Origin of the sequence: Methylobacterium sp. Leaf108, assembly GCF_001423265.1 — a bacterium.
Taxonomy (GTDB): domain Bacteria; phylum Pseudomonadota; class Alphaproteobacteria; order Rhizobiales; family Beijerinckiaceae; genus Methylobacterium.
The window spans coordinates 340173-397642 of the sequence record NZ_LMND01000030.1 but is presented as its reverse complement, the minus strand read 5'-3'; the positions used below and the strand labels follow the sequence as shown (position 1 = coordinate 397642).

Sequence of the window (57470 nt, the reverse complement as noted above, 5' to 3'; positions counted from 1 at the left end):
ATCAGGGTTGAGGGCGGCGTCACCGCGCTATAGACGAGCGCGAGGCCGACGACGGACACCAGCAGGAGGAGAGGGAGCAGCATGACCACGCCGACCATGCGCCGCAATCCCCCGCTCCGGCGCCCGGCCCGCTCGAGGGGGCGCCCCATGTCCTCCTCGTCGTCCTGATCGCGTCTCACCACACGCAACACCCGCTCGCCTCGCCGCCACCGTCGAAAGACCGACCATGAGTTCAACGCAACCATCGCACGCTTCGGTCAAGGTGGATGCCGCGACGCAGGCCTTTACCCACAAGCTCGGCGCGACGGCCGACGCCGTCGAGGCCTTCCTCGCCGAACGCCTCGGCGACGCGACCCAGACCGGCGAGATCGTCCGTCCGGCGCGGCTGATGGAGGCGATGCGCCATGCTGTACTGGGCGGCGGCAAGCGCCTGCGCCCGTTCCTGGCGGTGGAGACCGCGCGCATGCTCGGCGGCGACGAGGCCGGCGCCCTGGCCGCCGGATCGGCGATCGAGCTCGTCCACTGCTATTCCCTGGTCCACGACGACATGCCGGCCATGGACGACGACGACCTGCGCCGCGGCAAGCCCACCGTCCACAAGGCCTACGACGACGCCACCGCGATCCTCGTCGGCGATGCGCTCCAGACCCTCGCCTTCGAGATCCTGGCCGACCCGACGTGGCAGCCCCAGGCGGCCATCCGGGCCGACCTCGTGCTCGGTCTGGCCAGGGCTTCGGGCCTCGGCGGGATGGTCGGAGGCCAGATCCTCGACCTCGGCGCCGAGGGCCGGTTCGGGCCGGTGTCGCTCACCGTCGAGGACACGCTCCAGCTCCAGGCCATGAAGACCGGCGCGATCCTGGCGTTTTCGGTGGACGCCGGCGCCCTGGTGGGCGGCGCGACCTCGGACCAGCGCGCGGCGCTGCTGCGCTACGGCCTGGCCCTGGGCCAGGCCTTCCAGATCGCCGACGACATCCTCGACCGCGAGGCCTCGCCCGAGGCGATGGGCAAGGCCACCGGCAAGGACAAGGACGCCGGCAAGGCGACGCTGGTGGACCGGCTCGGCCTGGACGGCGCACGGGCCGAATGCGACCGGCTGGTGGATGTCTGCGACGCGGCCGTCGTCTCCTGGGGCGAGAAGGCCGAGACCCTGCGTCAGGCAGCGCGCTTCACGGTGATGCGGACGGTCTGACGCGGACTCCCGCCACGCCCGGCGATGTTGCGTCGCGGCAAGGGCGTGGTATGGGAGCGCCATGCATCTCAAACGGTTCATCGACTTCCTGGGGCTGACGCCGCCGTAGCGGCCGCGTCGTCCGAAGTCGTTCGCCCGGCCCGCCAGCGGCGGCCGGGTCCGTGATGCCTGGCCCCTGCCGGCGCGATGCGCGCGGGGCTTTCGAAAGCCGTTTATTGCGATGTCGATCCAGCACCTCCGGAGCGAGTGGGCTCCCAACGTCACGCGTGAAATCCTGGCGGGCACCGTCGTCGCCCTGGCGTTGATCCCGGAGGCCATCGCCTTCTCGATCATCGCCGGCGTCGACCCCAAGGTCGGCCTCTATGCCTCGTTCTGCATCGCCGTCGTCACCGCCTTCGCCGGGGGGCGGCCGGCGATGATCTCGGCGGCCACGGGGGCGATGTCCCTCCTGATGGTCACTCTCGTGAAGGACCACGGCCTCGGCTACCTGTTCGCCGCGACCATCCTCACCGGCCTCATCCAGGTCGGTGCGAGCCTGCTTCGCCTGGGCGACCTCATGCGCTTCGTGTCGCGCTCGGTGGTCACCGGCTTCGTCAACGCCCTGGCGATCCTGATCTTCCTCGCGCAGATGCCGGAGCTGATCGGGCGCGGCACCGGTGTCTACGTGATGACGGCGGTCGGCCTCGGCCTCATCTACGGCCTTCCCTACCTGACGAAGGCCGTCCCCTCCCCCCTCGTCACCATCGTCCTGCTCACCGGGGTTTCGATGTGGTTCGGGCTCGATCTGCGCACCGTCGGCGACATGGGCGCGCTTCCCGACGAGCTGCCGTGGTTCGCCCTGCCGCAGGTGCCGCTCACCCTGGAGACCCTGCGGATCATCCTGCCCTACGCCCTCACGCTCGCCATGGTCGGCCTGCTGGAGAGCCTGATGACGGCGGCGATCCTCGACGAGATGACCGACACCACCTCCGACAAGAACCGCGAGTGCGCCGGCCAGGGCCTCGCCAACGTCACCGCCGGCTTCTTCGGCGGCATGGCCGGCTGCGCCATGATCGGCCAATCGGTGATCAACGTCTCCTCGGGCGGGCGGGGCCGGCTCTCCACCCTCTGGGCGGGCGCGTTCCTGCTCTTCCTCATCGTGGTGCTCGGACCCTATGTGGCGCGGATCCCCATGGCGGCCCTCGTTGCGGTGATGATCATGGTGTCGATCAACACCTTCCAATGGAAGTCGGTGCGCACGCTGCTCACCCACCCCAAGAGCTCCAGCTTCGTCATGCTCGGCACCGTCGTCGTGGTGGTGGTCACCCACGACCTCGCCAAGGGCGTGCTGTTCGGCGTCGTCCTGAGCGGCCTGTTCTTCGCCCACAAGGTGACGCGGTTCTTCTCCGTCACCGCGCACCGCGACGAGGCGTCGAACCGGCGGCGCTACGTCGTGACGGGCCAGATCTTCTTCGCCACGGCGGAGGCGTTCCATGCCGCCTTCGACTTTCGCGAAACAGACCTCGCCGCCGTGGCGATCGACCTGACCGCCTCACACTTCTGGGACATCAGCAGCATCGACGCCCTCGACCGCGTCGTGCTCAAGTTCCGTCATCAGGGCGTGCCGGTGGAGATCGTCGGCATGAACGAGGCGACGGCCAGTCTGGTCGACCGCGTCGGCCGTCACGACAAGCCCGGCGCGACGCTGACCCGCGGCGGCCATTGATCGTTCGGGACGGCGGACCCTCGGGTCACGGGCGGCGGGGGAGCGCCCACTCCCTTGCCAACGGCCGGACGGTCTCGCTACAGCCGCGCGGTGCCGTGATCATCCCGTCAGCGAGTGCCCCGCCATGACCAGCTACAAGCTCCTCCTCCTGCCCGGCGACGGAATCGGCCCCGAGGTGATGGCCCAGGTGGAGGTGGTGCTCGGCGTGCTGAGCGGCGCCGGTCTCGCGCGCTTCGAGATCGAGCGCGACCTCGTCGGCGGGTCGGCGATCGATGCCCACGGCGTCCCGCTCGCCGATGCGACGCTGGCCAGGGCCGATGCGGCCGACGCGATCCTGCTCGGCGCCGTCGGCGGGCCGAAATGGGCGACCGTGGCCTACGAGATCCGTCCCGAGGCCGGCCTGCTGCGCCTGCGCAAGGACCTCGGCCTCTTCGCCAACCTGCGCCCGGCGATCTGCTACCCGGCGCTGGCCGATGCCTCGGCGCTTAAGCGCGACCTCGTCGAGGGCCTCGACATCATGATCGTGCGCGAGTTGACCGGAGGCGTCTACTTCGGCGAGCCCAAGGAGATCACCACGCTGCCGGACGGCTCCAAGCGTGCCGTCGATACCCAGGTCTACACCACCGCCGAGATCGAGCGGATCGCGCATGTGGCCTTCGACCTCGCACGCAAGCGATCGGGCCGGGTCTCCTCGGCCGAGAAGCACAACGTCATGAAGTCGGGCGTGCTGTGGAAGGAGGTGGTCACCCGCGTCCACGCCGAGCACCATGCCGACCTGACGCTCGAGCACGTGCTGGCCGACAATTGCGCGATGCAGCTCGTGCGGCGTCCCAAGCAGTTCGACGTGCTGGTGACCGACAACCTGTTCGGCGACGTGCTCTCGGACGTGGCTGCGATGCTCACCGGCTCCCTCGGGATGCTGCCCTCGGCGTCCCTGGGCGCCGTCGACGGAAAGGGCAGCCGCAAGGCGCTCTACGAGCCGGTCCATGGTTCGGCCCCCGACATCGCCGGCCGCGACATCGCCAACCCCATCGCCATGATCGGATCCCTGGCCATGGCGCTGCGCTACTCGTTCGGCCTCGGCGAGGCCGCCGATCTCGTCGACCGCGCCATCACCGACACCCTCGCCTCGGGCGCCAGGACGGCTGACATCGCCGGCGAGGGGATCGCCGCTATCGGCACGGCCGCCATGGGCAAGGCCGTCGCCGACGCGCTGGCGGCGCGCCTGCGCTGACGGCAACGAAGAAAAGGCGCCGGCCCGCTGGCTGGGGCCGACGCCTTAACGGCACGTCGTGGAACGTTGCGTCAGGGTCAGTACGGGCTGCCGTAGCGCGCCGCATAGGAGGTCGGGTCGATCACGTCGATAGCCGAGAAGTCGACGCCGCGGATCGCGCTGGAACGGGCGCCCACGAACGGACCGTTGGTGATCGGATCGGAGATGTTGCCGGCGCCGAAGCGGTCGTTGCGGCCGTAGGGCGGCGTGTTCAGGTAGCTGGCGGTGATGAACTGCGGGTTGGTGGCCGGGTTGCTCACCGAGCCGTTGCCGGGCTCCACCACGTTGCTGCCATCGAGCCAGCTGCGCGGACGGATGCGGATCGGCAGGGCCGGACCGACGCGCTCGACGGTGTAGCCGCGCGACTGGGCATGGGCCGGGGTGACGGTACCGAGGCCGGCGATCGACCCGGCGACGGTGAGAGCGCCCATCAGGGCGAGAGCGGCAACGCGCATGGAAGCACCTCGTGTCTGGAAGTCGGTGAGCGGAGGGGCCTTGGGCCTCGCCGCCCGATCATGGGAGAAAGACGTATCAGGACGATCGTTGTTCCGAGCTTAAGGCCCAGGTTTGCAACTTAAGGCCTCGCTTGCGCATTTCGCCGCACTCTTGCCTCATTGCGCTTGGCGGGCCGGCCGATCGATCCGGTGTGGGCGGTGGCGGCGGGCGGCGCGCCGCAATCCGTCCCTTCCCGGGGTGTGGCCCGCGCCACGATCCCCGCCACGTCGCCTCGTGCGATCGAAGCTTGGCCGTTCCTAACCAGCTTGTCGAGGGCGCAGGCGATCGCGCTCGGCTCGGGTGCCTGACCGAGGGGCGCGCACAGCCACCCCTCGATCCGGATCGCGGCCGGCGGCCGGGTGGTGAAGCCGGTGCAGGTCCGGCTGCCGTCGCCGTCAGGCAGCGCGGTCAGCTTCGCCTCGAGGGTCTCCAGGGGGCCGGATCGGCTGTCGATGCGCCCGCGCTCGCCGGTGCGGGAGACGAAGAGCGACGGGCCGTCCGCCGCGCGCCGGACCATCGTCACGAACAGCGCCGGCGCCTCGTCGGCAGGACCGTCCACGACCACGAGGCGCAGGTACGGCGTCTCGTGGTCTGCAAAGGAGCCCTGGCTGAGGCCGTCCTCGCGCCGTCCCGTCGCCGGGTCGCGCCGGGCCGGATCGAGCCGGGAGGGGGCCGTGGGGTCGGCCTCGTCGAGGCTGAATCGCGAGGGTGCGTCTGGGATGGCGGCGCGCGCGGGGACGGCGGCCGAGGGTGTGTACGCCTGCGCGACCCCTGCCTGGGGCTGGGCATCGGTCGACCGGGATACCTCCCGCTCGACGGCCAAGGCACTGAGGACGGCGACCAGCACCACGGCGACGCCCGCCCGTCTCACGGAGCTCCACGGCAATCCGCGGCGAGGCGCCGAAAGGCCGCGTTCGGGGACGAGCGGGGATGCGGCGCGTGGGGGCATCTGTCTCGCGGGCTGGCTCTCGCCGACGACGGGCGTGTCGTCCTCGGCCTCGCGGTATGGCGCCCCCGCGGATGCCATCGCGTTTCACCGGGCATTCGAGACACCATCTTTCCTGCATCGCGGTGAACGCTTCCTTCGCAGGCACCCGACGTCCCTTGACAGCCACCGGAGCACGGCGTCTTGGTTGGGCCGATGTCCGCCCCGCGTCCCGTGCGGAGACGTTCGCACGTCTCGATAGCCGGCGGCGCTGACCCGAGCCGGGTCGCGTGACAGCGAGCCGGGTCCGTGGCGCGGTGGGCGACCGAATGCGGGGACGCGACGACACGTCCGGGAGCCGCGGCATCGCCGCGGTCCGGTCGCCGGGCATCCTCAGGAAACGGAGTGAACGAGATGGGTTACAAGGTCGCCGTCGTCGGTGCGACGGGCAATGTCGGACGCGAGATGCTGGACATCCTCGCCGAGCGCGCCTTCCCGGCGGACGAGGTCGTGGCCATCGCCTCGCGCCGCTCCATGGGCCAGGAGGTCTCCTTCGGCGACAAGATCCTGAAGGTGAAGGCGCTCGACGACTACGATTTTTCCGACACCGACATCTGCCTGATGTCGGCGGGCGGCGAGATCTCGAAGGAATGGTCGCCCCGCATCGGCCAGGCCGGCTGCGTCGTGATCGATAACTCCTCGGCGTTCCGCTACCACCCGGACGTGCCGCTGATCGTGCCCGAGGTGAACCCGGACGCGATCTCGGGTTTCACGAAGATGAACATCATCGCCAACCCGAACTGCTCGACGGCCCAGCTCGTGGTGGCCCTCAAGCCCCTGCACGACGTCGCCAAGATCCTGCGCGTGGTGGTCTCGACCTATCAGTCGGTCTCCGGCGCCGGCAAGGACGCCATGGACGAGCTGTTCCAGCAGACCCGGTCGGTGTTCACCGCCGGCCAGATGACCATGGAGAAGTTCCCCAAGCGGATCGCCTTCAACGTCATCCCGCAGATCGACGTGTTCCTCGACGACGGTTCCACCAAGGAAGAGTGGAAGATGGTCGCCGAGACCAAGAAGATGCTCGATCCCAAGATCAAGCTCACGGCCACCTGCGTGCGGGTGCCGGTGTTCATCGGCCATTCGGAGGCGGTGAACGTCGAGTTCGAACACCCGATCTCGCCCGAGGAGGCCACCGCCATCCTGCGCTCGGCGCCGGGCATCCTCGTGGTCGATAAGCGCGAGCCCGGCGGCTACATGACCCCCCACGAGGCGGCGGGCGAAGACGCCACCTACGTCTCGCGCATCCGTGCCGATTCGACGGTCGACAACGGCCTGTCGTTCTGGTGCGTCTCGGACAACCTGCGCAAGGGCGCGGCGCTAAATACGGTGCAGATCGCCGAGATGCTGATCAACCGCAAGTTGCTGGGCGCGTCCAAGCAAGCGGCCTGACGTCGGCGCCCCCCCTGTGACCCCCTGGGGCCACGGGGATCGATCCGGTCTCCGGTGACGCCGTCCCGTTCGCGGGGCGGCGTTTTTCGTTGGGCGGGACAGTCGGTGGACGGCACATTCCCATTGATTTATTTCCTATTATAGACTAGCAAAGTGAGAACAAAACATGAACATTGGAGATCGCCGTGTCAGAGATCCAACGTCGGGGTTTGTCTGGACCAGCTACCGAGGCGCGTGACCTGCGCCTGCTCCTCGCGGTGCTGAGGACCGAGACCAAGCTGATCCGCCTCCGCCGCTCCCTGAGCCGCAAGTACAGCCCCGATCAGCCCCGCGCTCCGGCGGGCCAGAGCGACGGCGGCCGCTGGACGTCGGACGGCGGCTCCGGAGGGGGGCGACAGGCGGGTCCTTACGCTCCGATTTCGGGCGAGACGACCGAGCACCGGACGATGCTGGACGGCGGCGAGGTTCTCACCCTCCGCATCCGGTCCGGGCGTGACGAATGGGACGAACACCACACGGTCGTCACCCCCGACGGAGACAGCCGAATCTTCGAGAACTCCGGCGAGACCCAGACCATTCGGGATGGGCAGACCGGCGAAATTCTGTCGCGCTCGACCTTCGCGACCGATGGCACCGCGCCGGAAGCGACGGTGCGGCCGGCCTTCCTGCCGGCCCTGCCATTCGTCGCGCCCACCCTTGCCGCGACGCTCGAAGCCGGGGCGATGTTGCTGACGGTTCTCGCGGCGCGATCCGCCGGCCTCGGCAAGGAACGGGGCTCGATTGCCCTGCGGTACGATTTCGAACCGGACGAGGGCAAGAAGTATTCGAAGGTGTGGGTCGGACCGGTCGATCTATCCACCCTCCACCAATTCTGCCCGCATAGCGAGGAGGTCCAGGCCGTGACCGACGAGGCGACGCGACGCCTGACGGCAGCGAACTGAAATCTCGACAAGACGAGACTTGGAAGTCTCATTCATTTAGATGTTCAAAAGACATTCAAAGCTCGAAACTATCCCGAGATCAGGACTGAATATTCAATGGACAAGACAACCGGAAACGAAATACGTTACGGCGCGAGAAACTCGACGCGGCTCGACATCTCCGAGCTGACACCGGACCAGATGGTCTGCGTATACGACCCGAAGACCGGCCAAGAAGGCCTCAGCTACGATCGAGCCCTCGTCCTGGCCAGAACCGCAAAGCGGCATTTCCCGACATCGAGAGGCATCATCATGATTCAGGTCCGCCCACAACCATGACGACCGCTCGCCAGATCAAGGAGCTCTCGGCGCCGCTTCTTGCACGCAATCCCGATCTCGTGGCCGCCGGAAAGAACAGCCTCTGGCTCACACCGATCGATCACGTCGGGCGGTTGATCCTGATTGATCGGACATCCGATCCCGACAGCTGTGCCATTAGCTGGCATATCGTCGCGTACTTCATGCCCGAGACGACATCCTGGTCCAGTCTGGGGCGTTGCGGCGATCGCGTCGGTCGGTCCAAGCAATTCCCGGGTGGATGGGGCTGGATCTGGTCCGATCCAACGATCTACGGGGATTTTGTCGATCGCATCGAAGGGGAGGTTCTGCCGCTGTTCCGCTCCCTGGACACGACGCGCGGGTGTCTGGAGTTCCAGCGCGACGACCCGCAGCGAAGCGGTTACTTGAATCACTACTGGCATCTGGGCGCTTGCCTCGCGCTCGGTGAGATCGAAAGAGCGCGAGAACTCCTGTCTGAGTTGAAAGCTCATCGTGTCGGGGGGCAACCTGCGGAGAACCCGGCGGAACAACGCGTGTACGACCGCCTTCGCGCCCTGGATCAGCCGCTGCGCTCCGGGGACCGCGCTGCTCTCTGTGCCCTCCTGGCGCAATGGGAGGCGGAAAACCTCGTCGGGAGCCCGTTGGAGCCGCACTGGCAGCGAAATGCGTTTCCGCTCGAAGGCGTTGGCTAGATCGAGGAGCACAATCGGCGGTTTGTGCCCAAGGGCCTGCAGCGGTGGGTTTACCGAAGCCCAAGACGACGATCGGGCGTTTGTCGTCGCACGCGGCTGCCTACCTAACGCTCAGATCTCTGGCCGCCTCCATCTCCAACGCCGCCACTTCCCCACCGCTGATCGCTGGCAGGCACCGCGTGATCCGCGCGACGTCCCAATCCCACCACGCCACCGCCTGCAGGCGCTCGGCGATCTCCGGCGGAAAGCGCATGCGGACGAGCGTCGCCGGATTGCCGGCGACAATGGCGTAGGGCGGTACGTCGCGGGTGACCACGGATTTGGCCGCCACCACGGCGCCGTCGCCGATGATGACGCCCGGCAGGATGGTGCTCTCGAAGCCGAGCCAGACATCGTGGCCAATCACCGTGTCGCCGCGATGAGGGAAGGCTGCCTCCTCCTCAAAACGTCCGGCCCAGGCGCCGCCGAAAATCACGAAGGGATAGGTCGAAGGCGCGTCGAGCCGGTGGTTGCCGCCGTTCATCAGGAAGTGCGTGCCTGCCGCGATGGCGCAGAAGCGGCCGATCCGGAGGCGGTCGCCGAGGAAGGCGAAATGGTAGAGAATCGCGTCGAGGAAGGCCTGCGGCCCGGCCGGATCGTCGTAGTAGGTATAGGCCCCGACCGTGACGTTGGCCGGCAGGTCGAGATTGCGGATGAACGTCACACGCCGGTGCCCGGGGATCGGATGGAGGCAGTCGGGATCAGGTCCGAATCGCGGGTCTGCCGTCATCGTCCACTTCCTCCTCGGGCTCGCTCCGGCCCGGTGCATCGGGGGCCGACGCGGCGAGATGATGATCGCGGACGGCGGCCGCGGGAAAACCGCTTGAAACCAGGCGCCGGGGCGCGTACAAAACGGGATCAGTTCTGGTTGCAGTCGTAAGGCTGCGGTTCGGGAGTGGGCCCCACCGGGTCCGCTCTTTTTTATTGCCGCAACGCCTTCCGGGCCGGAACGTCCCATAGGGCCGGACCTCAAAGCGCAGCATGGCGGATATTCCAGACACGGACCCCACCGAGAAGCGGCTCATCACCGAGACGGGCGTCGCCGCGCGGGTGGTGCAGGTCATCGAGGCCTCGATCGAGGGCCTGGGCTTCCGTGTCGTGCGGGTGCGGGTGTCGAGCGCCAACGGCTGCACCGTCCAGATCATGGCCGAGCGGCCGGACGGCACCATGTCGGTGGGCGATTGCGAGATCGTGAGTCGCGCGATCTCGCCGCTGCTCGACCTCGACGACCCCATCGGCAAGCCGTACTACCTCGAGATCTCGTCTCCCGGGATCGACCGGCCGCTGGTGCGGGCCTGCGATTTCGCACGCTGGGCGGGCTACGAGGCCAAGGTCGAACTGGCCGTGCCGCTGGACGGCCGCAAGCGTTTCCGCGGGATCATCGGCGTGCCCAACCCCGACGGGCGGACGGTGCCGATCGATCTGCCCGACGTGAAGGAGGGGCTGCCGAGCCGGATCGACCTGCCGCTTCGGGACCTCGGCGACGCCTATCTCGTGCTCACGGACGATCTCGTGCGCGAATCCCTGCGCCGCGGCGGTCCGCCCGTCCTCGACGATGACGAGGACGACGACGTGGACGCCGACGAGATCGAGGCGGCGCCCGAACCGGCGCCCCCCAAGAAGACGGTCTCGCGCCCGCTTAAGCCCAAGGCCTCGGCCAAGCCGAAGCCGGACAAGGTCGAAACGCAAGCGAGCCTCGCCGCCAAGGCCAGGAACAAGGCCAAGCCCGTCCGCACCAAGGCTGTGCGGGTGAAGGACGACGGCAAGCTCCACTGATTTTTTCCGTCGCCCCGCATTAATGCGGGGCGGCGAATACGTCTCACCGACGAAGAGAAGGACGAAAACCGATGGCCGTCGTCAGCGCCAACAGGCTCGAACTCCTGCAGATCGCCGAAGCAGTCGCGCGCGAGAAGGTGATCGACCGTTCCATCGTCATCGACGCCATGGAGGAGGCCATCGCCAAGGCCGCCCGCTCGCGCTACGGCGCCGAGACCGACGTGCACGCCGAGATCGACCCGAAGACCGGGGCGTTGCGCCTGTCGCGCCACCTCGTGGTGGTGGATCAGGTCGAGAACGACGCCCGCGAGGTCACCCTCGACCAGGCCCGGCGGTTCAACCCCGGTGCGCTGGTGGGCGACGTCATCTCCGATACCCTGCCGCCGTTCGACTTCGGGCGCGTCGCCGCGCAATCGGCCAAGCAGGTCATCGTGCAGAAGGTCCGCGACGCCGAGCGCGACCGCCAGTTCGACGAGTACAAGGACCGCATCGGCGAGATCGTGAACGGCCTCGTCAAGCGGGTCGAATACGGCAACGTCATCGTCGACCTCGGGCGCGGCGAAGGCATCGTGCGCCGCGACGAGATGATCCCCCGCGAGACCTTCCGGCCGGGCGACCGCATCCGCTCCTACCTGTTCGACGTGCGCCGCGAGGTGCGCGGGCCGCAGATCTTCCTCAGCCGCTCGCACCCGCAGTTCATGGCCAAGCTGTTCGGCCAGGAAGTGCCGGAGATCTACGACGGCATCGTCGAGGTGAAGGCGGTCGCCCGCGATCCGGGCTCGCGCGCCAAGATCGCGGTGATTTCTCGCGATGGGTCGATCGATCCGGTCGGCGCCTGCGTCGGCATGCGGGGTTCCCGCGTCCAGGCGGTGGTCGGTGAGTTGCAGGGCGAGAAGATCGACATCATTCCGTGGTCCGAGGATCAGGCGACCTTCATCGTCAACGCCCTCCAGCCGGCGGAAGTCGTCAAGGTGGTGCTCGACGAGGAGGCCGACCGCATCGAGGTGGTGGTGCCCGACGACCAGCTCTCGCTGGCCATCGGTCGTCGCGGCCAGAACGTGCGGCTGGCCAGCCAGCTCACCGGCTGGGACATCGACATCCTGACTGAAGCCGAGGAATCCGAGCGCCGGCAGAAGGAGTTCGCCGAGCGGACCGCCGTGTTCATGGAGGCGCTGGACGTCGACGAGACGGTCGGCCAGCTGCTGGCCGCCGAGGGGTTCCGCACCGTCGAGGAGATCGCCTACGTGGAGCCGGGCGAACTCGGCAACATCCAGGGGCTCGACGAGGAGAGCGGCACCGAGATCCAGGCTCGCGCCCAGGATCACCTCGCCCGGGTCGAATCGGAGTTCGACGCCAAGCGTCTCGAGCTCGGCGTCGCCGACGACCTTCGCGAGATCGACGGCATCACCACGCCGATGCTGGTGGCGCTGGGCGAGAACGACGTGAAGTCGGTCGAGGACCTCGCCGGCTGCGCCACCGACGATCTCGTCGGCTACACGGAAGGCCGCGGGCCGGAGGCCGTAAAGCACGCCGGCTACCTCGACGGCTTCGAAGTCTCCCGCGCCGAGGCCGAGGGCATGATCATGGCTGCCCGCCTCCATGCCGGCTGGATCGAGGCGCTGCCCGAGCCCGAGGCGACGGAGGACGACGCCGAAGCGCAGCCGGTGTAGCGGCCGCTCCCCTCTCCTTCCAGAGGCGGGGCCGGGGTGTTTGCGTCCGCGCCATGCGGGCCCGGCCACCCCCAACTCCGGTTCCTCCCCGCCAGGGGAGAAATCTCCTTTCGCACGCTCGCGCCATCCTCATTCCATTCAACGGCGGCATCACCGCATGACGGCCGAACCCACCGACGACACCGAGGCCGACCTGCTCGATCCGGGTCTCGGCCGCGGCCGGGCCGACGCCGAGCGCACCTGCATCGTCACGCGGGTCGCCCAGAATCCGCGCCGGCTGGTCCGGTTCGTCCTGGCGCCCGACGGGTCCGTGGTGGCCGACCTGCGGGCGAAGCTTCCCGGGCGCGGGGCCTGGCTCACCGTGAGCCGGGAGGCGGTGGAGACCGCCGTCAAGCGCAAGCTGTTCCTGCGCGCCTTCAAGACGAAGGACGCGACGGTCGCGGCGGATCTCGCCGATCAGGTCGCGGCCGGCCTGCGGGCGGACCTGCGCCAGTCGCTGTCGCTTGCCAACAAGGCGGGTTGCGTCGTGGCGGGCTTTGCCAAGGTCGAGTCGGCGATCGGCGACAAGGCCGGCATCGCCGGGGTGATCCAGGCCTCCGACGGGAGTGCGGACGGCCGCCGTAAGATCGCGGCGGCATTGCACCGGCGCTTCGGCGATGCCATATCCAGCGTCCCGGTGATCGATGATCTGTCCAGTGAAGAATTGGACATGGCCTTGGGCCGGGATCATGTGATACATGCGGCACTCGTCGCAGGAGTCGGGAGTACCGGCTGCCTTGCGCGTTGGCGTAGGCTTCGCTTTTTCGAGGGCGTTGCCACGACGGCCGACGAGGCCGGTACGACCCGCGTTGGGCGAACCGCCTCCGATCTGCAAGACGACGACCAGACGGATTTGCCCGGCGCACAGCAGTTTGCCGGTTCACGGGACGATGGAAACCCTCAGGGTTTGGACTGAATGAGCGATACGAACAATCCGGGCGACAAGACGCAGACGAGACCTCCCGCGAAGCCGCTGTCGTTGAAGCGTCCGATCGAGCAGGGCACGGTTCGCCAGAGCTTCTCCCACGGCCGCACCAAGCAGGTCGTGGTCGAGACGGTGAAGCGCCGCGTCATCGGGGCGTCTCCGGCGCCCGCCACGCCGCCGCGGGAAACGGTCCCGGCGGCCCCTTCGCGCACGGTTCCGCCGGCCGCCCCGGCGCCGACGCGCCCGGCGCAGCGTGCCGCCTCCGGCGTGGTGCTGCGGACTTTGAGCGAGCAGGAGCGGGATGCCCGCGCCGCCGCCCTGGCCGACGCCCAGCGTCGCGAGCAGGAGTCCCGCCGCATCGCCGAGCAGGAGGCCGCCCAGCGCCGCGAGCAGGAAGCCGCCGAACAGCGCGAGCGTGACGCCGCCGCTGCGCGCAAGCGTGAAGAGGAAGAGCGCCGCCGTCTCGAAGAGGAAGAGAAGCGTCGCGCCGCCGAGGAGGCGCGCAAGCTCGCCAGCGAGGAGGCCGCCCGCAGTGCCGAGGTGACCGCCACGACGCCGGCCGCCGCGCCGACCAAGGCGACGACGCCGATGCCGCAGGCGCCGACCAGCGTACGTGTCGCGCCGGCACCTCCGGCCCGCCCGGCCGCAGCGGCTCCGGCTCCCGCCGCACCGGCGGCGCCTGCCCGTCCCGCCGCACCCGCGGCACGGCCGCCCTTGACCGCCAGGCCGACCCCGGCCGAGCCGCGCAAGACCATCACGGCCGATACGCGCAAGCCCCGCGACCTGAACTTCATGGCACGCCCCGCCCCGGCGCCCGAGCCGGAGGCGACCCCGACGGCCGCCACCGCCACGCGTCCGGCCGGCGCCGCTGCCACCACGGCCCGCGTTCCGGGCCGTCCGCAGGCCGCCGAGGAGGAGAGCGAGCAGAAGCGCGTGATCCGTCGTCCGGGCATGCCGCTCAAGATCATCACGCCGCCCAAGACCCCCAAGCAGCCGGGCGGCGACCGCAATCGCGGCCGTCTCACCATCGCGACGGCGACCTCGGGAGAGGACGAGCGCACGCGCTCCGTCGCCTCCTTCCGGCGGCGCCAGCAGCGCATGAGTGGAAACCGCCACGTCGAGCAGAAGGAAAAGCTGTCTCGCGAGGTGACGATTCCTGAGACGATCACCATCCAGGAACTCGCCAACCGCATGTCGGAGCGAGCCGTGGACGTAATCCGTCTGCTCATGAAGCAGGGCCAGATCCACAAGATCACCGACGTGATCGATTCGGATTCGGCGCAGATCATCGCGGAAGAGCTCGGCCACACCGTCCGTCGCGTTGCCGAGTCCGACGTCGAGGAAGGCCTGTTCAACGACGAGCCGGACCTGGAGGAGGATCTCGATCCCCGTCCCCCGGTCGTCACGATCATGGGCCACGTCGACCACGGCAAGACCTCGCTGCTCGACGCGATCCGCAAGACCACCGTCGTCTCGGGCGAGGCCGGCGGCATCACGCAGCACATCGGCGCCTATCAGGTCGCTTCGCCCTCGGGCGAGATGATCACCTTCATCGACACCCCCGGCCACGCCGCCTTCACCTCGATGCGCGCCCGTGGCGCCAAGGTGACCGACGTCGTGGTGCTGGTGGTGGCGGCCGACGACGGCGTCATGCCCCAGACCGTGGAGGCGATCAGCCACGCCAAGGCGGCCGGCGTGCCGCTCATCGTGGCAATCAACAAGATCGACAAGCCCGAGGCGAATCCGCAGCGGGTCCGCACCGAGCTGTTGCAGCACGACATCCAGGTCGAATCGATGGGCGGCGAGACCCTCGAATTCGAGGTCTCGGCCAAGACCGGCGACGGCCTGCCCGACCTCCTCGAAGGTCTGCAGCTCCAGGCCGAGATCCTGAACCTGCGCGCCAACGAGACCCGCGACGGCGAGGGCACGGTGATCGAGGCCAAGCTCGATCGCGGCCGCGGCCCCGTGGCCACCGTTCTCGTCCAGCGCGGCACCCTGTTTACCGGCGACATCGTCGTGGCCGGTGCCGAATGGGGCCGCGTGCGCGCCCTCATCGACGACAAGGGTGAGAACGTTTCCTATGCCGGCCCGTCGGTGCCGGTGGAGGTGCTCGGCTTCAACGGTACGCCCGATGCCGGAGACCGCGTCGCGGTGGTGCCGAGCGAGGCCCGTGCCCGCGAGGTCACCGAGTACCGTGCCCGCCAGAAGCGCGAGCGTCTGGCCGCGCGGACCGGCGGCGCCAATCGCTCGCTGGTCGACATGATGCGCGACCTCAAGGAGGGTGCCGGCCGCAAGGAACTGGCGCTCGTGGTCAAGGGCGACGTGCAGGGCTCGGTGGAGGCCATCAACGGCGCCCTCGAGAAGCTCGGCAACGACGAGGTCTCGGCCCGCATCCTGCTCGCGGGTGTCGGCGGCATCACCGAGTCGGACATCACGCTGGCGGAGGCCTCCAAGGCCGTCGTCATCGGCTTCAACGTGCGGGCCCACAAGGAAGCCCGCGAGTCGGCCGAGCGCAACGGCGTCGAGATCCGCTACTACAACATCATCTACGACCTCGTGGACGACATCAAAGCGACGATGTCGGGCATGCTCCCGCCGACGCTCCGCGAGGAGCGCCTGGGCGAAGCGCAGATTCTGCAGATCTTCGACGTGTCGAAGGTCGGCAAGATCGCCGGTTGCCGCGTCACCGACGGTGTCGTGCAGCGCGGTGCCCATGTCCGCCTGATCCGCGACGAGGTGGTGATCCACGAGGGCAAGCTCTCGCAGCTCAAGCGCCTGAAGGACGACGCCAAGGAGGTCATCTCCGGCTACGAGTGCGGTATGTCCTTCGAGAACTTCCAGGACATGCGCGCCGGCGACGTCATCGAGTGCTACCGGGTCGAAGAGGTCCGCCGCACGCTCTGACGGCTTGGGGCATCAACGTTGCGGCGGCTGCAGCCCTGCTGCGGCCGCCGTTTCCTTTTGAAGATTGACCATGGCCCAGAAACCCACTCCGACAGGCCCCTCGCAGCGCCAGCAGCGCGTCGCCGAACTGGTCCGCCACGCCCTGGCCGAGGTGCTCCAGCGCGGCGACGTCCAGGACCCGACCCTGAGTTCCCACGTCATCACCGTGCCCGAGGTCCGGATGTCGCCCGACCTCAAGATCGCCACGGCCTACATCATGCCGCTCGGCGGCAAGGACGAGGCGCCGGTTATCGCCGCGCTCGAGCGCAACAAGAAGGTATTGCGCCAGGAAGTGGCGCGGCGCGTGAACCTGAAGTTCGCTCCCGACCTGCGCTTCCTACGCGACGAGACCTTCGACGAATACGGCCGCATCGACGCCCTGCTGCGTTCGGAGAAGGTGAGGCGCGATCTCGAATCGGGTGCGAGCCCGGACCCCGACTCGGAGCCGGCCTGACCGCCGGCCCGACCGCGACAATCACAGACCGGGACCGGTCGCAGGCACCCGCGGGCCATCGATGCCCGCCGCGCAGGCCGCGTTCCGTTCCCCGCTTCGAGGATAGCATGATCGACGACCCCCTGATCGAGCCGCCCGCCCTCCCCTCCGATACGCCGATGCGCGAGCCGCAGCGTGGCGGGCGGCGGCAGGGTCGCGGGGCGCCCGATCCGAACCGGCCGAAGAAGCGCGACGTCAACGGATGGGTCATCCTCGACAAGGGCGTGGGCATGACCTCGACCCACGCGGTGGCGGTGGTCAAACGCGCGTTCAACGCCAAGAAGGCGGGCCACGCCGGCACCCTTGATCCGCTGGCCTCCGGCATCCTGCCGATCGCGCTCGGCGAGGCGACCAAGACCGTTCCCTTCGTGATGGACGGGCGCAAGGCCTACGTCTTCACCGTCACCTGGGGCATCGAGACCGATACCGACGATGCGGAGGGGCGCCCCGTCGCCACCAGCGACACGCGGCCGACCCGCGAGGCGGTGGAGGCGGCGCTGCCGACCTTCACGGGCGCCATCGAGCAGGTGCCGCCGCGCTATTCCGCCATCAAGATCGCGGGCGAGCGCGCCTACGACCTCGCCCGCGACGGCGAGATCGTGGAACTCGTCGCCCGGTCCGTGCAGATCGATCGCCTCGCGGTCGTCGACCACGCGCCGGATCGCACGGTCATCGAGGCCGAATGCGGCAAGGGCACCTATGTCCGGGCGCTCGCTCGCGACCTCGGGCGCGTGCTCGGTTGCTGTGGCCACGTCTCGGCCCTGCGCCGTACCCGCGTCGGTCCCTTCACGGAAGCCGAATCCTGCGCCGTCGCGACCCTGGAGGCCGGTGGACCCGACGGCAACGGCGCCCATCTCCACGGTGTCGAGACGGCCCTCGACGCGGTACCCTCGGTTCCCGTCTCGCGCGACATGGCCCTGCGCCTGATGCGGGGCCAGCCCGTCATCCTGCGCGGACGAGACGCGCCGATGGAGGGCAAAGCCTTCGCCACCTGCGGCGGGATCCTTGTCGCAGTGGGCGACGTCGAGCGCGGCGAGTTGGTGCCGCACCGGGTGTTCAACCTCGGCGGGACCTCGAACCGCTCCGCGTGACCGGGCAGTGACCCGGTTTCATCCTTGGAATCGGTTCAAACACGGGCAAGTGAGTTGCGCGCCATCGATCTCCTGCCAAGGTAACGTCCGGTAGCGGGGCGGCGAATTACGATTCGTCGCCGGCGCCGATGCGGCCCGGTGATGCGGCCCGCACGGCACGCCGATCCATCGGGAGATCCATATCATGTCATTCGCACTCATCGGACGCGGCAGCGCGCTCGCCGTCACCTGCCTTCTGGCGACCTCCGCGCTCGGCCAGGACGCCGAGCCGCAGGCCATCGTCGACGCGCAATTCGCGACGGCCGGAAACCAGAAGGGCGTGCGCGCCAGCGGCGCCAAGGGCGTCTGCGTCAAGGGCACGTTCACCCCGTCGACCGAGGCGCCGAGCCTGACAAAGGCCCCTCATTTCGCCAAGACGGTCCCGGTGACCGCCCGGTTCTCGATGGGCGGCAGCAACGCCAAGATCTCGGACAAGGCCAAGCCCGTGACCCGGGGCTTCGCCATGCGCCTGTCCGACACCACCGGCGACCTCGTGTTCGTGATCATCTCGGCGCCGGTATTCTCGGCCAAGACGCCCAAGCAACTGCTCGACTTCGCCACCGTCCGCATCCCGGGGGCCGACGGCAAGCCGGACGCCGACAAGATCAAGGCGTTCGCCGCCGCCAACCCCGAGACGACCAAGCAGAGCGCCTGGCTGAACGCCCGTCCGGTCCCGGCGAGCTATGCCGGCGTCGATTACTGGGGCGTCCATGCCTACACGCTGACCAATGCCAAGGGCGACAACACGGTCGTCAAGCTCAAGACGGTGGCCACCGCCGGGCAACTCGGCCTCTCGGACGAGGACCTCAAGGCGAAGCCGGACAGCTTCTATGCCGACGAGCTGAAGGAGCGCCTCGCCAAGGGTCCGGCGAGCTTCGACCTCGTGGCCATCCTCGGCGAAGCCGGCGACCCCACCGGCGATCCCACCGCGATGTGGCCCGAGGAGAATCGCAAGAGCGTCAAGCTCGGCACCCTGGCGATCACCGCTCTGGAGCCGAACGCCACCTGTGACGCCAGCACCTTCGACCCCGTGGTCGATCTGCCGGCCGGAATCGCCGGCCCGACCGACGACCCGATGTTCGCGGTCCGCTCGCCGGCTTACGCGGTCTCGCTGTCGCGCCGCGGCGCGGGCCAGTAGCTCATCCGCGGACCGGCAAGCCGGTTTCCACCAGCCGCGCCCAGAGCGAAGCGCCGTAGGGCGCGGCTGCATCGCAGAAATCGTAGTCGGGGTGGTGCAGGCCGGCCGAATCGCCGTTGCCGAGGAAGATGTAGGCGCCGGGGCGATTCTCCAGCATGTAGGAGAAATCCTCCGCCGCCATCATCGGCGCCACGTCGCGGTCGACCCGGTCCTCGCCGACGATGCCCGCTGCCACGTCCGCCATGAAGGCGGTCTCGACCGGGTGGTTCTCGGTCACCGGATAGCCGCCGCTGTAGTCGACCCTGGCGGTGGCGCCGAAGCCAGCGGCCACATGGGTGACGAGGACGCCGATCCGCTCCTGCATCACCGCCCGCACCGGCTTTGCCAGCGCACGCATGGTGCCGCGCATGGTGACCCGGTGCGGCAACACGTTGAAGGCCTCGCCGGCCTCCATCGCACAGACCGACACCACAGCCCCCTCCAACGGATCGACCGAGCGCGAGACGATCGATTGCAGGGCGACGATGATGTGGCTCGCCACCAGCACGGAATCGATGGCGAGGTGAGGCAGGGCCGCATGCCCGCCGCGGCCGTCGATGGTGATGGTGAAGCGGTCGGTGGAGGCCATGATCGGGCCCGGCCGGATCGCGAAGGACCCCAGCGCCAGGCCCGGGATGTTGTGCATGCCGTAGACGGTGTCGACGCCGAAGCGCTCCATCAGCCCGTCGCGCACCATCGCCTCGCCGCCGCCGCCGCCCTCCTCCGCCGGCTGGAAGATGAGCACGGCGGTGCCGTCGAAATCGCGGGTTTCGGCGAGATAACGGGCGGCCCCGAGCAGCATCGCGGTATGGCCGTCGTGGCCGCAAGCGTGCATCCGCCCCTCCACCGTCGAGCGGTAGGGCAGGTCGCGGACCTCGCGGATCGGGAGGGCGTCCATGTCGGCGCGCAGGCCGATCGCCCGGTTCGAGCCGTGCGCCCTGCCGCGGATGACGCCGACGACGCCGGTGCGGCCGATGCCGGTGGCGACCTCGTCGCAGCCGAAGGCCCTGAGCTTGTCGGCCACGAAGCCCGCCGTGCGGTGGACCTCGTAGAGAAGCTCGGGGTGGGCATGCAGGTCCTGCCGCCAAGCGGTGATCTCGTCCGCGAAAGCGGCGATCCGGTCGAGGACGGGCATGGGACTGATCTTTCGGGGAGGCGGACACCCATGAAGGCGCAGGCCGGTGCAGCAAGCAAGGGGCCAACCCGGGTGATTCACCCCCCTCCAACGCCGGCGCGACGCAGGCGCAGGGCATTGGCCAGCACGAAGACGCTCGACAGGGCCATGGCGGCCGCGGCCAGGACCGGAGAGAGGAGCGGGCCACCGAAGGGAAACAGCGCCCCGGCCGCCACCGGGATCAGCGCGACGTTGTAGGCGAAGGCCCAGAACAGGTTCTGGCCGATGTTGCGCATGACGGCGCGCGACAGGGCCAGGGCGGTGACGACGCCCGAGACGTCGCCGGACATCAGCACCACGTCGGCGCTCTCCACGGCGATGTCGGTGCCGGTGCCGATGGCGATCCCGACATCGGCCTCGGCCAGGGCGGGGGCGTCGTTGATGCCGTCGCCGACGAAGGCGATGGGTCCGTGGGCGCCACGCAGGCGGCGCAACGCATCGACCTTGCCCTCCGGCAGGACCTGCGCCTCGACGTGCGCGATGCCGAGGGCAGTGGCGATGCGCTTAGCCGTGGCGCCATCGTCGCCGGTAATCATCGCGACGACGAGGCCTTGCCCCTTGAGCGCGGCCACCGCGGCCGCCGCTTCCGGCCGGACCGGATCGGACACCGCGAACACAGCGGCGAGGCGGCCGTCCACGGCCACGTGCAGCGGGCTACGTCCGCCGGCCTCCAGGCGCTCGGCCTCCTCCGCCATCGCCGCGATGGGGATGGCGAGCCGATCCATGTAGCGACGCGATCCCACCGCCACCGTTCGGCCGCCGATCCGGCCGGCAAGGCCGTGGCCGGGCACCGCCTCGAACCCCTCGACCTCGCCGAGGGCCAGGCCCTTGGCCTCGGCGGCCTTCGCCAGCGCCCGCCCGATCGGGTGCTCGGAATGGGCCTCGAGGCCTGCCGCCAGGGCCAGGACGGCATCGGGCGAGACGCCGGGGGCCGCCGCGAGGTCGGTCAGGGTCGGCTGGCCGAGGGTGAGCGTCCCGGTCTTGTCGAAGGCCACGACCGTCACGTCGCGCAGGGCCTGCAGGGCGGTGCCGTTCCGGAACAGCACGCCCGATTCGGCAGCCCGTCCCGTCCCGACCATGATCGAGGTCGGGGTGGCCAGGCCCATGGCGCAGGGGCAGGCGATGATGAGGACGGCGATGGCGTTGACGAGGGCGAACCCCAGCGCGGGGCTCGGGCCGAAGGCGAGCCAGGCGAGGAAGGTCGCGGCGGATGCCAGCATCACCGCCGGCACGAACCGGGCCGTCACCCGGTCGACCATGGCCTGGATCGGCAGCTTGGCGCCCTGCGCCGCCTCCACCATCGCCACGATCCGCGCGAGCAGCGTGTCGCTCCCCACGGTATCGACCCTGACGTCGAGACTGCCGCGCCCGTTGAGCGTGCCGCCGACCACCGCCGCGCCGGCCTCGCGCAGACGCGGTGCGGGCTCGCCGGTGACCATGCTCTCGTCGACGAAGCTCGATCCGGCCACCACGGTGCCGTCGACGGCGATACGCTCGCCGGGGCGCATGCGCACGACGTCGCCGACGCGCAGCTCCGCCACCGCGACGTCCGTTTCCGTCCCGCCCGCCAGGCGCCGCGCGGTCTTGGGCGAAAGGTCGACGAGGCGGGCGATGGCCGAACTCGTCCGCCCGCGCGCCCGGGCCTCGAGACTGCGCCCGACCAGGATCAGCGTGACGATGAGAACGGCGGCCTCGAAGTAGAGGTGCGCCGTTCCGGGCGGCAGGATCGAAGGGGCCAGGGTCGCGACCGCCGAGTAGAGGTAGGCCGCCCCCGCCCCGAGGGCGACGAGGGCGTTCATGTCGGGATGCCCGCGCAGGAGCGCCGGGATGCCGAGGGCGAAGAATCGCCGGCCCGGCCCGGCCAGGACCAGGGTCGCGAAGGCGCCCTCGATCAGCCCGAGCCCGCGCAGGCCTAGCCCATGATGCAGGGCTTGTCCCAGCCCCGGCACCAGGTGCCCGCCCATGTCGAGGGCGACCACCGGCAGCGACAGGGCGAGGGCCACGGCGACGTCGCGGCGCAGGCTCGACGCCTCGGCTTCCTGGCGCACCGCCCGCAGCGTCCGCGCATCCGAGGTGACGGGTCCGGGTTCGTAGCCCGCGGCCTCGATCGCGCCTTCGAGATCCCGGCGCGTCACCACGCCTTCGGGGTGGTGGACGGTGGCGCGGCCCGTGGCGAGATTGACCGAGGCCGATGTGACGCCCGGGACGGCGGCGAGCGCCCGCTCGACGCGGCCGACGCAGGAGGCACAGGTCATGCCCCCGACCGCCACCGTGGTCTCGCCCGGCGGGACGCGATAGCCCGCCTGATCGATCGCCTCGATCACCCCGGCGACGGCACCATCGGTAGCGATGCGCAGGCTGGCACGCGACGTGGCGAGGTTGACCGACACCGCCGAGACGCCGGGAACGGCCGCGATCGCCCGCTCGACCCGACCGACGCAGGACGCGCAGGTCATGCCCTCGACGGCCACGACGATGGCACGATCGGGCGAAGACGGGTCGGCGGAGGGAGGGTTGATCATGCCGTTCATATGGTGCCGCGCCGGTGCGGATGCCGTCAGTGCAGGGTCTCGCTGCCATGCTCGGGCAGCAGGGCGCGCACGCTGGTGCCCTTGCCCGGCGCACTCTCGATGACGAGCCGCCCGCGGTGGCGGTTGACGATGTGCTTGACGATGGCGAGCCCCAGTCCGGTCCCACCCTGGGCGCGGCTCGAGGCGACGTCGACCCGGTAGAACCGTTCGGTGAGGCGCGGGATGTGTTCCGGCGCGATGCCCGGCCCTTCGTCCCGCACCTCCAGGACGATCCGCGGCTTCCTCGGGTTGGCCGGCGTCTCGCGGCCGAGCGCGATGGTGACGGTTCCGCCGCCACCGTATTTCACGGCGTTCTCCACGAGGTTCTCGACGACCCTCAGGAGTTCGTCGCGGTCCCCGAGGATGGGATAGGGCGCATCGGGCGCCGAGACGGCCAGCGCGACGCCGCGGTCGCGGGCGAGCGGCCCCTGCGTGTCGACCATCTGGCGCACGATCTGGCCGAGGTCGACGTCCTGGGTCGGGGCGACGTGCTCGCGCAGCTCGATCCGCGACAGGGAGAGCAGGTCGTCGATCAACCGCGTCATCCGCAGTGCCTGCGTCTTCATGATGCCGAGAAACCGCTCCCGAGCCGGCGCATCGGCACGCGCCGGCCCCTGCAGGGTCTCGATGAAACCCAGCAGGGAGGCCAGCGGCGTGCGCAGTTCGTGGCTGGCGTTGGCGACGAAATCCACGCGCATCGCCTCCAGGCGTCGCGCCGAGGTGAGGTCGCGCAGGAACAGCACCACGTTGGGCTGCCCCCCCATCGGCCCGTCCGGCATCGGCAGGGCGCCGATCTGAACTTCGAAGGCCCGTTCCGTCGGCACGCGGGTGGCGTAGAGGGTCTTGAGCGGCTGGCCGGTGCGCAGCACCTCCTCGATTCCGTCGAGGATCTCGGGCGCCCGCAGGGCGAAAGAGAGCGGGTGGCGCAGCTTGAGGGTCGGCAGCAGGGCGCGGGCGGCGGGGTTGACCTCGATCACCACCGAACGGCGATCGACCAGGATGACCGGATCGGGGATGTTCGCGAGCAGGGCCTCTGCGATCGAATGCCGCTCGGCGGCGGTGGACTCGGGCGGCGCGACCACGGGGGATCGCCGCAGTCCTCCGATGAGGCCGCCCACTACGACGGCGAGCACCGCAGCGGCGACGTCCCCGGCGTCGAGGCTTCCCCTCGTCCATCCGGCGCCGGTCAGAACCGCGACGGCGACACCGGCACCGGTCCAGGCGGATCTGCGGGCGCCACGGGCCATGGCTCGGTCCTCCTTCAGCAGGCCTTCGTCGAGACATCCGTGGGCCTGGTCGCCGGACCCGCGCGAGGCCGCGGCGACGGCCCCGTCAGGCGGCGGCCCGCGCGCGCCGGGCGCGGCGCAGGAACTCGTAGGCCCCGAGCGCCGCCAGGGCGATGGCGAAGGGAACGAGGTAGTAGCAGACCCGGAACAGCAGCAGCGCGCCCAGCACCTGGTCGCGCGGCAGGCTCGACAGGGCGATGAGAATCGTCGCCTCGAACACGCCGAGGCCCCCGGGGGCGTTGGAAGCGATGCCCAGCATCGCAGCGAGCACGTAGATTGCCAGGAAGGTGGTGAAGCCGAAGTTCAGGTCCGCCGGCAGCAGGACGTACAGGGTGGCCGCCGCCGCGCAGACGTCGCCGATGCCGACGATCATCTGGCTGAGGGACACCGACGCCCCCGGAAGCTCGAGGCGCCAGCCCTTCACCTTGACGCTGCGCCGCTTGAACGAGACCCAGGCGAGATAGCTCACCACGGCGACGAGGGCGGCCAGCCCGACCGCCTGGTTGATCCGGATGCTGGTCAGCGTGAGGGCCGCCAGCTGCCCGGCCTCGACGATCAGGCTGAGGCCGAGCACCACGCCCATCCCGAGCCAGAAGGTGAAGCCGGCGATCACCGTGAGGGCCGCGATCTTGGCCGGGCTGAGACCGCGCTCGGAGTAGATCCAGTAGCGGATCGTCCCTGCGGTCAGGAGGGGGAAACCGAGGGTGAAGCTGACGGCGTAGCTCGTGAAGGAGGCGAGCGCGGTGGTGCGGTAGGGCACCTTCAGCTGGAGCTGGCGCAGCGCCAACGCGTCGTAGCAGGTCAAAAACAGGTAGCTGATCGCCACGAACAGGAAGGCGAGGCCGAGTTGCCCCGGCGTCGCGGCCGTGAAGGCGGCATGGAGTTCCGCCCAGGTGACGGTCTGGGCGAGTTTCCAGACGACGAAGATCGAGGCTGCGAAGATCCCTATGCTGGCGGCGGTTCCGAGCCACGCATAGCGGCCTCCGAAGCGGCTGCGCGGGTTGGCCGGGGCGGCAGGGTCCGCGACGACCGGCGTTTCCACCGTCTTAGCGTCGGCAAGCGTTTTCTGCTGTCCCGCAAAGTTCATATCGTCGGCGTCCGCCTCCGCCGGGGCGCCACGCCATCTCCCCGAGGGGCGGACGAGGTCGGTCCCGAGCTTTTGCCGGACCGCGGCCCGTTCGCCCGCATTTAGGGGGTTTGCCGGCGGATGGCCAGGGTAGGCGACTTCGTCGTGACCGCGAATGCCACTAGCGGATGCGTCGATGTCGCATCCGGCCGGTCAGATCGCCGGGTCGAATGCCGGCGCGGACACCGTGCTCCTTCCCAGGACGCGCGAGGCGATCACCGCCACCGCCATGGTCGCGGCGAAGATCGCGAAGATCACCGGATTGAACACGACGAGGGCGACGAAGCAGACGCCCGCCATGGCGAGCGCGAAGGCGGGTGCGGCCGGATAGAACGGCGCGCGATAGGGACGGGCGAGGGTCGGCTCGGAGCGGCGCAGCTTGAACAGGCTCGCCATGCTCATCCCGTACATCACGAGCGCCCCGAACACCGCCATGGTGACGATGCTGGCGGTGAGCGACTGGCCGGCGATGACGACGAGGTTGTCGCTGTAGATCGCCGCGATGCCGATGGCGCCCCCGACCAGGGTGGCGATATGGGGCGTCTGGAAGCGCGGATGCACGGTGGCCAGCACCCGCGGCAGGTACCCGGCGCGCGCGAGCGCGAAGATCTGGCGCGAGTAGCCCATGATGATGCCGTGGAAGGAGGCCACGAGGCCGAACAGGCCGAGCCAGACCAGCATGTGCAGCCAGCCGCTCGATTCGCCCACCACGCCCTTCATCGCCTGGGGAAGCGGGTCGTTGAGGTTGCTCAGGGCCTTCCAGTCGCCCGCCCCGCCCGCGAAGATCATCACCCCGAAGGCCAGCACGGTCAGGGTCAGCACCCCGGTGATGTAGGCGATGGGGATGGTGCGCTTGGGGTCCTTGGCCTCCTCGGCGGCCATGGCGACGCCTTCGATGGCGAGGAAGAACCAGATGGCGAAGGGGATCGCCGCCAGCATGCCGCCGATGGCCGGCCATCCGAACGTGCTGCTGCCGGCCCAACCGTCCACCGCGAAGTTCGACCAGGTGAATGCGGGGGCGACGACGCCCATGAACACGAGGAGTTCGCCCACCGCCAGGATGGTCACGAACAGTTCGAAGGTCGCCGCGATCTGAACGCCGACGATGTTGAGGGTCATGAACAGGAGGTAGGCGCCGAGCGCCGCGTGCTTCGGGTCGAGACCGGGAAACTGAACGTTGAGGTAGGCGCCGATGGCCAGCGCGATGGCGGGCGGCGCGAACACGAACTCGATCAGCGTCGCAAAGCCTGCGATGCAGCCGCCGGTGGGGCCGAAGGCGCGGTAGCTGTAGGCGAACGGGCCGCCCGCCTGCGGGATCGCGGTCGTGAGTTCGGTGAAGCTGAAGATGAAGGCGACGTACATCGCCGCGATGACGGTGGTGGTGACGAGGAAGCCGAGGGTGCCAGCACTGGCCCAGCCGTAGCTCCAGCCGAAATACTCGCCGGAGATGACGAGGCCGACGGCGATGCCCCAGAGGTGAAAGGCGTTGAGGCTCTTGTCGAGGCCGGGTCCCGCGCTTGCCATTCCGTCACCCTCAATCGACCGGATCCGGTCTGCCTGAAGGTCTCGCAAGATCGCTGCCGGATCAACGGGGCGTCAGGCGGCGCTCTCGCCCGCGCGCAGGCGGCCCGGCTCCTTGGCGCGGATGTCCATGGTGTTGCCGCGCCAGACGATGGCGCTCTGCATCCAGGCGCTGGCCCAGATCGCCGGGAATACCGCATCGCGCACGAGGAAGGCGAGGATCGTCCGCGGCCGGCGATACCAGCCCGCACGGGCGGCGAGGGCGTACTCGCCGGCATACCAGGCCGCCGCCATGCCGAGGACCGCACCGGCCACCTCGGGCGTCGGCACGATGGCGACGGCGAGGGTGAACGGCAGCAGCGGCCCGGTGCCGATCTCCGGGGCGAAGAACAGCGGGAAGGTGACACGCCGCAGCCGCGCCCAGCGCTGCTGGCGCGACCAGATCTCCCCGAAGGACCGCCGCCCGAGGGGCTGCTCGAACGGCGAGGCGACGAGGTGGACCCGCTTTCCGGCCGCGCGCACGAGCTTGGTCGCCGCGGCGTCCTCGGCGATCTCGGCCGCCAGTGCCCGGATGCCGCCGTGGGCCTCCAGGAACGGCTTGTTCCACAGCATGCTCTTGCCCTGGGCGAAGCCGAGACCGACGCTCTCGCCGGCATATTGCCAGCGCGCCTGCAGAGTGTTGAGGAAGGCGCATTCGAGCTCGGCGCAGAATCCGTGCGGCCGCGCCCCCACCGGGGTCGAGCAGACGAGGCCGGTGTCCTCCCGCCAGGAGGCCTGGAGCCGCTGCAGGTAGTCCGGCGGCATCAGCACGTTGGAATCGGCCAGCACCACCCACTCGTGCCGGGCCGCCTCCCAGCCGCGCACGCAGTTGTTGAGCTTGGGGTTGTCGCTCACCCGCTCGTCGCCGACGAAGAGCCGGGACGGTACCCGCGGATGGGCCGCCATCAGGCGATGCAGCAGCGGCACGATCGGATCGTCGGCATCGGCGACGCAGAAGATCAGCTCGTAATCGGGATAGTCGAGCTTGAACCCGCGCGTCAGCATCTCCTCGCTGAAGGCCTCGATCCCGCAGACGGGCCGCACCAGGGAAACCGGCGCTCCGACCGGGAAGGTCGAACGCCCGTCGGATCGGCCGAGGCGCCGGGCCGCCATCGCAAGGCTGACGAGGTTGACGAGGGTGAGCAGCGCACACAGCGACAGGGCGACGACCATGCCGATCTCGACCTCGCCGGCCTCGACACTGCCCGTCATCGCCGTCTCCTCCTCCGGCAGGGATCGCCGGTGAGGCGCCGTACCACTGGCGAGGGGGCCTAACAGCCGGCCTGTTTCAACCGTATGACAAAGGCCGCGGCGGCGGTCGGAGGCGGGGATGGGAATGCGCGTGGCGGTCCTGGGGGCCGGGATCTCCGGCGCGGCTGCGGCGCGGGCCCTGACCCGGGCCGGCTTCACCGTCGTCGTCCTCGACAAGGGCCGCGGGGTCGGGGGACGGATGGCGACCCGGCGGGTGGCTGACAGCGACCTCTCGTTCGATCACGGCGCCCAGTTCCTGCGCGCCCGCGGTCCGGCTTTCCGGGCGCAGGTGGCGGACTGGCTGGCGCGCGGTGTCGTCGCCCCCTGGGGCGGGCACGACCGCTACGTCGGGACCCCCGCCATGACGGCGCCGGTGCGCGACCTCCTTGTCGGTCTCGACGTCCGCACCGGAGTCACGGTGACGTCGTTGGTTCGCGAACCCGCGGGCTGGCGCGTGTCGGTCGCCGAAGGCGCCGTCGCGGAAACCTTCTCGGCCGTGGCGATCGGATTTCCATCCGTCCAGACGACGCGCCTCATCGACGCAAGCGGTCTCACCCTCACCGGGCCGGAGTCGGCGGCCTACGCGCCGTGCTGGTCCCTGATGGTCGCCCTCGACGGCCCGGCACCGTTTCCCGAGGCCGATCGCCGTTTTGCCGAGGGTGCCATCGCCGCCATCGTCCGCGAGGAGTCGCGCCCCGGGCGGGCGGCGGGTACGCGCCTCCTGGTCCATGCCGGTCCCGAGTGGTCGCGCCGGCACCTGGAGGAGACCCGAGAGTCCGTGACCGGGCGGCTGCTCGACGCGCTGGCCGAGCGCCTCGGCAGGCCGCTCACGCCCACCCATGCGAGCGCCCATCGCTGGCGCTACGCCCTCGTGGAGACCGCGATCGGGCAGGACTGCCTCTACGACCCCACGCTGCGCCTCGGCGCCTGCGGCGACTGGTGCCTCGGGCCGCGCATCGAGGCGGCCTTCGACAGCGGATCGGCGTTGGCCGCGCGCATCGTCGCGGACCTGACGGACCCGGCGGCCTGATGCCGCCTCCCATCGTGTTCCATCCCGCCTACGAGGCGGTCCTGCCGCCCGGTCACCGTTTTCCGATGCGCAAGTACGGACGCTTCGCCGAGGTGCTGACCGCGAAGGGCCTCGTCCCGAACGGATTCGTCCGCCCGGAACCGGCCGGCCCCGACCTCCTCGCGCTGGCCCACGAGCGAGCCTATGTCGAGGCCGCCCTCGGCCTTCGCCTGCCTCCGGCCGTCGAACGGGAGATCGGATTGCCGGTGGATGCCGGCGTCGTCGCCCGTGCCTGCGCGTCGGCGGGGGGAACGCTCGCCGCCGCGCGGCTCGCGCTCGCGGGCGGGCTCGCCGGCAGCGCCGCCGGCGGCAGCCATCACGCCCGCCGCGAGAGCGGGGCGGGCTTCTGCGTGTTCAACGACGTGGCGGTGGCGGCCCGCGCCCTCCAGGCGGACGGATCGATCGCGCGGGCGTTGGTCGTGGACCTCGACGTGCACCAGGGCGACGGCACGGCCGACTGCCTCGGCCGCTCGCCGGACCTGTTCACCCTCTCCGTGCACGGGGAGAAGAACTACCCGACCCGCAAGATTGCCGGCGACCGCGATATCGGACTCCCGGACGGCATCGACGATGCCGGCTACCTGTCGGTCCTGGCGGGCTGCTTGCCGGACCTCCTCGACCGGCTCGCCCCCGACCTCGTGTTCTACAACGCAGGCGTCGATCCGCACCGGGACGACCGCCTCGGTCGTCTCTCGCTCAGCGACGAGGGACTGGCCCGCCGCGACGGTTATGTCGTTCGAGAGGTTCGGCGGCGCCGTATCCCGCTCGTCGCCGTCATCGGCGGCGGCTACACCACCGACATCGATGCCCTCGCCGGACGCCACGCCCTCGTGTTCGAGGCGATGGCCGCGGCATCGTGACGGACGCGCGCGGCGCCGCTCGGATCAGGCGCCGTGGGGCTTGTGACCCGACGGCATCGGGATGTCGCCGGACCACTGGGGACCGACGAGGTTCGTACCGGGATGCGAGACGCGCGCACCGGACGTGGAGAACGCCTGGTAGGCGAGCACCCGGTTGCTATCCATGACGTAGGCGGCCGCCAGGCCCAAACCGATCGCGGCGATCACGGCCACGGCAAACGCTTTCATGTCACCCTCTCTCACCGAACCGGGCCGGGGCCGGGCTCGCATAGCCTGCTCGCGGCCGGGGCGGAACGCCCCGGCACGCCGTCTATTCGGCGGGGACCGGACGCACCGGCCGGCGCGTACCGTGGTCGACCTTGCCAATTTCCTTCTCGACCCAGAGGTCGTGGTGCGACCGGGCCCAGCCGAGATCGACCTTGCCGCTGCCCATCGCATCGTAGGCGCCCTCCATGCCGACGCTGCCGATGTAGATGTGGGCCAGGATGCCGGCGATGAAGACGACGCCGATCAGCGAGTGGACCACCTGCATCACCTGCATGCCGGTGATGTCCGTGAGCACGAAGGGGAAGATCATCATCAGGCCGGTCACGCTCATCGCCGTGCCGAAGCCCACCACCATCCAGAACACCATCTTCTGGCCGGCGTTGAACCGTTCGGCGTGGGGATGGCCGTTACCGATGAGGCCGCCGCCGGCTTTGATCCAGTGCCAGTCGATCCGGTTGGGGATGTTGTCCTTCAGCCAGACCACGAACATCAGCGCGATGCCGAGCATGAAGGGCCAGGCGAGATAGATGTGCGCGTATTTCGCGTATTGCGACACCACCGCGAAGGCGTCCGGCCCGATCACCGGGGCGAGCAAACGCTTGCCGAAGATGTAGTTCAGGCCCGACAGGGACAGGATGATGAAGCAGCTCGACGTCATCCAGTGCGTCACCCGCTCGAAGGTGCCGAAGCGCAGGATCTTCTTGCCGGAATCGGGGCCCCGCTCGAGCTTGATCCGGCCTCGCCAGAGGTAGAAGCCGGCGAGCAGGGCGATGGCCCCCAGCACGGCGAGGCCGCCGATCCAGGGCAGCCAGCTCTCGCGGAACGCACGGTAGTCTCGACCCTGGGGCTGGATCAGGCTCGCGGCCTTGCCGTCGGGGATCGTGACGCGGCCGACGATTTTGGGGTCCTGCTTGAACAGGAACTCCTCGTTGACCGAATCCGCCGTCGGGTTCTGCCCGGTCGGGTTGAGGCCGTCCTTCGTCTGCTGCGCCATCGCCGGCGCGGACGCGGCGAGGGCTGCAGCCACGACGATCGTCCTGAAAAGCGTCAATCCCCGCCGCATCGGCGTTCCCCTCTCGACTGTTGGCCCGCTCGGGCTCGTTTCGCGATCAGATCGCCACGGTCTCGCGGTAGGCGGTCTTCCAGCCCCAGGCACCCGAGCCGTAGCCGCGCTTGATCACCCGCTCCTTGTAGATCTGGGCGATCATCTCGCCATCGCCGGCAAGCAGGGCCTTGGTCGAGCACATCTCGGCGCAGAGCGGCAGCTTGCCTTCGGCAAGCCGGTTGGAGCCGTACTTCTCGTATTCGATCGTCGAGAAATCCGCTTCCGGGCCGCCGGCGCAATAGGTGCACTTGTCCATCTTGCCGCGCGAACCGAAGTTGCCGACCCGCGGATACTGCGGCGCGCCGAACGGGCAGGCGTAGAAGCAATACCCGCAGCCGATGCACAGGTCCTTGGAGTGCAACACCACAGCATCGGCCGTGGTGTAGAAGCAGTTCACCGGGCAGACGGCGGCGCAGGGTGCGTCGGTGCAATGCATGCACGCCATGGAGACCGAGCGTTCGCCCGGCTTGCCGTCGTTCAGGGTGACGACGCGGCGACGGTTGATGCCCCAGGGCACCTCGTGCTCGTTCTTGCAGGCCGTGACGCAGGCGTTGCACTCGATGCAGCGGTCCGCATCACACAGGAATTTCATGCGAGCCATAGTGGTCTCTCCTCACGCGGCCCGGATCTGACACAGGGTACACTTCGTTTCCTGCATGCCCGTCACAGGATCGTAGCCATAGGTCGTGCCGTTGTTCGAGCTCTCGCCGAGCACGACCGGATCGGTCCCGGTGGGGTAGAACCGGCGCATGTCCTCGCCCTGGTACCACCCGGAGAAGTGGAACGGCATGAAGGCCACGCCCTTGCCGACGCGGTCGGTTACCAGGGCCTTCATCTTCGACTTGACACCGTTTTCGGGCCCCGTGACCCAGACGAACTGACCGTCCTTGATCCCGCGATCGGCGGCATCGGTGGTGTTCACCTCGACGAACATGTCCTGCTGCAGTTCGGCCAGCCACGGGTTCGACCGGGTTTCCTCGCCGCCGCCCTCGTATTCCACGAGGCGCCCGGAGGTGAGGATGATCGGGAAGTCCTTGGCGATGTTCTTGTCCACCGCCGCCTTCTGCACCGAGAAGCCTATGTTGGGCATGCGCAGCTGGCGCTCGTCGGGACGGGTCGGGTACTTCGCCACCAGGTCGGGACGCGGCGTGTAGATCGGCTCGCGGTGGACGGGCACCGGGTCGGGCAGGTTCCAGGCGTTCGCCCGTGCCTTGCCGTTTCCGTAGGGCGTCACGCCGTGGTCGAGGCAGACCCGCTGGATGCCGCCCGAGAGATCGGTGGCCCAGCTCACGGCATCGATGTTGGCACCACCCGTCTTGGTGATGCTCGCCATCTCCGCCGCCGTCAGGTCCTTGTCCCAGCCGAGCTTCTTGAACACGGCCATCGTGAACTCGGGGTAGCCGTCCGTCAGGTCGGAGCCTTTCGCGAACGAATCCTCGGCCAGCAGGGTCTGGCCGTTGCGCTCCACGCCGAAGCGTGCGCGGAACGTGCCGCCGCCTTCCTTGATGTGGAGGTTGGTGTTGTAGAGGATGTGCGTGCCCGGGTGCTTGAGCTCGGGCTTGCCCCAGCACGGCCAGGGCAGGCCGTAGTAGTCGCCGCCGACCTCCGGGTCGTCCTTGGGCGCGCGCAGGGTGACGAGATCGAACTTGTGCTGGTTGCGCATGTGCGCCTTCAGCCGCTCGGGGCTCTGGCCGCAATAGCCCGTCGACCATCCGCCGCGGTTGATCTCGCGCAGGATGTCTTCGGCGACCGGAGCGTCGTTCTCGACCTTGATGTTCTTGAACATCTTGTCGGCGAAACCGAGCTTCTTCGACAGGAGGTAGATCACCTCGTAGTCGCTCTTCGACTCGAAGGCGGGCTTCACGATCTGCTCGCCCCACTGGATCGAGCGGTTCGAGGCGGTGCGGCTGCCGTCCATCTCCAGGGAGGTGCAGATCGGCAGCAGGTATGTGTTCTCCTTGCGGGCGTTCAGGGCCGCGAAGGTGGTGGGGTGCGGATCGGCCACGACCAGGAGGTCGAGCTTGGTCAGGCCCTCGATCGCCTCGGGCAGGCGGGTGACGGTGTTGCCGCCGTGGCCGAACACCATCATCGCCTTGATGGTGCTGCGCTGGTCGATCTGCTCTTCGGGGAGGTTGACGCCGTCGAACCACCGGGTCGAGGTCATGCCCGGTGTTTCCATGCTGTCCTTGCGGGTCTTGGCCTTGCGGCCGCCCTTGGCGGGGACTTCATCGAAACGGGACTGCAGCCAGTCGTATTCCACGTCCCAAACGCGGGCCCAGTGCTTCCAGGCGCCCTCGACGAGGCCGTAGTAGAGCGGCAGCGTCGTGACATCGAGGCCGAGATCGGTGGCGCCCTGCACGTTGGTATGGCCGCGGAAGATGTTCGCGCCGGTCCCCGGCTTGCCGATGTTGCCGGTGGCCAGGCACAGGATGCACAGCGCCCGCACGTTGGCGGTGCCCACCGTGTGCTGGGTGGCGCCCATGCACCAGATCAGCGTCGAGGGCTTCTCGGTGGCGAACATCTTGGCGACGCGCTTGAGCTGCTCGCCGGGCACGCCGGAGACCCGCTCGACCTCGTCGGGCGTCCATTTGGCGACCTCCTTGCGGACGTCCTCCATGGCGTAGACGCGCTGGCGGATGAATTCCTTGTCCTCCCAGCCGTTCTCGAACACGTGCCAGAGGATACCCCAGACCACCGGGATGTCGGTGCCCGAGCGGATGCGCACGTAGTCGGTGGCGTGCGCGGCCGTGCGGGTGAAGCGCGGATCGATGACGATCATGTTGGCGCGGTTGATCTCCTTGCCCGACAGCACGTGCTGCATGGAGATCGGGTGCGCCTCGGCCGGGTTGCCGCCGAGGATGATCATGGTCTTGGCGTTGCGGATGTCGTTGTAGGAATTGGTCTGGGCGCCGTAGCCCCAGGTGTTGGCGACGCCCGCCACCGTGGTCGAGTGGCAGATGCGGGCCTGGTGGTCGACCGAGTTGGTGCCGGCGAAGGCGCCGAGCTTGCGGAAGATGTAGGCCGCCTCGTTGGTGAACTTGGCCGAGCCGAGCCAGTAGACGGAATCCGATCCGTGGGTCTCGCGCAGGGCGGTGACCTTGTCGCCGATCTCGTCGATCGCCTGCTGCCAGGAGATGCGGGTCCACTCGCCGTTGACGATCTTCATCGGGTACTTGAGTCGGCGGTCGCTCGACACAAGTTCGCGAAGGGCCGCGCCCTTGGCGCAATGGGTCCCGCGGTTGATCGGGCTGGCATAGGACGGCTCCTGGCCGACCCAGACGCCGTTGACCACCTCGGCCGTCACCGTGCAGCCCACCGAGCAGTGGGTGCAGATGTTCTTCTTGATCGCCACCTCGGGGCCGCTCACCGACGAGCCGGCGGCCTGTGCCTTGCGCACGGCGCCGAGCTGGAGCGAGCCGGCCGCGGCGAGGCCGCCGGCGACGAGGCCGGAGCGGCGCAGGAAGGTGCGGCGATCGACGGCGGCGGGGGCGGCGGAGAGTTCGGGTCGTGCGCGGCCCTGGCCGCCGGTCTTGCGCTTGATCAGCATGGCGCCCTCTACTTCTTCAATGTCTCGTAGCCGTTGGTCCGGTAGAAGGCCTTGACCTCGTCGCTCTCGCGATAGCGGGCCTTGGTCTCCTCCGTCCCCGGGTCGTAGGCCTGGGCGGGCGTGGCCATCATCGGCTGGCCGACGGCCGCGGCGGCGACCGCGACGGAGCCACCGCCGAGGGCCCGGAAGAACTGGCGGCGCCCGAGCGCGCCCTTGCGGTCTTCGTCCATGTCCGTCGCTCCAAAATCCATCCGGTCGGGCACGCGTGACGGGGTCACGACGCGCCGTCGAGGCCGAAGGCCTCCGCTTCGATGTCGATGTAGGCGGCGCCGAGGGTGCCCACGGCGCGGTAGAAACGCGACGCCTGCGCCTGCGCGACGTCGCGGAAGAAGCGGGCCGCCCACGGTTCGACGTGGCGGGCGAAGAAGTCCCGGTCCGCACCGGCCTCGTCACCGAGCCGTCCGCCGCACAGGCCCGCCATGATCTCCATCACGATGGCGATGTGGTCCTCGGGCTCGCTCATGCCCCCGGTCGGCTCGACGCCGAGGCGACGGAGATCCTCGCGCAGGCGGGCGAGCGGCCGCTCGTTCAGGAACCCGGTGAGGTAGTAGGACGCGAAGGGGACGAGTTCCCCGCGCCCGACGCCGACGAAGAGATCGAAATACTCGCGCTGAACGGCCCTGAGGTCGGCGTCTCCCGCCGCCTTGGCGAGATCCGTCACCGCACGCCCGAGGGGCGTCGCGTCGCCCCGCAGGCCGGCGAGCGCCGAGAGCAGGTCGGGAGACGGAGAGCGCCCGAGCAACACGGCGAGGAGGTCGTACTGATCGGCGCGGGACCGATCGATCTCGTCGATCACCGGGCTCACGTCGCCGATGACGCCGAACGCGGCATCACGGCCGGCGACGTCGCCCACCCTGTCCTGCACCGTGTCACCCGAACGCATGTCCGTCCCCGCGCCTCGGCCGTACCCGCCGATGCCGCCCTTGTATGCAGGCCATCTTAATGCCGTTTGAGACGCCCGCAATCTAGTTTTTAATGGATCAAATCGGCAAAGCGCCGCCATGGCGCCGCAGCCGGGCCTGGGACGGGCCTTTTTCCCGCTCGGGCTCCCGCTGGGAGGCGAGCTCGGGCCCCGGACACTCCGGCTCCATCGCGGGCGGCGGCGCGGGAGGCGCGATCGCCGCCGGGGTCGTTTGCACGGGCGCGTCCGTATCCACCGGCGATACCGCGTCTGCGTCTGCGTCTGCGTCGTTCGTGAGAGCCTCGGCTTCGGCCTCGACCTCCACCTCGACGCGGGGCTTAGACCCCGCGAAGATCTGTCGGACCATCCCGGCAATGTCGTCGGTCGGCAGCATCGGCCCGGTGCCCGGCACCGCGCCGGGGATGTGCCAGTCGAAGGCGTATTCGCGCGCCTCGCCGAGGTAGTCGCGGATGCCGGGATCGAGGGACCACATCCGGCGCATCGCCGCGTTGCGCAGGACCTGCGGCACCCCGGCCTTGAGGAACGGCGCGAGGTCGGAGTCGGCGGTCAGCGAATCGAGGGACGGCAGCGCGGCGACGGCGTCTTCGTCGATGCCGGCCATGTCGCCCATGTCACCAATGCCGGCATGGGCCTCGTCATCGGCAGATGCCGCGGCAAGCGGTTCGTCTCCCGGCCCGGGCGGCGCCTCGCGCTCCGACGAGTCGGGCGTCGGGAGCTCGGGCGGCGCCTCCTCGCGCACGATCTCGCGCTTGCGGCGGGACCAGCGCGACAGGAAATCGTCCCCGGCCATCAGGTGTCTCCCTTGCGACGGCGCCCGGTGTCCTGGCGGGCCAGGGCCTCCGGGTCGGCGCGGTCGCGCTTGCGCTTGTGGAACACCCGCTCGACGTGGAAGGCCTCGAAGAACTGTGCGAGCTTGGCCTGGATCTCGGCCGGCATCGGCACGGCCTCGACCACTTCGCCGATACCCTCGGCCATGGATTCTCCCTCGTAGGGGTCGGCCGTGACGGCCGCGACCTCGTAGGAATCCTCTGCCACCTGCCGCAGCGCCACCCACAGCGAGGGGCGGCCGGAAACGAGGTTGTCCCGGTAGTGCGAGGTCTCGCTCGGGTGCAGGGCGACCTCGTAGGCGCCGGCATAGAAGGTCTCCTCCTCCTCGCTCACCGCCAGCCGGGTCCAGGGGGCGGTGGCGGGGATCGCCGGCAGGGCGGCCACGGGGAGCCAGGCATGGCTCGCCCAGATGCCCTTCAGCTTGCGCCGGACCACGATGATGCCGACCGCGAAGCGGTGTTCGGGCGAACCGGCGGATTCCGGTGAAGCGGTCTCCATCATAGGACCTCGGCGGGTTGGATGAGGGGCAGGCCGGCGACGAGGTTCTGCGGCTTGAGGGTCAACCGCCCGTCGCCGCCCATCGCCAGGATCAGGTAGACCGGCCGGTCGCCGACCTGGGGGTCGACCCGGGCGGCGTCCTCGAAGACGAGGCTGAACAGGGCGAGCACCCGGCGGCCGGTCTCGGCGTCGAGGGCCTGCCCGTTCCACAGGGCGTTGCCGATCCGGGTGGCCTCGGCGTCGAGGCCGACGAACCAGCGCCAGTCGGCATCCTCCATCGTCGGAATCGGCGATACCGTCACGCCCGCATGGAGGAGATGGCCGATCCAGGCCTCGATGGCGCGGGCGAGGCCGTCGCGGCTCCGAGGGTTGGTGCCGAGATCGAGCGCCATGGTGAAGGCGTCCGACCGGCTCCAGTAGGTCCAGGCGTTGTCGTCGACCATGACGTCGAGCTCGTTCGCCGGCTCCTTGCCGAGCATCGCCACCAGCGGCGAGGCGGCATTGGTGCTCTCGCGCGCCTCGATCACCTCGGCATCGGCCAGGAGAACCCGGCCCTCGTGCAGCGAGACCTTCTGCGGCCGGAAGAACAGCTCGGCCGCCCTCAGGACGTAGGGGTCCTCGCAGCCGTCGAGGGCGTTGCGAAGGATGAGGTGGACGAGCTGATTGAGGAAGATCGGCGGCGTGCCGCGCAGGCCGTTGCGCACGAGATCGAGGTAGGCGGCCTCCACGGAGCGCGCCGCCAGGAGCCGGTCGCGGAAGGCGAGCATCATCTCCCAGTTCTCGCGGGCGTCGGCATCGGCCATCGCGGCCACCGCCCGGGGAGGAACCGCGAGACGCGGCGCTTCCATCAGCTTGGCGTGAAGGTCGCGCTCGGCCTCGCAGGCCTCTTCCGGGGGCAGGAGTTCGGGACGCGCGAGATAGGCGAGCAGCAGTGCGTCGGTGACGGCGAGCCCGCCGCCCTCCGTCCGTCCGGCCAGGTGATGGCCGCTGGAGACCCAGAACTCGGTCATCGTGCAGGATTCTCCATCAGCCCGATCAGGTCGGCGACCTCCTCGGGCTCGTCGTCGGTCTCGACGAAGGTGAACGCACGGGCGTGCGCGTGCATCCGGTCGGCACCGGGCAGGCCCGGCGGCCGGGCGTTGAGGGTGCGGAACCGCTCGCGGATCCCGCCGTCCTCGCTGGTGCGATGCAGGGCGAGCACCGTACCGACGGCGGGTGCGCACAGGGAGGCGGCGGTCTCGATCTCCTCGCGGGCCGCCGCCTCGGCGGTCCCGAGGTCGGGGGCACCGAGGGTGTCGTGGATGTGCCGCGCCAGCGCCGAGACCGCCGCGTCGCGCTCGCCCTCCGTGGCCTCGGACACCACGACCAGGGTCGAGAACCCCAGCGACGCGACGCCGACGAAGCCGGAGCGGAAGGCCGCCCGCGCCTTCGGTGCCAGCGTCTCGGGGGCGACGTCGAAGAACAGGAACGAGCCGGTGACCGCCCATTCGCCGGGTTCGGCCGGACGCTCGAAGACGAAGGTGTCGGAGGGGTCGAGCCGCAGGGTGCGCGGCAGTTTGAGACCGCTCACAGGCGCACCCGGCCCGTCGCCGGATCGAGCCAGGCCGGCACCGCCAGAGCGGGCATCAGTGGCCGGATCGTTCCGTCCGACAGGTCGCCGGTCTCGGTCAGCGCGAGTCGCACGTCCCCCTTTCCGGCCGGCAGATGAGCGAGGTAGCGACGCCCCACCGCATCGAACCCGTCCTCGGCCCAGACCTCGAAGGTCTTCATGAGGTTGCGCGCAAAGCCCTCCACCAGGCTCTCCTGGTCGTCGTGGCCGAACCCCTGCTCGTCCAGGGAGGTCGAGGCCGGGGTCAGGCCCGGGTCGCCGGCATAGGCCTTGGACACGATCAGCATGCCGGAGACCACCAGCCAATCGGGCACCTCGTCCTCGCCGCAGCCCGGCGGCCAGGCGAGGCGGCCACCGCCGATGCGGGCGCCGTCGAACAGCAGGGTGTCGGGCCAGGCGATCTCCACGGGCATCTCGGGCGGCGCATGGGCGCCCACCGCCGCCGCCAGGGCGACCATGCCGGCAAGGAACGCCCTGCGCGCCGTGCGCAGGGGCTCCTCCGGCACCAGCACCACGGCGATGTCGAAGGTCTCGGCCGGGCCGGCCCAGACCAGCGGCGCGGCCCCGTCCGGCATGTCGGCGGCGATGCGGCAGGCATGGGCGAATGCGCCGTCGGAATCGAACGGCAGCACCACCGGCGAAAACGCCGGCGGGAGCGCGAGCCGGCGCCCCCTCTGCGTGTCGGGAGGGATCGTCATGTCGTGCCCGTCATCGGTCCGGCGCCCTCGATATCCCTGCGCCAACGGGCCGGGTCCCTTCTTTCGAACGGTTCGAGTATAAGGCGCCGATACGGGAACGCGAAGGGCCGCCGCCCGCGCCCCTTCGGCATCCCCCTCGACCCGTTGTCCTCGCCGCCGAAAGCCTGTCCCCGTGTCCGACCGCGTCGTGTTCGCCTGTTCCTGCGAGGGTACCGTCCCCCTCGATGCCGCCGCCATCGCTCCGGCCTGCGGCGGGCGCCTCGAGACGGCGACCGAGCTCTGCGGCCGCGAGATCGAGCGGCTGGTGGCCAGCCTCGAGTCGGGCGCCGAGGTGACGGTCTCCTGCAGCATGCAGGCGCCGCTCTTTTCCGAACACGCGGCCGAGATCGGGGCCGAGGATCGCCTGACCTGCATCGACATCCGCGAGAGCGCCGGCTGGTCCTCGCAAGGGGCCGCCGCCGGCCCCAAGATCGCTGCGCTCCTGGCCTCGGCCGCCGAGGTCGCCGCCGCGCCGCAGATCCTCACCATGGAGAGCCAGGGCGTCGTCCTGGTCTACGGCCGCGACGAGGTCGCGGTGGAGGCCGGACGAAGGCTCGCGGACCACCTCGACGTCACGGTGCTGCTGAGCCGGCCCGGCGACGTCGCCCCGCCGCGGCGCAACGACTTTCCCGTCCTGAAGGGCACCATCGCCGGCGCCTCGGGACACCTCGGGGCGTTCTCGCTGCGGATCGACGACTACGCCGTCCCCTCCCCCGCCTCGCGCGGCTCGCTGCTGTTCGACGAGGCGCGCGACGGGGCGACATCGACCTGCGATCTCGTCCTCGATCTCACCGGCGGAACGCCGCTGTTCCCGGCCCACGACCTCAGGAGCGGCTACGTCCGCGCCGACCCGCGCGATCCCGCCGCCGTGGAGGCGGCCCTGTTCTCGGTCTCGCACCTCGTCGGCACCTTCGAGAAGAGCCGGTTCATCGATTTCCACGCCGAACTGTGCGCGCATTCGCGTTCGCGCATCACCGGCTGCACCCGCTGCCTCGACGTGTGCCCGACCGGTGCCATCGCGCCGGCTGGAGAGCACGTGGCGATCGACCCCCATGTCTGTGCCGGCTGCGGCTCCTGCGCCTCGGTCTGCCCCACGGGGGCCGCCGCCTACACCCTTCCCGCCGCCGACGCCCTGATGCGCCGGTTGCGCACCCTGATGCGGGCCTATCACGCGGCCGGCGGCCGCGACGGCGTGGTGCTGTTCCACGACGACGAGCACGGTACGCCGCTGATCCAGGCGCTGGCTCGCTACGGCGACGGCCTGCCGGCGAACGTGCTGCCTGTCGCCGTCAACGAACTGACCCAGATCGGCCCCGAGGCGGTGGCGGCGCTGTTCGCCTACGGCGCCGTCGGCGTCCGGCTGCTGGTGCGTGCCAAGCCCCGGCACGATATCGAGACGGTCCACCGCCTCGCCGCGCTCACCGATACCGTTGTCCGGGCGCTCGGCTACGGCCCGGCGGGCGGCGGCACCGTGGTCGGCCTCATAGAGACGGACGATCCCGACGCCCTGTCGGCGGCGCTCGCGGCGATGCCGCTGGGAACGGCGGCACCCTCGCCCGCCGCCTTCATGCCGGTCGGCCCGAAACGCGACGTCCTTCGGTTCGCGTTCCGCGAATTGCACGTCGCCGCCCCCGCTCCGGTCGCGGTGGTGCCGCTGGCGGCGGACGCGCCGTTCGGTGGCCTCGACATCGATGTCGAGGGCTGCACGCTGTGCCTGTCCTGTGTGAGCGCGTGCCCCACCCATGCGCTGGGCGACAGCCAGGACCGGCCGCTGCTGGCCTTCGACGAGAGCCTGTGCGTGCAATGCGGCCTGTGCGCAGCGACCTGCCCGGAGCGGGTCATCACGCTCAAGCCGCAGATCGATTTCGAGGCCTGGGCCGCGCCGCGCCGCGTGGTGAAGGAGGAGAAGCCGTTCGACTGCGTCGCCTGCGGCAAGCCGTTCGGCACCCGCAGCACGATCGAGCGCGTCATGGCCAAACTCAAGGATCGGCACTGGATGTTCGCCGGCAGTGCGGGCGAGGAGCGCCTGCGCACGCTGATGATGTGCGACACCTGCCGGATCGAGGTCGCCACCAACACCGGCTTCGACCCGCATGCGGCGCCCGAGCGCCCCCGGCCCCGCACGAGCGAGGATTATCTGCGCGAGCGGGCCGAGCGCGGCGATCCCCTCGCCTGATCCGGAGCGATCAGTTCGCCCGGGTCGCCTTCTCGAGGAAGCGCACCAGCGCCTCGCGGTCGTCCCGGTCGCGGATCGTCTGCTCGGGCATCTTGGTGCCCGGGGTGTAGCGCGAGGGACCGACCTCGAAGAGTTCGGCGATGGTGCGCGCATCCCAGACGATATCGAGGTGCCGGAGCGGTTCGGAGAACCGGTAGCCCGGCGCGCTGGCGATGCGGCGACCGAAGATGCCGCTCAGGGTAGGGCCGGCGCGCGGGCCCTCGTCGGGCGACAGGGTGTGGCAGGCGACGCAGGCGCGAAACACCTCGGCGCCGCGCTCGCCCTTGTAGGCCGCGAGCGCATCGGCCGGGCGGGCCATCGCGAGGGCGCCGATAGGCTCGCCCGTGGCGGCGTTCCAGCGCCGCACCAGCCGGTCGCCGCCGCCGGTGAGCAGTTCGGCCCCGTCCGGCCGGAAGGCCAGCGACCACACCGGCAGGCCGGGTCCGACGAGGTTGAACAGCACCTTTGCCTCCGCCCGCGCGATCATCGCCACGGTGCCCGCCACCGTGGCGGCGGCGATCCGCGTCCCGTCGGGGGAGAGCGCCAGCGCGATGACGGGGTTCGGGGCCAGTTCGACGTCGGCCCTGACCTGCCCCTGGGCCGATAGGACTCGCACGACGCTGTCGGCACCCGCCGTCACGATCTCACCGTCCGCGGCCACGGCCACGGTGTTGAGCGGCGTGCCCAGGGTGATCACCGCGGGCGGCGCCTCGCCCTCGGCCGGCCAGATCCGCAGGGTGCCGTCGTAGCCCGCCGAGACCAGGCGGCCGTCACCGAGGAAGGCCACCGCGTTGACCGGGCCGGTGTGGCCCGCCAGCGTCCGCACCGCGCCGCCGCCGGTCGAGCGGATCCGGGCGGTGCCGTCCCAGGAGGCGGAGGCGAGGAGGCTCCCGTCGGGCGACAGGGCGAGGCCGGCCACCGGACCCTGGTGGTCGGTGAAGACCGTGACCGGCTCGGGCGATCCGACTTGCCACAGGGCGATGCGACCGTCCTCGCCGCCGGTGAGGAAACGCCCGCCGCCCGCCGCGACCGCGGCGTTGACCGCGCCCTCGTGGACGCGCAGCACCCGCAAGGCCGCACCGGGCTCGATCGCCCAGAGGATCGCCGAGTGGTCGAAGCTGCCGGAGATGGCGAGCCCGCCGTCGGGCGCCACCGCCAGGGCCCGCACCGGCCCGCCGTGGCCCTGCCATTGCGCGCGTGCCACGGGCGGGCCCGCAGCGAGCAGCAGGACGGCGGCGAGGATCGTCGCCCGCCACGAAGACGGGAGCACGCGGTGGGCTCGGGACACATCCATCATGCGGGATGGTTAAGCAGGTTCGCGCGGGCTGGCCAACGCCTCGGCCGGCGCGGATCTCGATTTGTCGCAGACCCAGAACGGCGAACCGCCAAGGCCACGCGCGGACCCGGTTCAGGCCGCGTTGTCCCGGTGGCGGCCGAGGCGGCGCTGCCAGGCGTTCACCAGGGCGGCGGCGAGGGTGAGGATGCCCGGATCGCGGTCGAGGACGTCCTCGGCCGGCTGCGGCAGGGTGGTGGCGAGGAAAACCAGCATGGTCGGCTCCTGGAGCGGGGGGGTGGTGGAACCCGCTTTGTTGCAGTGCAATATCGGCCCTGCCCCGTCGTCGCCGCAACCGGCCGTTACGCCGGGACGGCCATGCAGGGGCCTCATGCGCCGGCCGCGATTCCGGCGCGATCGACGCCGCCGCTGTTGACCGCTCCGGCCTGCGCCTCCACTGAACCCGTCGCTCATTCGTCATTCCCGCCGGTTAAGCCGGCAAACTCCGGGATCGGGACACTCCCGATTCCGGAGCGAACCAGAAGGATCGTCCGCGCCATGACCGACTCCCCCTCCTCCTGGCCCGTGCACGGGCGCATCAGCGGCCCCATCGTGATGATCGGCTTCGGTTCGATCGGCCGCGGCACGCTCCCGCTGATCGAGCGCCACTTCGAGTACGACAAGGCCCGCTTCACCGTCATCGAGCCCTCCGACGCCCACAAGGCCCTGGCGGACCGGCACGGCCTGCGCTTCGAGCAGGTGGCGCTGACCCGCGAGAACTATCGCGACGTCCTCACCCCGCTCCTCACCGAGGGCGGTGGCCAGGGCTTCTGCGTCAACGTCTCGGTCGACACCTCGTCCCGCGCCATCATGGAACTGTGCCGCGAGCTCGGCTGCCTCTACATCGACACCGTCGCCGAGCCCTGGCCGGGCTTCTACTTCGACAAGTCGAAGAGCCAGGGCGACCGCACCAACTACGCCCTGCGCGAGGACATCCTCGCCGCCCGGGCCGCCGCGCCCGGCGGCACCACGGCCGTCTCCTGCTGCGGGGCCAACCCCGGCATGGTGTCCTGGTTCGTCAAGCAGGGCCTCCTCAACGTGGCGGCCGACCTCGGCCTTTCGGCTCCCGAGCCCAAGACCCGCGCCGAATGGGGCAAGCTCATGCGCGAGGTCGGCGTCAAGGGCATCCACATCGCCGAGCGCGACACCCAGCGCGCCAAGACGCCCAAGCCCCGGGGTGTGTTCGTGAACACCTGGTCGGTGGAGGGCTTCGTCTCCGAGGGCAACCAGCCGGCCGAGCTCGGCTGGGGCACCCACGAGACCTGGCGCCCCGACAACGCCCGCGACCAGGAGAAGGGCTCGCGCTGCGCCATCTACCTGCTGCAGCCCGGCGCCGACACCCGCGTGCGCTCGTGGACCCCCACCGCCCAGGCGCAGTTCGGCTTCCTCGTAACCCACAACGAGGCGGTCTCGATCTCCGACTACTACACGGTGATGGAGGGGAGCCGCGCTGCCTACCGCCCGACCTGTCACTATGCCTATCATCCGGCCGACGACGCCGTGCTGTCGCTGCACGAGATGTTCGGCAAGGCCGCCGCCGTGCAGGAGAAGCACCACATCCTCGACGAGACCGAGATCGTCGACGGCATCGACGAGCTCGGCGTGCTGCTCTACGGCCACGCCAAGAACGCCTACTGGTTCGGCTCGCAGCTCTCCATCGAGGAGACCCGCCGCATCGCGCCCTACCAGAACGCCACCGGCCTTCAGGTGACCTCCGCCGTGCTCGCGGGCATGGTCTGGGCGCTGGAAAACCCGGAGGCGGGCATCGTCGAGGCCGACGAGATGGACTTCCGCCGCTGCCTCGAAGTCCAGATGCCGTATCTCGGCCCGGTCGTGGGCGTGTACACCGACTGGACCCCGCTTACCGGCCGCCCCGGCCTGTTCCCGGAGGACATCGACGAGAGCGACCCCTGGCAGTTCCGCAACGTGCTCGTTCACGGCTGACCGGCACCTCGGCCGTTCGCACCGTGGCGGACGGCCTGGCGGCGGCTACGGTGATCCTCCGAACGAAGGATCAGCCATGGCAGTCGCGGTTCGGCGTGAAACCGGGATGAGCGTCGCCGAGTATCGGACCTGGGTCGCGGACCGCCCGGACGACGAGCGTTGGAAGTTGCTGGACGGAGAGCCCGAGCTGATGTCGCCGCCGAACGCGCGACATCAGCGCATCGTCATGAAGTTGGGCCGGCATCTCGATCGCCTTGCCGAGCGGCGCGGTCGCAACGCGTTGCCCGGCCTCGGCGTCCTCAGCGCGGCGATGGACGATGTCGGGCCGATCCCCGACGTCGTGGTCATCTGCGGGCCGCTGCCGCCGGACGGTTACACCCATGATCCGGTGCTCGTGGCCGAGGTGCTGTCCCCGTCGACCATGACCGACGATCTCGGCCGCAACACCGGTTTCCATCGCTCCGTGCAGAGCCTGCGCACCTTCCTGATCGTCTACCAGGACCAGCCCAAGGGTCGAACTCTGGAGTCGCGGCGACGGTTGGAGCATGCACGGCCTCGGTCTCGGCGGGGTGATCGAGCTGCCCGAACTCGGCGGTTCGCTGGCCGTCGGCGACATCTACGCGCGCGTGACGTTCTGACGAGGCGGCTGCGGTGTTGCGGCGCTCCGGCGGGGTGCTACCATCGCCGCTTCCATCGGGAGGGCGTGCCATGGCCGTCGCGGCGCGACGCTACACCCATATGACCGTCGCCGAGTTCCGCACCTGGGTCGAGGCCAAGCCCGATTGGGAGCGCTGGGAGCTGCTCGACGGCGTGCCGATCTTGATGTCGCCCCCGCGCGAACGGCATCAGGGAATCGTCGCCAATCTAATCGTGGCTCTCTCACCAGTGGCGCGAGACAAGGGCTGCCGCGCCCTGCCCGGCCTCGCCATCCTCAGCGAGGCGATGGACGATTTCGCGCCGATCCCCGACGTGGTGGTGCGATGCGGGCCGCTGCTCCCCGACGGCTATGCGCCCGATCCGCTGCTCGTGGCCGAAGTCCTCTCGCCTTCGACGCTGTCGACCGATCGCGGCCGCAAGGTCGATTTCTACCAGACGGTGGAGACGCTCCGGCACATCCTGATCGTCTATCAGGACGAGGCCCGCATCGAGGTGTTCCGGCGCAGCGGTCCCGGGGAGTGGGACCGGACGGTGCTCGGCCTCGACGCCGCGATCGACCTGCCCGAACTCGGCGGTGCGGTCGCGGTGCGCGACGTGTACACCGGCATCGTGTTCTGACCCGCCGCCCCGAACGCCCGACCCAGGACCCGCCTTGCCCCATTTCGAAGACGTCAACGCCGACAAGCTGCGCGGTTCCCTCGGCGTCACCGACGCCGAATCGGTTCTCGACCTGCGCGAGACCAACAGGCCCACCGCCGAGGCTTCGCTCAAGGAGATGATCGAGCGCAGCCGCTTCTCGCGCGGCAAGACCGTGGCGATCCGCCTCGCGCCTCCCCCGGAGGGCGGCGGCGAGACACTGTTCCAACCCGTCGGGCGGATGCTGCTGGAGGCCAAGCGCAAGGGCTTCGTCGACCGTCTCCACCCGCTGCCGGCGGGCGACGGGCTCGGCTTCTACGTGGCGCTGGCCGGTAAGCCGCAGCGGGAGGCCGAGTAGGCGCAGGCGGCGGCGCGCCCGCGTTGACATCGCGCGGGCCCGCGCCGATACCGCCGGCCGGGCGGCCCATGCAGCAGCGCACATACAAACTGGCGGTGATGGTCGCCCACGATCTCGTGGCGACCGCGCTGGCCGTGATCCTCACCTTCGTATTCCGGTTCGACGGCGCCCTCCTCGCCGAGCGATTGCACGCGCTTCCGCTCCTACTGCCGCCGTTCGTGCTGTTCGCCGGCTTCGTCTACGCCCGGTTCAGGCTCTACCGCACCAAGTGGCGCTTCGCCTCGCTGCCCGATCTCGCCGGCATCGTGCGGGCCGCCAGCGTCCTGGCCCTGACGCTGCTGGTGCTCGACTACGTGCTCGTCTCCTCGACGATGTACGGGTTCTATTTCTTCGGAAAGATCGCCATCGGGCTGTACTGGGTGCTGCAGGTGTTCCTGCTCGGCGGCATGCGGCTGGCGTTCCGCTACGTCAAATACGCCCGCTCGCGCCAGACCCAGGCCCGCAACGCCTCGACGCCGACGCTCCTGCTCGGCCGCGGGTCGGACATCGAGATCGTGCTGAGGGCGATCGAGGCGGGATCGATCCGCCGCCTCTCTCCCAAGGGCATCCTGTCGCCCCGCGCCGACGAAGCCGGCCAGACCATGCGCGGCGTGCCCGTGCTCGGCGGCTTTTCCGACCTCGAAGCGGTCATCGCGGGACTGGCCGAGCGGGGCACGCCGGTTCGACGCCTCGTGGCGACCCCGAGCGCGCTGGCGCCGGAATCCGAGCCCGACGACCTCATCGCGCGCGCCCGCCGCCTCGGCCTGCCGCTGTCGCGGGCGACGAGCCTGGGCGACGGCATGCGCGACACCGAACTCGCGCCCCTCGAGATCGAGGACCTGCTGCTGCGCCCGACCGTGTCGATCGACCGGCCGCGGCTCGAACGCTTCCTGCACGGGTCGCGGGTGATCGTCACCGGCGGCGGCGGGTCGATCGGCGCCGAGATCTGCGCGCGCGCGGTGGCCTTCGGAGCCAGCGCCGTCCTGGTGGTGGAGAGTTCCGAGCCCGCGCTCCACGGCGTCCTCAACCAGCCGGCGCTCCAGGATGCGCAGGCCGAAGTCAGCGGCGCGCTCGCCGACATCCGCGACGGCACGCGCCTGCGCGAGGTCTTCGCGGCGTTCCGGCCCGACTACGTGTTCCACGCGGCCGCGCTCAAGCAGGTGCCCTATCTGGAGCGCGACTGGACCGAGGGCATCAAGACCAACGTCTTCGGCTCGATCAACGTCGCCGAGGCGACCCTGGCCACGGGCGCCCGGGCCATGGTGATGATCTCCACCGACAAGGCGATCGAGCCGGTGTCGCAGCTCGGCGTCACCAAGCGCCTCGCCGAGATGGTGGCGCAGGCCCACGACGCCGAGCAGGCGGCCGGCGGCGCGCGCTGCCCGACCCGGCTGATCGCGGTGCGCTTCGGCAACGTACTGGGCTCTGTCGGCTCGGTGGTGCCGGTGTTCAAGGCGCAGATCGCCCGCGGCGGTCCCGTCACCGTGACCCACCCCGACATGGTGCGCTACTTCATGACGGTGCGCGAGGCCGCAGACCTCGTCCTCACCGCCGCCTCCCATGCCGACCGCGAGGGACGGGCGGCCCCCGATGCCGCCACCGACCAGCGCGCGGCGGTCTACGTCCTCAAGATGGGCCAGCCGGTGCGCATCCGCGATCTCGCCGAGCGCATGATCCGGCTCGCCGGCTTCGAGCCCGGCGAGGACATCGAGATCGCGGTCACCGGCGCAAGGCCCGGCGAGCGCCTCAACGAGATCCTGTTCGCCCGCGAGGAACCCCGCGTCAGCCTCGACGGGATCGACGGCGTGATGGCGGCCAAGCCGATCTTCGCCGACCGTAGGATCCTCGACGGCTGGATCGTCCGTCTTCAGGCGGCGGTGACGGCGGGCGACAGGGCGGCGGCCGAGGCGGTGTTCGAGGAGGCGATCCCGGATTTCCGTCACCGCGTGGCAGCGTCGGCGAGCGTCGACGTGCCGGCTCCCTCCCATGACGCCGCCGCGTCCGTGACCGCGAGCCTCGCCCTCCAGGGCTGATCGAGGAGGCTCGGAGGTCTCGATTATGTGGACGGGCCGTCCGCCTCGGCGGTCGAACGCGCCAAAGCGGCGAGACCGGCGCGACTCGTCGTGCGCGGAACCCAGCCGAGGGCCGACAAGCCGGCCGAATCCGCCACCAGGTCGGAGGCGACCCGGGCGAAGGCCTCGCTGCGCCCGCCGAGGCGGCAGGCGAGTTCCAGCAGCGCCGGCGGGCACGGCAGCAGGCCGGCCCGGCGGCCGAGCCCCTCACGGAACGCCGCGATCATCTCGGGCAGCGTCAGCGGATCGGGCTCGGCCACGACGAGGGATCGGCGCAGGGGAGCCGGCGCGTCCAGGGCCGTCATCACCGCGTCGGACAGGCTCTCCAGCGAGACGAGGGAGCGACGTCCCCCGAGGCTGGCGAGCGGCAGCGGATAGGGCGAGCGCGCCAGTGCCATGAGCGATGCGATGTTGCCCTTCATGCCGGCGCCGTAGACCAGCACCGGGCGCAGGGCGACCCAGTCGATGTCGAGTCGCGACAGCGCCACCTCGGCATCGCGTTTGGACCGGCCGTAGGCGTCGGTGGGAGCCGGTTCGTCGGTGTCGCGCACGACGCCCGGCGCGCTCCACCCGGTCTGGGCCCGGATCGAGGACAGGAACACGAACCGGCGCACCCGCGCCCGCGCCGCGGCCTCCCCGAGCCGGCGCGTCGCCTCGGTGTTGGAGGCGCGGTAGTCGTCTTCCGGCGCGCCCGACATCGCATGCGCCAGCCCGGCGGAATGGACGACGGCATCGACGCCGGCGAGGGCCGCGGCCATGTTCATCGGCCGGGTAAGGTCGCCGACGACGGCGCCGCTCGCCCCGTCCGGCACCGACACCGGCCGGCGCAGCAGCACGCGCACGCGAAAGCCGCGGGCGGACAGGCTGCGCAGGAGATGGCGCCCGATGAAGCCTGTGGCGCCGGTCAGCGCGATCAGCGGTCCGCCCACGCGTTCGGTCCTCATCCCATCTTCGGGCGGGGATGCGAGAAGCCGCGCAGCACCCAGGCGACCGCGCCCGCTCCGAGCGCCAGTGCGCCGAGCGTGACGGGCCAGGACGGCCAAAGCAAGGTGAGCCCGGCCAGGGCCGCGAGCCCGAGGTTCAGCAAGAAGACCCGGGTCACCACGCCCATCACCGACAGGCCGTTGACGGTGGCAAGCTGGTAGTAGTGGCTGCGGTGCGCCTCCCACACCCGTTCGCCGCGGGCCGCCCTGCGGACCAGGGTGATCGTCGCATCCGCCAGATAATAGAGCGGCAGGAGGATCGCCGCGGCGAGGCCGCCATCAAGGGCGAGGCGGTAGAGCAGCCAGGCGACGGCGAGTCCGATCGGCAGCGAGCCGACATCGCCGAGGAAGAGCCGCGCCACCGGGCGGTTGAAGGGCGCGAAGCCCAGGAGCGCCCCGAGTAGGGACGCCGCCACGAGCACCGGAAGCGGATCGAGGCCGCCGGCCAGGCCGAGGAGGGCGAGCGCCGCGCACAGCGGCACCATCTCGGCCACCGTCATCCAGTCGAGCCCGTCCATGAAGTTGGTAAGGTTCACGAACCAGAGCCCGGCGAGGATGGCGAGCCCCCGCTCGAGCGGCAGCGGGATCGCGGGCAGGAGCCGTCCGCCCACCGCGGCGACCAGCCCGGCGACCACGAGGCCCTGTAGGACGAGCCGCAAAGAGGCCGGCAGCGGCCGGATGTCGTCCACGGCGCCGACGATGGCGAGGGCGGTGGCGGCGAGGCCGAGGACGACGACCTCGATGACCGCCAGGTCGTCGGCCTGCCCGGCGACCAGGAGACCCGTCGCCGCGATGGCCGCGACGACCACCGCGATGCCGCCGCCCTGGGGCGTCGGCACACTGTGGCTCGAGCGCGCGTTCGGCCGGGCCAGGGCATAGCGAACGAGGAGGGGACGCAGGGCGATCACGAGCCCGACGCTCAACCCGGCGGCAAGGGGAACGGCGACGAGGGGCGCGAAGGTCATCGGGACAGGCAGGCCGTGTCGCGCCGGGCGGCCCTCAGAACACCTTCTCGGCGCCGTCGCGCGGCGCGGAGCCCGCCACGCCGGCCGCCGCGTCCGCCCGTTCGGCGGCCTGCTTGTCCAGCGCGCGCCCGACGACCTTGGCGATGCCGATCATGATCGTGTCGAGGATGTAGTCCTTGGGCGTGTAGACGGCGGTCACGCCCATGTTCTTGAGCACGAGTTCGTCGTCGGGGGAGATGATGCCGCCCACCACCAGCGGCACGTGGTCGAGGCCGGCCTCCCGCATCTTCGCCTTGACGTCGCGCACCAGGGGCACGTGGCTGCCCGACAGGATCGACAGGCCGACCACATGGGCGCCGGTCTCGCGCGCCTTGGCCACGATCTCCGCCGGGGTCTGGCGGATGCCGTCGTAGGTCACGTCGAAGCCCACGTCGCGGGCGCGCAGCGCGATCTGCTCGGCGCCGTTGGAATGGCCGTCGAGCCCGGGCTTGCCCACCACCATCCGCGGCTGCTCGCCGAGCCGCTCGCCGAGGTCGGCGATGAGGAGCTTGGCCTCCTCGGCCGCGCCCGACGACACCGTCTCCAGCGTGACGCCGGTGGGTGCGCGGTACTCGCCGAAGACCTCGCGCAGGCGCCCGCCCCATTCGCCGGTGGTGACCCCCGCCTTCGCGGCGGCGATGGAGACCGGCATGATGTTGGCACCCGAGCGCGCCGCCGCCTCGAGCTCGTCGAGGGCCTTGTCCACCGCCTTCTGGTCGCGCTTGGCCCGCCAGGCGCGGATGCCCTGCTCGGCCTCCATCTCCACGGTCTCGGAGACGGTGAAGATCGCCCCCTCCCCGGCCGTGAGGGGGGAGGGCTCGCCGGCCTGGAACTTGTTGACGCCGACCACGATCTGTTCGCCGGCCTCGATGGCCGAGATGCGCTTGGCGTTGGATTCCACCAGCGCCCGCTTGAGGGCCCCGGTCTCCACCGCCGCCACGGCACCGCCGATGCCGCCGATCTGCTCCAGCGCCGCGCGGGTCTGCGCCTTGAGGTCCTCGACCTTGGCGTCGATGACCTTGGAGCCGTCGAAGATGTCGTCGTATTCGAGGAGGTCGGTCTCGAAGGCGAGGATCTGCTGCATGCGCATGGACCACTGCTGGTCCCACGGGCGCGGCAGGCCCAGGGCCTCGTTCCAGGCCGGCAGCTGCACGGCCCGCGCACGGGCGCGCTTGGAGAGCGTCACGGCCAGCATCTCGATGAGGATGCGGTGGACGTTGTTCTCGGGCTGCTGCTCCGTGAGGCCGAGCGAATTCACCTGGACGCCGTAGCGAAAGATGCGCTTCTTCGGGTCGGTGATGCCGTAGCGCTCCTGGGCGATCTCGTCCCAGAGTTCGGAGAACGCCCGCATCTTGCAGATCTCGGTGACGAACCGCATGCCGGCGTTCACGAAGAACGAGATGCGGCTGAACACGTCGGCGAAGCTCGCCTCGTCGAAATCGGGGTCGTCGCGCACGGTGTCGAGCACCGCGATGGCGATGGCCAGCGCGTAGGACAGCTCCTGGACCGGCGTCGCCCCCGCCTCCTGCAGGTGGTAGGAGCAGACGTTCATCGGGTTCCACTTCGGCACTTCCTTGGTCGTGAACAGGATCACGTCCTTGGTCAGCCGAAGGGAGGGTGCTGGCGGGAATACGTAGGTGCCGCGCGACAGGTACTCCTTGATGATGTCGTTCTGCGTCGTCCCCTGCAGCCCGCTGAGCGGCACGCCCTGCTCCTCGGCCACCGCGAGGTAGAGCGACAGCAGCCACGGCGCCGTGGCGTTGATCGTCATCGAGGTGTTCATCTGGCTGAGCGGGATGTCGGCGAACAGGGTCCGCATGTCGCCCAGGTGCGCGATCGAGACGCCGACCTTGCCGACTTCGCCGCGGGCGAGTTCGTGGTCCGGGTCGTAGCCGGTCTGGGTCGGCAGGTCGAAGGCCACCGAGAGGCCGGTCTGGCCCTTGGCGAGGTTGCCCCGGTAGAGCGCGTTCGATTCCTTGGCGTTGGAGTGCCCGGCATAGGTCCGGATGATCCAGGGTTTGTCGCGCTTGACCTCGGCGATGGTCGCGTTCGCGCTCATTCCACGTGGCTCCGTCTCTTGTCGTTCGGCGCGGCCCGTGCCGCTTTCTGAGCGGCACCCTAGCCAAGCCGCGGGCGCCCGTCATCTGCCGGTGGGTGAAACCGGGGAGGCGACGCGGCGCGAGCATCTGAAAAATTGTTCACGCCACCATGAAGCGATTTGAAACCGATGGGTCGTTGCAAGGCGGGGAACGCCCTTAATACTGCATACCAGGCCCTTCGGGACGTCTGAGGCCGCGTTTTACCTGGGATGGGACCGCTTCCGAGCGTTTTGGGGGCCTTGGAGCGGCTACGGTTCGCCGATATAGGGGCGGCAGAGAACAATCAGGGAGAGCCAGGATGTCGGCAGGGGCGCAGGTGAAACAGGGCGAGGTCAAGGACCTCTACGAGCTCGGCGAGATCCCGCCGCTCGGGCACGTGCCGGCCAAGATGTACGCCTGGGCGATCCGACGCGAGCGCCACGGGCCTCCGGAGGAGTCGTTCCAGGTCGAGGTCCTGCCGGTCTGGGACATCGGCGACGACGAGGTGCTGGTCTACGTCATGGCCGCGGGCATCAACTACAACGGCGTCTGGGCCGGCCTCGGCGAGCCGATCTCGCCCTTCGACGTGCACAAGACGGAGTACCACATCGCGGGGTCCGACGCCTCGGGCATCGTCTGGGCGGTGGGCTCCAAGGTCAAGCGCTGGAAGGTCGGCGACGAGGTCATCATCCACTGCAACCAGGACGACGGCGACGACGAGGAGTGCAACGGCGGCGACCCGATGTTCTCGCCCTCGCAGCGGATCTGGGGCTACGAGACCGGGGACGGCTCCTTCGCGCAGTTCTGCCGGGTGCAGTCGCGCCAGCTCATGAAGCGGCCCCAGCACCTGACCTGGGAGGAAGGCGCCTGCTACACGCTCACCCTCGCCACCGCCTACCGCATGCTGTTCGGCCACGCGCCCCACACCGTCCGGCCCGGCCAGAACGTGCTCATCTGGGGCGCTTCCGGCGGCCTCGGCGTGTTCGGCGTGCAGCTCTGCGCGGCCAGCGGAGCCAACGCCATCGCGGTGATCTCGGACGAGTCGAAGCGCGACTACGTCATGAGCCTGGGTGCCAAGGGCGTCATCAACCGCAAGGACTTCGACTGCTGGGGCCAGCTGCCCAAGGTGAACAGCCCCGAGTTCCACGCCTGGACCAAGGAAGCGCGCAAGTTCGGCAAGGCGATCTGGGACATCACCGGCAAGGGCAACGACGTCGACATCGTGTTCGAGCACCCGGGCGAGGCGACCTTCCCGGTCTCGGCCCTCGTGGTGAAGCGCGGTGGCATGGTGGTGTTCTGCGCCGGCACCACCGGCTTCAACATCACGTTCGACGCCCGCTACGTCTGGATGCGCCAGAAGCGCATCCAGGGGTCGCATTTCGCACACCTCAAGCAGGCCTCGGCGGCCAACCAGTTCGTGCTCGACCAGCGCATCGACCCGTGCATGAGCGAGGTGTTCCCGTGGGACAAGATTCCCCACGCCCACACCAAGATGTGGAAGAACCTGCACCCGCCGGGCAACATGGCCTGCCTGGTCAACGCGCCGCGCGCGGGCCTGCGCACCCTCGAGGACGTGATCGAGGCAGGCCCGCTCAAGCGCTGAGCGGGTCGAACGGCGCACGCCTACCGAGGCCTTCGACCACACGGTCGGAGGCCTTTTTGCTGCGACCCGGCGGGAGGTGGCGCCGAGCCGAGATCCGGGATGCGGGCCGGCGCTCCTCGCCTGCGCCTAACGGCCTCGTGGGGAGCGTGACCTGCGGGCGACCAAGGGGCCGTCCTGCGGCAGGTCCGCTCTTTTCGGGTTCGGCCGAACCGCCGGGCAACCGTATCGGCCGATTTCGCGGCCGCCCGGCCGCGATCCGCCCATTCGTTAACCACACGCTAACCACGGCCTGGGCAAATTTTGCCGAGCCGGGCGGGTGAGCCGCCAGGCTCGGACGGGTGGGTTGGTCGCGTCGTGAAATCGGTCCTCGAACTGGTGACCAAGCTGGGGCCGGCGCGCCTCGCCGCCATGGCGGCCGTCACCCTGACGCTGGTCGGGTTCTTCGCCTTCGTGATCCTGCGGGTCTCCAAGCCCGACATGGGCGTCCTGTTCGCCGACCTCTCGATGCAGGATTCCAGCGCCGTCATTCGCGACCTCGACACGCGCGGCATCCGCTACGAGACCAAGGGCGATGCCGGGCAGACGATCATGGCCCCGCGCGCCGACCTGCCGCGCCTGCGCATGGATCTCGCCGGCAAAGGCCTGCCGAGCGCCACCGGCGTCGGCTACGAGATCTTCGACAAGGGCGATGCCTTCTCGTCCACCAACTTCGTCCAGAACGTGAACCACCTGCGCGCGCTCGAAGGGGAGCTGTCGCGCTCGATCCGCGCCATCGGCCGGGTCCAGGCCGCCCGCGTCCACCTCGTCATGCCCGAGCGGCGCCTGTTCGAGCGCGACCGGGAAGCCCCGAGCGCGTCGATCATCCTGAAGCTGATGGGTGACCTCGACGCCTCTCAGGTGCGGGCGATCCGGCACCTGGCGGCTTCCGCCGTGGAGGGGCTCAAGCCCGAGCGCATCTCCATCGTCGACGAGCGCGGACGCCTGCTGGCCGACGGCGCCCGTGGCGCCGAGGCCGAGACCGGTGCCGGCATGGAGGAGAAGCAGACCGGGATCGAGCGCCGCCTGCGCTCGCAGATCGAGGAGATCGTGGCGGGCATCGTCGGCCAGGGCCGCGCCCGCATCCAGGTGAACGCCCAGCTCGATACCCAGCGCATCGAGAGCCGCTCGGAGACCTTCGATCCCGAGAGCCGGGTGGTGCGCTCCACCCAGACCCGCAGCGAGACCTCGCAGACCAGCGCCGCCGAGGGTGCCACCACGGTGGGCAACGAGCTGCCCGGGGCCGAGAAGCCCGGCGCGGTGCCGGGGCCCAGGGACGCCTCCAACAAGAACGAGGAGACTACCAACTACGAGATCTCGCGCGTCACCAAGACCGAGCTCCTGGAAGGCGGCCGCATCAAGCGCCTCTCGGTGGCCGTGGTGGTGGACGGCGCCTACGTGCCCGGTGCCGACGGCAGGCCGAGCTACCAGCCGCGGCCGGCAGCCGAGATGGACCGCATCGCCGCCCTGGTGCGGTCGGCGATCGGCTTCGACAAGGGCCGCGGCGACCAGGTCGAGGTGGTCAACCTGCGCTTTGCCGAGACGCCGGCCACGCCCGAGTTCATCGAGCCCTCCCTGGTGCAGTCGTTCCTCTCCCCCACGAAGGAAGACGTGCTGCGCATCGTCGAGCTCGCCGTGCTCGCCATGCTCACCCTGGTGGTTCTCCTGGCCGTGGTGCGGCCGCTGGTGCGCCGGGTTCTGACCCCGGAACCCCTGCCGGCCCGCCTCGTGCTCGCCGGCGGCCTTCCCGGCCCCGAGGGCGAAGCGATGGTCTCGCGCGAGAACAAGACCGCGCAGCTCGTCGATTTCGCCCAGCTCAACGGCAAGGTCCAGGCCGAGACCGTCCAGCGGGTGGTCGACATGGTGCGTGCCAGCCCCGGCGAGACCGTCGAGGTCATCCGCAACTGGATTCAGGAGAATTGAACGCGGTGGTGCCCACTCTGTCGACGATGTCCGTCATGAGTTCCTGGAGTTGATGGTATGGCCTCGGGTTTGAACGTCGCCAAGGAACTCGCCCAGCTCGGCGGCGACGGCTTTGCCAACATGCCCGGCGCCCAGCGCGCCGCGGCACTCCTACTGCTGCTCGGCGACACCGAAGGCGCGCCGATCTGGCAGATGCTGGAGGAGGACGAGATCAAGAAGGTCTCGCACGCCATGGTCCAGCTCGGCTCCCTCGAGGCCGAGACGGTGGAGAAGCTCATCGTCGACTTCGTGTCGCGGCTGTCCTCGGGCGGCGGCATCACCTCGAACTTCGAGCGGACCGAGTCGCTCCTGCTCAAGATCTTCCCGCAGGACCAGGTCTCCTCGATCATGGCGGAGATCAAGGGCGCCAGCGCCAAGCGGGTCTGGGGCAGCATCACCCAGATCGATCCCGAGATCCTGGCCTCGTTCCTGCGCAACGAATACCCCCAGACCGTGGCCGTCGTGCTCTCGAAGGTCCGGGCGGAATACGCCGCCAAGGTGCTCACCATCCTGCCGGAGGACTTCGCCATCGACGTCCTCAACCGCATGCTGCGCATGGAGACGGTACAGAAGGAGGCGCTGCGCCACATCGAGGAGACGCTGCGGGTGGAGTTCGTCTCCACCATCGCCCAGACCACCCGGCGCGACGCCCACGAACTCATGGCCGACGTCTTCAACGCCTTCGACCGCCAGACCGAAGGACGGTTCCTCTCGGCCCTCGACCAGGCGAACCGGGGGGCGGCCAAGAAGATTCGCCAGCTCATGTTCACCTTCGAGGATCTGCTCAAGCTCGATCCGGGCAGCGTCCAGACGCTGCTGCGCAAGGTCGACAACGACACCCTCTGCCGCGCCCTCAAGGGCGCCGACGAGCGCGTGCGCAGCTTCTTCCTCGGCAACATGTC

50 protein-coding genes and 1 pseudogene (2 of these 51 cut by a window edge) are annotated in these 57470 nt (G+C 69.9%); 25 read left to right on the top strand and 26 right to left on the bottom strand.

The window, feature by feature from the left end:
* Window positions 1–182: the 5' end (the start) of a monofunctional biosynthetic peptidoglycan transglycosylase gene (gene mtgA, locus ASF39_RS14650; protein ID WP_156648504.1), read on the bottom strand. Its footprint begins 556 nt before the window's first position; the window shows 182 of its 738 coding nt (coding positions 1–182); it begins with the start codon at window positions 180–182; its stop codon lies beyond the left edge, outside the window.
* Window positions 183–226: 44 nt separating this feature from the next.
* On the opposite strand from mtgA, the gene ASF39_RS14645 reads away from it, so the two are divergent.
* The 3 genes from ASF39_RS14645 (at window position 227) to leuB (ending at window position 4128) form a co-directional block, all read left to right on the top strand.
* A complete protein-coding gene (locus ASF39_RS14645; RefSeq protein WP_055883618.1) occupies window positions 227–1189 on the top strand; it encodes a polyprenyl synthetase family protein in 963 nt (320 codons plus the stop codon).
* Window positions 1190–1409: 220 nt separating this feature from the next.
* Complete coding sequence (locus ASF39_RS14640) at window positions 1410–2894, top strand: SulP family inorganic anion transporter (protein ID WP_156648503.1); 1485 nt, start codon at window positions 1410–1412, stop codon at window positions 2892–2894.
* Between the two features lie 124 nt (window positions 2895–3018).
* Entirely contained in the window at window positions 3019–4128 is a 1110-nt protein-coding gene (gene leuB, locus ASF39_RS14635; RefSeq protein ID WP_055883621.1) for a 3-isopropylmalate dehydrogenase, read from the top strand.
* Window positions 4129–4205: 77 nt separating this feature from the next.
* On the opposite strand, the gene ASF39_RS14630 is transcribed toward leuB, so the two are convergent.
* Complete coding sequence (locus ASF39_RS14630; protein ID WP_056285070.1) at window positions 4206–4622, bottom strand: hypothetical protein; 417 nt, start codon at window positions 4620–4622, stop codon at window positions 4206–4208.
* Window positions 4623–4741: 119 nt separating this feature from the next.
* Window positions 4742–5533, bottom strand: a complete 792-nt coding sequence (locus ASF39_RS14625; protein WP_244472417.1) for a hypothetical protein — start codon at window positions 5531–5533, stop codon at window positions 4742–4744.
* 468 nt (window positions 5534–6001) lie between these two features.
* Here ASF39_RS14625 and ASF39_RS14620 point away from each other — a divergent pair, with 468 nt between their 5' ends.
* The 4 genes from ASF39_RS14620 (at window position 6002) to ASF39_RS14610 (ending at window position 8987) form a co-directional block, all read left to right on the top strand.
* On the top strand, window positions 6002–7036 hold the full coding sequence (locus tag ASF39_RS14620) for an aspartate-semialdehyde dehydrogenase (protein ID WP_055884641.1): 1035 nt from the start codon (window positions 6002–6004) through the stop codon (window positions 7034–7036).
* A gap of 173 nt (window positions 7037–7209) precedes the next feature.
* Window positions 7210–7977: a hypothetical protein gene (locus ASF39_RS14615; protein WP_156648502.1), complete on the top strand. Its 768-nt coding sequence runs from the start codon at window positions 7210–7212 to the stop codon at window positions 7975–7977.
* 96 nt (window positions 7978–8073) lie between these two features.
* Window positions 8074–8295 carry a hypothetical protein gene (locus tag ASF39_RS21425; RefSeq protein WP_156648501.1) on the top strand — a complete coding sequence of 74 codons (222 nt, stop codon included), beginning with the start codon at window positions 8074–8076 and terminating at the stop codon, window positions 8293–8295.
* Window positions 8292–8987, top strand: a complete 696-nt coding sequence (locus ASF39_RS14610; RefSeq protein WP_056285061.1) for a hypothetical protein — start codon at window positions 8292–8294, stop codon at window positions 8985–8987. The genes ASF39_RS21425 and ASF39_RS14610 overlap by 4 nt, the downstream gene beginning before the upstream one ends.
* Before the next feature lie 100 nt (window positions 8988–9087).
* Here the strand turns inward: ASF39_RS14610 and ASF39_RS14605 are convergent, their stop codons facing one another.
* Window positions 9088–9756: a CatB-related O-acetyltransferase gene (locus ASF39_RS14605; protein ID WP_056285058.1), complete on the bottom strand. Its 669-nt coding sequence runs from the start codon at window positions 9754–9756 to the stop codon at window positions 9088–9090.
* A gap of 251 nt (window positions 9757–10007) precedes the next feature.
* Between ASF39_RS14605 and rimP the strand changes: the two genes are divergently transcribed.
* The 7 genes from rimP (at window position 10008) to ASF39_RS14570 (ending at window position 19140) form a co-directional block, all read left to right on the top strand.
* Window positions 10008–10802, top strand: coding sequence for a ribosome maturation factor RimP (gene rimP / locus ASF39_RS14600; protein WP_056285053.1), 795 nt, complete (start codon window positions 10008–10010; stop codon window positions 10800–10802).
* 71 nt (window positions 10803–10873) lie between these two features.
* Window positions 10874–12472, top strand: coding sequence for a transcription termination factor NusA (nusA, locus tag ASF39_RS14595; protein WP_055883639.1), 1599 nt, complete (start codon window positions 10874–10876; stop codon window positions 12470–12472).
* Between the two features lie 157 nt (window positions 12473–12629).
* Window positions 12630–13427 (top strand): RNA-binding protein, encoded by a 798-nt coding sequence (locus tag ASF39_RS14590; protein ID WP_056285050.1) that lies wholly within the window; start codon window positions 12630–12632, stop codon window positions 13425–13427.
* Window positions 13428–16340 carry a translation initiation factor IF-2 gene (infB, locus tag ASF39_RS14585; RefSeq protein WP_055883644.1) on the top strand — a complete coding sequence of 971 codons (2913 nt, stop codon included), beginning with the start codon at window positions 13428–13430 and terminating at the stop codon, window positions 16338–16340.
* Window positions 16341–16410: 70 nt separating this feature from the next.
* Complete coding sequence (rbfA, locus tag ASF39_RS14580) at window positions 16411–16833, top strand: 30S ribosome-binding factor RbfA (protein WP_055883647.1); 423 nt, start codon at window positions 16411–16413, stop codon at window positions 16831–16833.
* 107 nt (window positions 16834–16940) lie between these two features.
* A complete protein-coding gene (gene truB / locus ASF39_RS14575) occupies window positions 16941–17963 on the top strand; it encodes a tRNA pseudouridine(55) synthase TruB (protein ID WP_056285047.1) in 1023 nt (340 codons plus the stop codon).
* A 184-nt stretch (window positions 17964–18147) separates the two neighbouring features.
* On the top strand, window positions 18148–19140 hold the full coding sequence (locus ASF39_RS14570; RefSeq protein WP_056285045.1) for a catalase family peroxidase: 993 nt from the start codon (window positions 18148–18150) through the stop codon (window positions 19138–19140).
* Window position 19141: 1 nt separating this feature from the next.
* Here ASF39_RS14570 and ASF39_RS14565 read toward each other — a convergent pair whose 3' ends face one another.
* From ASF39_RS14565 to ASF39_RS14540, 6 genes are all read right to left on the bottom strand, one after another.
* The gene (locus ASF39_RS14565; RefSeq protein WP_056285043.1) at window positions 19142–20314 is read right to left on the bottom strand and encodes a M20 aminoacylase family protein; all 1173 of its coding nucleotides are present in this window, start codon (window positions 20312–20314) and stop codon (window positions 19142–19144) included.
* A gap of 77 nt (window positions 20315–20391) precedes the next feature.
* The gene (locus ASF39_RS14560) at window positions 20392–22875 is read right to left on the bottom strand and encodes a heavy metal translocating P-type ATPase (protein ID WP_244472416.1); all 2484 of its coding nucleotides are present in this window, start codon (window positions 22873–22875) and stop codon (window positions 20392–20394) included.
* 35 nt (window positions 22876–22910) lie between these two features.
* Window positions 22911–24170: an ATP-binding protein gene (locus ASF39_RS14555; protein ID WP_056285037.1), complete on the bottom strand. Its 1260-nt coding sequence runs from the start codon at window positions 24168–24170 to the stop codon at window positions 22911–22913.
* Between the two features lie 85 nt (window positions 24171–24255).
* Window positions 24256–25296 carry a lysylphosphatidylglycerol synthase domain-containing protein gene (locus tag ASF39_RS14550; protein ID WP_056285034.1) on the bottom strand — a complete coding sequence of 347 codons (1041 nt, stop codon included), beginning with the start codon at window positions 25294–25296 and terminating at the stop codon, window positions 24256–24258.
* A gap of 192 nt (window positions 25297–25488) precedes the next feature.
* On the bottom strand, window positions 25489–26859 hold the full coding sequence (eat, locus tag ASF39_RS14545; RefSeq protein ID WP_055883667.1) for an ethanolamine permease: 1371 nt from the start codon (window positions 26857–26859) through the stop codon (window positions 25489–25491).
* A 72-nt stretch (window positions 26860–26931) separates the two neighbouring features.
* Window positions 26932–28107 (bottom strand): ceramide glucosyltransferase, encoded by a 1176-nt coding sequence (locus ASF39_RS14540; protein WP_056285031.1) that lies wholly within the window; start codon window positions 28105–28107, stop codon window positions 26932–26934.
* Window positions 28108–28231: 124 nt separating this feature from the next.
* Between ASF39_RS14540 and ASF39_RS14535 the strand changes: the two genes are divergently transcribed.
* Window positions 28232–29176, top strand: a complete 945-nt coding sequence (locus tag ASF39_RS14535) for an NAD(P)-binding protein (RefSeq protein ID WP_244472415.1) — start codon at window positions 28232–28234, stop codon at window positions 29174–29176.
* A complete protein-coding gene (locus tag ASF39_RS14530) occupies window positions 29176–30075 on the top strand; it encodes a histone deacetylase (RefSeq protein WP_056285027.1) in 900 nt (299 codons plus the stop codon). Before ASF39_RS14535 ends, ASF39_RS14530 begins: the two co-directional genes overlap by 1 nt.
* 24 nt (window positions 30076–30099) lie before the next feature.
* Here the strand turns inward: ASF39_RS14530 and ASF39_RS14525 are convergent, their stop codons facing one another.
* The 11 genes from ASF39_RS14525 to ASF39_RS14475 all read right to left on the bottom strand — a co-directional run bounded on the left by ASF39_RS14525 (window position 30100) and on the right by ASF39_RS14475 (window position 39609).
* Complete coding sequence (locus ASF39_RS14525; RefSeq protein WP_056285024.1) at window positions 30100–30303, bottom strand: hypothetical protein; 204 nt, start codon at window positions 30301–30303, stop codon at window positions 30100–30102.
* Between the two features lie 82 nt (window positions 30304–30385).
* A complete protein-coding gene (locus tag ASF39_RS14520; RefSeq protein WP_055883680.1) occupies window positions 30386–31405 on the bottom strand; it encodes a formate dehydrogenase subunit gamma in 1020 nt (339 codons plus the stop codon).
* A gap of 46 nt (window positions 31406–31451) precedes the next feature.
* Window positions 31452–32048 carry a formate dehydrogenase FDH3 subunit beta gene (gene fdh3B / locus ASF39_RS14515; RefSeq protein ID WP_055883683.1) on the bottom strand — a complete coding sequence of 199 codons (597 nt, stop codon included), beginning with the start codon at window positions 32046–32048 and terminating at the stop codon, window positions 31452–31454.
* A gap of 12 nt (window positions 32049–32060) precedes the next feature.
* The gene (locus ASF39_RS14510; protein WP_056285021.1) at window positions 32061–34994 is read right to left on the bottom strand and encodes a formate dehydrogenase subunit alpha; all 2934 of its coding nucleotides are present in this window, start codon (window positions 34992–34994) and stop codon (window positions 32061–32063) included.
* 8 nt (window positions 34995–35002) lie between these two features.
* Window positions 35003–35224 (bottom strand): hypothetical protein, encoded by a 222-nt coding sequence (locus ASF39_RS14505; RefSeq protein WP_055883688.1) that lies wholly within the window; start codon window positions 35222–35224, stop codon window positions 35003–35005.
* A gap of 44 nt (window positions 35225–35268) precedes the next feature.
* Entirely contained in the window at window positions 35269–35937 is a 669-nt protein-coding gene (locus ASF39_RS14500) for a molecular chaperone TorD family protein (protein ID WP_082494583.1), read from the bottom strand.
* A 97-nt stretch (window positions 35938–36034) separates the two neighbouring features.
* Window positions 36035–36766: a DUF3306 domain-containing protein gene (locus tag ASF39_RS21915; RefSeq protein WP_056285018.1), complete on the bottom strand. Its 732-nt coding sequence runs from the start codon at window positions 36764–36766 to the stop codon at window positions 36035–36037.
* Window positions 36766–37305 carry a DUF3305 domain-containing protein gene (locus tag ASF39_RS14490; protein ID WP_156648500.1) on the bottom strand — a complete coding sequence of 180 codons (540 nt, stop codon included), beginning with the start codon at window positions 37303–37305 and terminating at the stop codon, window positions 36766–36768. The genes ASF39_RS21915 and ASF39_RS14490 overlap by 1 nt, the downstream gene beginning before the upstream one ends.
* Window positions 37302–38312, bottom strand: coding sequence for a DUF6352 family protein (locus ASF39_RS14485; protein ID WP_056285013.1), 1011 nt, complete (start codon window positions 38310–38312; stop codon window positions 37302–37304). Before ASF39_RS14485 ends, ASF39_RS14490 begins: the two co-directional genes overlap by 4 nt.
* Window positions 38309–38872: a DUF6505 family protein gene (locus ASF39_RS14480; protein WP_056285010.1), complete on the bottom strand. Its 564-nt coding sequence runs from the start codon at window positions 38870–38872 to the stop codon at window positions 38309–38311. Before ASF39_RS14480 ends, ASF39_RS14485 begins: the two co-directional genes overlap by 4 nt.
* Complete coding sequence (locus ASF39_RS14475; protein ID WP_056285007.1) at window positions 38869–39609, bottom strand: biotin/lipoate--protein ligase family protein; 741 nt, start codon at window positions 39607–39609, stop codon at window positions 38869–38871. The genes ASF39_RS14480 and ASF39_RS14475 overlap by 4 nt, the downstream gene beginning before the upstream one ends.
* Window positions 39610–39781: 172 nt before the next feature.
* On the opposite strand from ASF39_RS14475, the gene ASF39_RS14470 reads away from it, so the two are divergent.
* Window positions 39782–41824 carry a 4Fe-4S binding protein gene (locus ASF39_RS14470; protein ID WP_056285004.1) on the top strand — a complete coding sequence of 681 codons (2043 nt, stop codon included), beginning with the start codon at window positions 39782–39784 and terminating at the stop codon, window positions 41822–41824.
* A 10-nt stretch (window positions 41825–41834) separates the two neighbouring features.
* Here the strand turns inward: ASF39_RS14470 and ASF39_RS14465 are convergent, their stop codons facing one another.
* Both ASF39_RS14465 and ASF39_RS21760 read right to left on the bottom strand, forming a co-directional pair.
* A complete protein-coding gene (locus ASF39_RS14465) occupies window positions 41835–43133 on the bottom strand; it encodes a c-type cytochrome (RefSeq protein ID WP_244472413.1) in 1299 nt (432 codons plus the stop codon).
* Between the two features lie 138 nt (window positions 43134–43271).
* Window positions 43272–43412: a hypothetical protein gene (locus ASF39_RS21760; protein ID WP_165700239.1), complete on the bottom strand. Its 141-nt coding sequence runs from the start codon at window positions 43410–43412 to the stop codon at window positions 43272–43274.
* A 282-nt stretch (window positions 43413–43694) separates the two neighbouring features.
* On the opposite strand from ASF39_RS21760, the gene ASF39_RS14460 reads away from it, so the two are divergent.
* The 5 genes and pseudogenes from ASF39_RS14460 (at window position 43695) to ASF39_RS14440 (ending at window position 48863) form a co-directional block, all read left to right on the top strand.
* A complete protein-coding gene (locus tag ASF39_RS14460) occupies window positions 43695–45140 on the top strand; it encodes a saccharopine dehydrogenase NADP-binding domain-containing protein (RefSeq protein ID WP_056285001.1) in 1446 nt (481 codons plus the stop codon).
* Window positions 45141–45216: 76 nt separating this feature from the next.
* A pseudogene (locus ASF39_RS20680) lies at window positions 45217–45778 on the top strand (Uma2 family endonuclease).
* A gap of 70 nt (window positions 45779–45848) precedes the next feature.
* A complete protein-coding gene (locus ASF39_RS14450; protein ID WP_055883719.1) occupies window positions 45849–46415 on the top strand; it encodes a Uma2 family endonuclease in 567 nt (188 codons plus the stop codon).
* Between the two features lie 34 nt (window positions 46416–46449).
* Window positions 46450–46791, top strand: coding sequence for a hypothetical protein (locus tag ASF39_RS14445; protein ID WP_055883722.1), 342 nt, complete (start codon window positions 46450–46452; stop codon window positions 46789–46791).
* Between the two features lie 68 nt (window positions 46792–46859).
* Window positions 46860–48863, top strand: coding sequence for a nucleoside-diphosphate sugar epimerase/dehydratase (locus tag ASF39_RS14440; protein WP_055883725.1), 2004 nt, complete (start codon window positions 46860–46862; stop codon window positions 48861–48863).
* Between the two features lie 23 nt (window positions 48864–48886).
* Here ASF39_RS14440 and ASF39_RS14435 read toward each other — a convergent pair whose 3' ends face one another.
* Genes ASF39_RS14435 through ASF39_RS14425 form a run of 3 tightly spaced genes read right to left on the bottom strand, consistent with a single transcriptional unit; the run spans window position 48887 to window position 52948 of the window.
* The gene (locus ASF39_RS14435) at window positions 48887–49831 is read right to left on the bottom strand and encodes an NAD-dependent epimerase/dehydratase family protein (RefSeq protein WP_056285212.1); all 945 of its coding nucleotides are present in this window, start codon (window positions 49829–49831) and stop codon (window positions 48887–48889) included.
* An 11-nt stretch (window positions 49832–49842) separates the two neighbouring features.
* Window positions 49843–50850, bottom strand: a complete 1008-nt coding sequence (locus ASF39_RS14430; RefSeq protein WP_056284997.1) for a glycosyl transferase — start codon at window positions 50848–50850, stop codon at window positions 49843–49845.
* A gap of 34 nt (window positions 50851–50884) precedes the next feature.
* Window positions 50885–52948, bottom strand: a complete 2064-nt coding sequence (locus ASF39_RS14425) for a methylmalonyl-CoA mutase family protein (RefSeq protein WP_056284993.1) — start codon at window positions 52946–52948, stop codon at window positions 50885–50887.
* Between the two features lie 338 nt (window positions 52949–53286).
* Between ASF39_RS14425 and ccrA the strand changes: the two genes are divergently transcribed.
* The 3 genes from ccrA to fliG all read left to right on the top strand — a co-directional run.
* Window positions 53287–54570 (top strand): crotonyl-CoA carboxylase/reductase, encoded by a 1284-nt coding sequence (gene ccrA / locus ASF39_RS14420; protein ID WP_056284990.1) that lies wholly within the window; start codon window positions 53287–53289, stop codon window positions 54568–54570.
* A 354-nt stretch (window positions 54571–54924) separates the two neighbouring features.
* Entirely contained in the window at window positions 54925–56529 is a 1605-nt protein-coding gene (fliF, locus tag ASF39_RS14415; RefSeq protein ID WP_055883736.1) for a flagellar basal-body MS-ring/collar protein FliF, read from the top strand.
* Window positions 56530–56586: 57 nt separating this feature from the next.
* On the top strand, window positions 56587–57470 hold the 5' portion of the coding sequence (fliG, locus tag ASF39_RS14410) for a flagellar motor switch protein FliG (RefSeq protein ID WP_055883739.1). The gene runs 169 nt beyond the window's last position; only the first 884 of its 1053 coding nucleotides appear in the window; its start codon is at window positions 56587–56589; its stop codon lies beyond the right edge, outside the window.

Coding starts and splice junctions, on each gene's coding strand:
- ASF39_RS14430 (WP_056284997.1), bottom strand. CDS start 50,850: ATGACCTTCGCGCCCCTCGTCGCCGTTCCCCTTGCCGCCGGGTTGAGC.
- ASF39_RS14610 (WP_056285061.1), top strand. CDS start 8,292: ATGACGACCGCTCGCCAGATCAAGGAGCTCTCGGCGCCGCTTCTTGCA.
- ASF39_RS21425 (WP_156648501.1), top strand. CDS start 8,074: ATGGACAAGACAACCGGAAACGAAATACGTTACGGCGCGAGAAACTCG.
- ASF39_RS14440 (WP_055883725.1), top strand. CDS start 46,860: ATGCAGCAGCGCACATACAAACTGGCGGTGATGGTCGCCCACGATCTC.
- ASF39_RS14540 (WP_056285031.1), bottom strand. CDS start 28,107: ATGACGGGCAGTGTCGAGGCCGGCGAGGTCGAGATCGGCATGGTCGTC.
- ASF39_RS14570 (WP_056285045.1), top strand. CDS start 18,148: ATGTCATTCGCACTCATCGGACGCGGCAGCGCGCTCGCCGTCACCTGC.
- ASF39_RS14530 (WP_056285027.1), top strand. CDS start 29,176: ATGCCGCCTCCCATCGTGTTCCATCCCGCCTACGAGGCGGTCCTGCCG.
- truB (WP_056285047.1), top strand. CDS start 16,941: ATGATCGACGACCCCCTGATCGAGCCGCCCGCCCTCCCCTCCGATACG.
- ASF39_RS14620 (WP_055884641.1), top strand. CDS start 6,002: ATGGGTTACAAGGTCGCCGTCGTCGGTGCGACGGGCAATGTCGGACGC.
- ASF39_RS14565 (WP_056285043.1), bottom strand. CDS start 20,314: ATGCCCGTCCTCGACCGGATCGCCGCTTTCGCGGACGAGATCACCGCT.
- ASF39_RS14520 (WP_055883680.1), bottom strand. CDS start 31,405: ATGCGGCGGGGATTGACGCTTTTCAGGACGATCGTCGTGGCTGCAGCC.
- ASF39_RS14605 (WP_056285058.1), bottom strand. CDS start 9,756: ATGACGGCAGACCCGCGATTCGGACCTGATCCCGACTGCCTCCATCCG.
- ccrA (WP_056284990.1), top strand. CDS start 53,287: ATGTCGGCAGGGGCGCAGGTGAAACAGGGCGAGGTCAAGGACCTCTAC.
- ASF39_RS14555 (WP_056285037.1), bottom strand. CDS start 24,170: ATGGCCCGTGGCGCCCGCAGATCCGCCTGGACCGGTGCCGGTGTCGCC.
- ASF39_RS14425 (WP_056284993.1), bottom strand. CDS start 52,948: ATGAGCGCGAACGCGACCATCGCCGAGGTCAAGCGCGACAAACCCTGG.
- eat (WP_055883667.1), bottom strand. CDS start 26,859: ATGGCAAGCGCGGGACCCGGCCTCGACAAGAGCCTCAACGCCTTTCAC.
- ASF39_RS14475 (WP_056285007.1), bottom strand. CDS start 39,609: ATGACGATCCCTCCCGACACGCAGAGGGGGCGCCGGCTCGCGCTCCCG.
- nusA (WP_055883639.1), top strand. CDS start 10,874: ATGGCCGTCGTCAGCGCCAACAGGCTCGAACTCCTGCAGATCGCCGAA.
- ASF39_RS14640 (WP_156648503.1), top strand. CDS start 1,410: ATGTCGATCCAGCACCTCCGGAGCGAGTGGGCTCCCAACGTCACGCGT.
- ASF39_RS21760 (WP_165700239.1), bottom strand. CDS start 43,412: ATGCTGGTTTTCCTCGCCACCACCCTGCCGCAGCCGGCCGAGGACGTC.
- ASF39_RS14485 (WP_056285013.1), bottom strand. CDS start 38,312: ATGACCGAGTTCTGGGTCTCCAGCGGCCATCACCTGGCCGGACGGACG.
- ASF39_RS14460 (WP_056285001.1), top strand. CDS start 43,695: ATGACCGACTCCCCCTCCTCCTGGCCCGTGCACGGGCGCATCAGCGGC.
- ASF39_RS14535 (WP_244472415.1), top strand. CDS start 28,232: ATGCGCGTGGCGGTCCTGGGGGCCGGGATCTCCGGCGCGGCTGCGGCG.
- rimP (WP_056285053.1), top strand. CDS start 10,008: ATGGCGGATATTCCAGACACGGACCCCACCGAGAAGCGGCTCATCACC.
- ASF39_RS14645 (WP_055883618.1), top strand. CDS start 227: ATGAGTTCAACGCAACCATCGCACGCTTCGGTCAAGGTGGATGCCGCG.
- infB (WP_055883644.1), top strand. CDS start 13,428: ATGAGCGATACGAACAATCCGGGCGACAAGACGCAGACGAGACCTCCC.
- ASF39_RS14450 (WP_055883719.1), top strand. CDS start 45,849: ATGGCCGTCGCGGCGCGACGCTACACCCATATGACCGTCGCCGAGTTC.
- ASF39_RS14490 (WP_156648500.1), bottom strand. CDS start 37,305: ATGATGGAGACCGCTTCACCGGAATCCGCCGGTTCGCCCGAACACCGC.
- rbfA (WP_055883647.1), top strand. CDS start 16,411: ATGGCCCAGAAACCCACTCCGACAGGCCCCTCGCAGCGCCAGCAGCGC.
- ASF39_RS14525 (WP_056285024.1), bottom strand. CDS start 30,303: ATGAAAGCGTTTGCCGTGGCCGTGATCGCCGCGATCGGTTTGGGCCTG.
- ASF39_RS14550 (WP_056285034.1), bottom strand. CDS start 25,296: ATGAACTTTGCGGGACAGCAGAAAACGCTTGCCGACGCTAAGACGGTG.
- ASF39_RS14500 (WP_082494583.1), bottom strand. CDS start 35,937: ATGCGTTCGGGTGACACGGTGCAGGACAGGGTGGGCGACGTCGCCGGC.
- ASF39_RS14560 (WP_244472416.1), bottom strand. CDS start 22,875: ATGATCAACCCTCCCTCCGCCGACCCGTCTTCGCCCGATCGTGCCATC.
- ASF39_RS21915 (WP_056285018.1), bottom strand. CDS start 36,766: ATGGCCGGGGACGATTTCCTGTCGCGCTGGTCCCGCCGCAAGCGCGAG.
- leuB (WP_055883621.1), top strand. CDS start 3,019: ATGACCAGCTACAAGCTCCTCCTCCTGCCCGGCGACGGAATCGGCCCC.
- ASF39_RS14590 (WP_056285050.1), top strand. CDS start 12,630: ATGACGGCCGAACCCACCGACGACACCGAGGCCGACCTGCTCGATCCG.
- ASF39_RS14505 (WP_055883688.1), bottom strand. CDS start 35,224: ATGGACGAAGACCGCAAGGGCGCGCTCGGGCGCCGCCAGTTCTTCCGG.
- ASF39_RS14630 (WP_056285070.1), bottom strand. CDS start 4,622: ATGCGCGTTGCCGCTCTCGCCCTGATGGGCGCTCTCACCGTCGCCGGG.
- ASF39_RS14510 (WP_056285021.1), bottom strand. CDS start 34,994: ATGCTGATCAAGCGCAAGACCGGCGGCCAGGGCCGCGCACGACCCGAA.
- fdh3B (WP_055883683.1), bottom strand. CDS start 32,048: ATGGCTCGCATGAAATTCCTGTGTGATGCGGACCGCTGCATCGAGTGC.